The sequence below is a fragment of the uncultured Stenotrophomonas sp. genome (genome assembly GCF_963519125.1).
GTDB lineage: Bacteria > Pseudomonadota > Gammaproteobacteria > Xanthomonadales > Xanthomonadaceae > Stenotrophomonas.
Window position 1 is genome coordinate 1 of record NZ_CAUQLJ010000003.1, and the last position, 56888, is coordinate 56888.

General features: G+C 61.7%; 52 protein-coding genes and 1 pseudogene (1 of these 53 running past the window's edge). 20 read left to right on the forward strand and 33 right to left on the reverse strand.

What is annotated here, in order from left to right; all coding sequences use genetic code 11:
* Nucleotides 1-219: 219 nt before the first annotated feature.
* Both RYM47_RS02860 and RYM47_RS02865 read right to left on the reverse strand, forming a co-directional pair.
* Nucleotides 220-576, reverse strand: a complete 357-nt coding sequence (locus RYM47_RS02860; protein WP_074058977.1) for a hypothetical protein — start codon at nt 574-576, stop codon at nt 220-222.
* The gene (locus RYM47_RS02865) at nt 573-1190 is read right to left on the reverse strand and encodes a cation transporter (protein ID WP_074058976.1); all 618 of its coding nucleotides are present in this window, start codon (nt 1188-1190) and stop codon (nt 573-575) included. The genes RYM47_RS02860 and RYM47_RS02865 overlap by 4 nt, the downstream gene beginning before the upstream one ends.
* A 105-nt stretch (nt 1191-1295) precedes the next feature.
* Between RYM47_RS02865 and RYM47_RS02870 the strand changes: the two genes are divergently transcribed.
* The 3 genes from RYM47_RS02870 to RYM47_RS02880 are packed head-to-tail and all read left to right on the forward strand — an operon-like array spanning nt 1296 to nt 5995.
* Nucleotides 1296-1709 carry a helix-turn-helix domain-containing protein gene (locus RYM47_RS02870; RefSeq protein ID WP_315385951.1) on the forward strand — a complete coding sequence of 138 codons (414 nt, stop codon included), beginning with the start codon at nt 1296-1298 and terminating at the stop codon, nt 1707-1709.
* Entirely contained in the window at nt 1706-2977 is a 1272-nt protein-coding gene (locus tag RYM47_RS02875) for a site-specific integrase (protein ID WP_005413373.1), read from the forward strand. Before RYM47_RS02870 ends, RYM47_RS02875 begins: the two co-directional genes overlap by 4 nt.
* Nucleotides 2978-3001: 24 nt before the next feature.
* Nucleotides 3002-5995, forward strand: a complete 2994-nt coding sequence (locus tag RYM47_RS02880) for a Tn3 family transposase (RefSeq protein WP_315385955.1) — start codon at nt 3002-3004, stop codon at nt 5993-5995.
* On the opposite strand, the gene RYM47_RS02885 is transcribed toward RYM47_RS02880, so the two are convergent.
* Nucleotides 5962-6540: an adenylate/guanylate cyclase domain-containing protein gene (locus RYM47_RS02885; RefSeq protein WP_174704360.1), complete on the reverse strand. Its 579-nt coding sequence runs from the start codon at nt 6538-6540 to the stop codon at nt 5962-5964. The genes RYM47_RS02880 and RYM47_RS02885 overlap by 34 nt on opposite strands.
* Before the next feature lie 2 nt (nt 6541-6542).
* Nucleotides 6543-7463 (reverse strand): TIR domain-containing protein, encoded by a 921-nt coding sequence (locus RYM47_RS02890; RefSeq protein WP_102789235.1) that lies wholly within the window; start codon nt 7461-7463, stop codon nt 6543-6545.
* Between the two features lie 136 nt (nt 7464-7599).
* On the opposite strand from RYM47_RS02890, the gene RYM47_RS02895 reads away from it, so the two are divergent.
* The 6 genes from RYM47_RS02895 (at nt 7600) to RYM47_RS02920 (ending at nt 15748) form a co-directional block, all read left to right on the forward strand.
* Nucleotides 7600-9132 carry an adenylate/guanylate cyclase domain-containing protein gene (locus RYM47_RS02895; RefSeq protein WP_315385958.1) on the forward strand — a complete coding sequence of 511 codons (1533 nt, stop codon included), beginning with the start codon at nt 7600-7602 and terminating at the stop codon, nt 9130-9132.
* A gap of 705 nt (nt 9133-9837) precedes the next feature.
* Nucleotides 9838-10476, forward strand: a complete 639-nt coding sequence (locus RYM47_RS02900) for a Pycsar system effector family protein (protein WP_146027614.1) — start codon at nt 9838-9840, stop codon at nt 10474-10476.
* Between the two features lie 862 nt (nt 10477-11338).
* On the forward strand, nt 11339-11572 hold the full coding sequence (locus RYM47_RS02905) for a hypothetical protein (protein WP_102789238.1): 234 nt from the start codon (nt 11339-11341) through the stop codon (nt 11570-11572).
* Between the two features lie 779 nt (nt 11573-12351).
* Nucleotides 12352-12900 (forward strand): hypothetical protein, encoded by a 549-nt coding sequence (locus RYM47_RS02910; RefSeq protein ID WP_146027615.1) that lies wholly within the window; start codon nt 12352-12354, stop codon nt 12898-12900.
* Complete coding sequence (locus RYM47_RS02915) at nt 12897-14786, forward strand: hypothetical protein (RefSeq protein WP_146027616.1); 1890 nt, start codon at nt 12897-12899, stop codon at nt 14784-14786. Before RYM47_RS02910 ends, RYM47_RS02915 begins: the two co-directional genes overlap by 4 nt.
* The gene (locus RYM47_RS02920) at nt 14783-15748 is read left to right on the forward strand and encodes a hypothetical protein (RefSeq protein WP_315385965.1); all 966 of its coding nucleotides are present in this window, start codon (nt 14783-14785) and stop codon (nt 15746-15748) included. The genes RYM47_RS02915 and RYM47_RS02920 overlap by 4 nt, the downstream gene beginning before the upstream one ends.
* A 2007-nt stretch (nt 15749-17755) precedes the next feature.
* Here the strand turns inward: RYM47_RS02920 and RYM47_RS02925 are convergent.
* From RYM47_RS02925 to RYM47_RS02935, 3 genes are all read right to left on the reverse strand, one after another.
* A complete protein-coding gene (locus tag RYM47_RS02925) occupies nt 17756-18349 on the reverse strand; it encodes a hypothetical protein (RefSeq protein ID WP_315385966.1) in 594 nt (197 codons plus the stop codon).
* Nucleotides 18350-18369: 20 nt separating this feature from the next.
* A complete protein-coding gene (locus RYM47_RS02930) occupies nt 18370-19104 on the reverse strand; it encodes a hypothetical protein (protein ID WP_315385967.1) in 735 nt (244 codons plus the stop codon).
* A 505-nt stretch (nt 19105-19609) separates the two neighbouring features.
* A complete protein-coding gene (locus RYM47_RS02935; RefSeq protein WP_315385968.1) occupies nt 19610-21250 on the reverse strand; it encodes an alpha/beta fold hydrolase in 1641 nt (546 codons plus the stop codon).
* A gap of 131 nt (nt 21251-21381) precedes the next feature.
* Between RYM47_RS02935 and RYM47_RS02940 the strand changes: the two genes are divergently transcribed.
* The 3 genes from RYM47_RS02940 (at nt 21382) to RYM47_RS02950 (ending at nt 25473) form a co-directional block, all read left to right on the forward strand.
* Nucleotides 21382-23085 carry a histidine kinase gene (locus RYM47_RS02940; RefSeq protein WP_315385969.1) on the forward strand — a complete coding sequence of 568 codons (1704 nt, stop codon included), beginning with the start codon at nt 21382-21384 and terminating at the stop codon, nt 23083-23085.
* Nucleotides 23073-23774: a LytTR family DNA-binding domain-containing protein gene (locus tag RYM47_RS02945; RefSeq protein WP_315385971.1), complete on the forward strand. Its 702-nt coding sequence runs from the start codon at nt 23073-23075 to the stop codon at nt 23772-23774. The genes RYM47_RS02940 and RYM47_RS02945 overlap by 13 nt, the downstream gene beginning before the upstream one ends.
* Nucleotides 23775-23931: 157 nt before the next feature.
* Complete coding sequence (locus tag RYM47_RS02950) at nt 23932-25473, forward strand: serine hydrolase domain-containing protein (protein WP_315385973.1); 1542 nt, start codon at nt 23932-23934, stop codon at nt 25471-25473.
* Between the two features lie 75 nt (nt 25474-25548).
* On the opposite strand, the gene RYM47_RS02955 is transcribed toward RYM47_RS02950, so the two are convergent.
* The 11 genes from RYM47_RS02955 to RYM47_RS03005 form a co-directional block, all read right to left on the reverse strand.
* Nucleotides 25549-26172 carry a glutathione S-transferase N-terminal domain-containing protein gene (locus RYM47_RS02955; RefSeq protein ID WP_315385974.1) on the reverse strand — a complete coding sequence of 208 codons (624 nt, stop codon included), beginning with the start codon at nt 26170-26172 and terminating at the stop codon, nt 25549-25551.
* A gap of 126 nt (nt 26173-26298) precedes the next feature.
* Entirely contained in the window at nt 26299-26754 is a 456-nt protein-coding gene (locus tag RYM47_RS02960) for a hypothetical protein (RefSeq protein WP_315385975.1), read from the reverse strand.
* Nucleotides 26755-26774: 20 nt separating this feature from the next.
* Nucleotides 26775-27509 (reverse strand): hypothetical protein, encoded by a 735-nt coding sequence (locus RYM47_RS02965; protein ID WP_315385977.1) that lies wholly within the window; start codon nt 27507-27509, stop codon nt 26775-26777.
* 159 nt (nt 27510-27668) lie between these two features.
* Entirely contained in the window at nt 27669-28043 is a 375-nt protein-coding gene (locus tag RYM47_RS02970; protein WP_315385978.1) for a hypothetical protein, read from the reverse strand.
* A gap of 160 nt (nt 28044-28203) precedes the next feature.
* Nucleotides 28204-29787: a serine hydrolase domain-containing protein gene (locus RYM47_RS02975; protein ID WP_315385979.1), complete on the reverse strand. Its 1584-nt coding sequence runs from the start codon at nt 29785-29787 to the stop codon at nt 28204-28206.
* A gap of 310 nt (nt 29788-30097) precedes the next feature.
* The gene (locus tag RYM47_RS02980; protein WP_315385980.1) at nt 30098-30718 is read right to left on the reverse strand and encodes a hypothetical protein; all 621 of its coding nucleotides are present in this window, start codon (nt 30716-30718) and stop codon (nt 30098-30100) included.
* Between the two features lie 57 nt (nt 30719-30775).
* Nucleotides 30776-31204 carry a hypothetical protein gene (locus RYM47_RS02985; RefSeq protein ID WP_315385982.1) on the reverse strand — a complete coding sequence of 143 codons (429 nt, stop codon included), beginning with the start codon at nt 31202-31204 and terminating at the stop codon, nt 30776-30778.
* Nucleotides 31205-31374: 170 nt separating this feature from the next.
* Nucleotides 31375-32031, reverse strand: a complete 657-nt coding sequence (locus RYM47_RS02990) for an NAD-dependent epimerase/dehydratase family protein (RefSeq protein WP_315385983.1) — start codon at nt 32029-32031, stop codon at nt 31375-31377.
* 117 nt (nt 32032-32148) lie between these two features.
* A complete protein-coding gene (locus tag RYM47_RS02995) occupies nt 32149-33048 on the reverse strand; it encodes a hypothetical protein (protein ID WP_315385984.1) in 900 nt (299 codons plus the stop codon).
* A 103-nt stretch (nt 33049-33151) separates the two neighbouring features.
* Complete coding sequence (locus tag RYM47_RS03000) at nt 33152-33472, reverse strand: hypothetical protein (protein WP_315385985.1); 321 nt, start codon at nt 33470-33472, stop codon at nt 33152-33154.
* A gap of 415 nt (nt 33473-33887) precedes the next feature.
* On the reverse strand, nt 33888-34463 hold the full coding sequence (locus RYM47_RS03005; protein WP_315385986.1) for a DUF6624 domain-containing protein: 576 nt from the start codon (nt 34461-34463) through the stop codon (nt 33888-33890).
* Between the two features lie 736 nt (nt 34464-35199).
* Here RYM47_RS03005 and RYM47_RS03010 point away from each other — a divergent pair.
* The 3 genes from RYM47_RS03010 (at nt 35200) to RYM47_RS03020 (ending at nt 37002) form a co-directional block, all read left to right on the forward strand.
* Nucleotides 35200-35697, forward strand: coding sequence for a DUF892 family protein (locus RYM47_RS03010; protein WP_315385987.1), 498 nt, complete (start codon nt 35200-35202; stop codon nt 35695-35697).
* A 102-nt stretch (nt 35698-35799) separates the two neighbouring features.
* Nucleotides 35800-36438, forward strand: a complete 639-nt coding sequence (locus RYM47_RS03015) for a DUF6766 family protein (RefSeq protein ID WP_315386276.1) — start codon at nt 35800-35802, stop codon at nt 36436-36438.
* A gap of 15 nt (nt 36439-36453) precedes the next feature.
* The gene (locus tag RYM47_RS03020) at nt 36454-37002 is read left to right on the forward strand and encodes an isochorismatase family cysteine hydrolase (RefSeq protein WP_315385989.1); all 549 of its coding nucleotides are present in this window, start codon (nt 36454-36456) and stop codon (nt 37000-37002) included.
* A gap of 31 nt (nt 37003-37033) precedes the next feature.
* On the opposite strand, the gene RYM47_RS03025 is transcribed toward RYM47_RS03020, so the two are convergent.
* Nucleotides 37034-37843 (reverse strand): OBAP family protein, encoded by an 810-nt coding sequence (locus tag RYM47_RS03025; protein ID WP_315385990.1) that lies wholly within the window; start codon nt 37841-37843, stop codon nt 37034-37036.
* A 546-nt stretch (nt 37844-38389) separates the two neighbouring features.
* On the opposite strand from RYM47_RS03025, the gene RYM47_RS03030 reads away from it, so the two are divergent.
* A complete protein-coding gene (locus tag RYM47_RS03030) occupies nt 38390-38920 on the forward strand; it encodes a hypothetical protein (protein ID WP_315385991.1) in 531 nt (176 codons plus the stop codon).
* A 17-nt stretch (nt 38921-38937) separates the two neighbouring features.
* On the opposite strand, the gene RYM47_RS03035 is transcribed toward RYM47_RS03030, so the two are convergent.
* Complete coding sequence (locus RYM47_RS03035) at nt 38938-40101, reverse strand: zinc-dependent alcohol dehydrogenase (RefSeq protein ID WP_315385993.1); 1164 nt, start codon at nt 40099-40101, stop codon at nt 38938-38940.
* 171 nt (nt 40102-40272) lie between these two features.
* Between RYM47_RS03035 and RYM47_RS03040 the strand changes: the two genes are divergently transcribed.
* The gene (locus tag RYM47_RS03040; protein ID WP_315385995.1) at nt 40273-40752 is read left to right on the forward strand and encodes a DUF4126 family protein; all 480 of its coding nucleotides are present in this window, start codon (nt 40273-40275) and stop codon (nt 40750-40752) included.
* 13 nt (nt 40753-40765) lie between these two features.
* Here RYM47_RS03040 and RYM47_RS03045 read toward each other — a convergent pair whose 3' ends face one another.
* The 4 genes from RYM47_RS03045 to RYM47_RS03060 are packed head-to-tail and all read right to left on the reverse strand — an operon-like array spanning nt 40766 to nt 43514.
* A complete protein-coding gene (locus tag RYM47_RS03045; protein WP_315385997.1) occupies nt 40766-41134 on the reverse strand; it encodes a nuclear transport factor 2 family protein in 369 nt (122 codons plus the stop codon).
* A gap of 24 nt (nt 41135-41158) precedes the next feature.
* Nucleotides 41159-41845: a hypothetical protein gene (locus RYM47_RS03050; protein WP_315385999.1), complete on the reverse strand. Its 687-nt coding sequence runs from the start codon at nt 41843-41845 to the stop codon at nt 41159-41161.
* Entirely contained in the window at nt 41842-42696 is an 855-nt protein-coding gene (locus RYM47_RS03055) for an MBL fold metallo-hydrolase (protein ID WP_315386001.1), read from the reverse strand. Before RYM47_RS03055 ends, RYM47_RS03050 begins: the two co-directional genes overlap by 4 nt.
* Nucleotides 42693-43514 carry an MBL fold metallo-hydrolase gene (locus RYM47_RS03060; RefSeq protein WP_315386002.1) on the reverse strand — a complete coding sequence of 274 codons (822 nt, stop codon included), beginning with the start codon at nt 43512-43514 and terminating at the stop codon, nt 42693-42695. Before RYM47_RS03060 ends, RYM47_RS03055 begins: the two co-directional genes overlap by 4 nt.
* A gap of 97 nt (nt 43515-43611) precedes the next feature.
* Here RYM47_RS03060 and gcvA point away from each other — a divergent pair, with 97 nt between their 5' ends.
* Nucleotides 43612-44565 (forward strand): transcriptional regulator GcvA, encoded by a 954-nt coding sequence (gene gcvA / locus RYM47_RS03065; protein ID WP_315386003.1) that lies wholly within the window; start codon nt 43612-43614, stop codon nt 44563-44565.
* A gap of 68 nt (nt 44566-44633) precedes the next feature.
* Nucleotides 44634-46154, forward strand: a complete 1521-nt coding sequence (locus tag RYM47_RS03070; protein WP_315386004.1) for a DUF1254 domain-containing protein — start codon at nt 44634-44636, stop codon at nt 46152-46154.
* Between the two features lie 50 nt (nt 46155-46204).
* On the opposite strand, the gene RYM47_RS03075 is transcribed toward RYM47_RS03070, so the two are convergent.
* From RYM47_RS03075 to RYM47_RS03085, 3 genes are read right to left on the reverse strand one after another with little or no spacing between them, the layout of a single operon-like run.
* Nucleotides 46205-47140: an alpha/beta hydrolase gene (locus RYM47_RS03075; protein ID WP_315386006.1), complete on the reverse strand. Its 936-nt coding sequence runs from the start codon at nt 47138-47140 to the stop codon at nt 46205-46207.
* Entirely contained in the window at nt 47137-48216 is a 1080-nt protein-coding gene (gene ltaE, locus RYM47_RS03080; RefSeq protein ID WP_315386007.1) for a low-specificity L-threonine aldolase, read from the reverse strand. Before ltaE ends, RYM47_RS03075 begins: the two co-directional genes overlap by 4 nt.
* 9 nt (nt 48217-48225) lie before the next feature.
* Entirely contained in the window at nt 48226-49986 is a 1761-nt protein-coding gene (locus tag RYM47_RS03085) for a CocE/NonD family hydrolase (RefSeq protein WP_315386009.1), read from the reverse strand.
* A 240-nt stretch (nt 49987-50226) separates the two neighbouring features.
* On the opposite strand from RYM47_RS03085, the gene RYM47_RS03090 reads away from it, so the two are divergent.
* A complete protein-coding gene (locus RYM47_RS03090; RefSeq protein WP_315386011.1) occupies nt 50227-50790 on the forward strand; it encodes a fasciclin domain-containing protein in 564 nt (187 codons plus the stop codon).
* A 125-nt stretch (nt 50791-50915) separates the two neighbouring features.
* Here RYM47_RS03090 and RYM47_RS03095 read toward each other — a convergent pair whose 3' ends face one another.
* From RYM47_RS03095 to RYM47_RS03120, 6 genes and pseudogenes are all read right to left on the reverse strand, one after another.
* Nucleotides 50916-52301, reverse strand: coding sequence for an NAD-dependent succinate-semialdehyde dehydrogenase (locus RYM47_RS03095; protein WP_315386012.1), 1386 nt, complete (start codon nt 52299-52301; stop codon nt 50916-50918).
* 102 nt (nt 52302-52403) lie between these two features.
* Nucleotides 52404-52919, reverse strand: coding sequence for a hypothetical protein (locus tag RYM47_RS03100; protein WP_315386013.1), 516 nt, complete (start codon nt 52917-52919; stop codon nt 52404-52406).
* A 70-nt stretch (nt 52920-52989) separates the two neighbouring features.
* The gene (locus RYM47_RS03105; protein WP_315386014.1) at nt 52990-53895 is read right to left on the reverse strand and encodes an aldose epimerase; all 906 of its coding nucleotides are present in this window, start codon (nt 53893-53895) and stop codon (nt 52990-52992) included.
* Nucleotides 53885-54925 (reverse strand): glycoside hydrolase family 43 protein, encoded by a 1041-nt coding sequence (locus RYM47_RS03110; RefSeq protein ID WP_315386277.1) that lies wholly within the window; start codon nt 54923-54925, stop codon nt 53885-53887. Before RYM47_RS03110 ends, RYM47_RS03105 begins: the two co-directional genes overlap by 11 nt.
* Nucleotides 54899-56341: pseudogene (locus RYM47_RS03115) on the reverse strand (MFS transporter); the annotation flags it as partial. The gene RYM47_RS03110 and the pseudogene RYM47_RS03115, both read right to left, overlap by 27 nt.
* On the reverse strand, nt 56334-56888 hold the 3' end of the coding sequence (locus RYM47_RS03120; protein WP_315386016.1) for a glycoside hydrolase family 3 C-terminal domain-containing protein. Its footprint extends 2106 nt past the window's final position; the window shows 555 of its 2661 coding nt (coding positions 2107-2661); its start codon lies off the right edge, out of view — the gene reads right to left on this strand; it ends in the stop codon at nt 56334-56336. The pseudogene RYM47_RS03115 and the gene RYM47_RS03120, both read right to left, overlap by 8 nt.

Genomic DNA, 56888 nt, shown 5'->3' on the forward strand with positions numbered 1-56888 from the left:
CGCAGCTCGGGGTGGGTTTGGGCCACGCGTGCAAACGCGTCGTCCAAGGTCATCAACTCGGCGGCCGCCGCCGGCGTCGTCGCCGCGCTGCCCAACAGCAGCCATGCGGCCAAGGCCGCCAATCGCACATGCATGGAAGTACTCCGAAAGGTTTCGATATCAACAAACGATCACCACCGCGCGCAGCAGCGGGTCGCTGGGCCGGCACTGCCGGCGACATCACCCTGCGATCGGAGGCCGGAAAGGCGCGACCGGATGCTCGTGCGGATAAGAGCGCGTGTTGGCTTGGATCACCGGAAAATGCCGGCCGATGTCCGCCACGGCCAGCAGGATCTCAGGCGCTGGCGCGGCCTGGCCGCAACACAGCACCAGCTGCTGAAGCCGGTGCAGGGCTGCGTCTGCGCCACGCTCGGAAGCTGGCGGCGCCACTGCCGGGCCGCGGTCGGCAGTGACCAGGTGGGTTTGGGCATGCAGCTCGCCGACCAGGGCCAGCACCGGCTGTGCCACCAGGCCCACAGCCAGATGCGCCAGCAGCAGCCAGCGTAGGCCAGTCCGCAGCCGGCCAAGGGCGGTCATGCAGCTGTCTTGCGCGCGTCGGCACGTGCCCGGCGGGCATCACCCAAGATCTCGAAGGCCTCCTTGATCACATACAGGCCGATCAGGGCTCCGATAACGAAATCCGGATACGGACTGGCCAGCCACCACACCAACAGGCCGGCCAGGATCACCCCAACATTGGCGACCACATCGGCCCGCGTGAACAGCCACGTCGCTCGCAGATGCACTTCGCCGGACTTTAGCGGCGCCAGCATGCGCAGCACGGTCATATTGACCGCCAGCGACAGCAGGGCGGTGCCAATCATCCAGCCGCTGACCGGCTCGGCGCCGTACATCACGCGACGGCCGACCTCAACCAACACGCCCACACCCAACACAAGCAGCACGCTGCCGCTGACCCAAGCGGCATTGGCCTTGAAGCGAGCCGTGCGCCCGATGGCGACCAGGCCAATGGCATAAGCGGTGGCGTCGGACAGCATATCCAAGGCGTCGGCCAGCAGGCCGGTGGAATGGGCAATCCAGCCGGCGATGCCGCCGATCACCGCCATCGCCGCGTTCAACGCTAGGGCGATCCAGAGGACGCGCCGCTCCTGCGCATTCTTGGCCTGGTGGTGGCAGCCGCAATCACTCATCGGAACATCTCCAGTCGCAGGGAAGCCGGGCCCGGGCGGGCCGCTGGCATGACACAGCAGGTGAGGGTAAAGTCCGTAGCTACTACGGAGTCAAGCGTCCTACGAATGAAAATCAGTGAGGCTGCCGAGGCCAGTGGATGCCACCTGGAGACGATCCGCTATTACGAGCGGATCGGCCTGCTGCCGCGCCCGGGGCGCTCGGGCAATGGCTACCGGGTGTATGGCCCGGCCGACATCGAGCGGCTGCGCTTCATTGCGCGCGGCCGGGACCTAGGCTTCAGCCTGGAGGAGGTCCGCAGCCTGCTGCAGCTGGCCGGCGATGAGGAGCTTTCGTGCGGGGACGTGGACCGGTTGGCCCGCAGCCATCTGGCCGACGTGCGCGCCCGCATGGCCGACCTGCAGCGCATGGCCAGCGAGCTGGAACGGGTGATTGCCAGTTGCCATGGCGGGCAGCGGGCGGAATGCACCATCCTGTCGACGCTGCGCCAGACGACCTCGGTGGAGGCCACGCGCCAGTGACCGAACTGGACCGCTACCTCGATGCGGCCACGCGCCAGAACACGGTGCGCAGCTATGCGTCGGCGCTGCGGCACTTCGAGGTTGAATGGCAAGGCCACCTCCCAGCGACACCTGACAGCGTGGCCCGGTACCTGGCCGCTTATGCGCAGACCTTGGCGACCAGCACCCTCCGCCAACGTCTGGCGGCCATCGCCTCTTGGCACCGCGACCACGGCTTTGTCGACCCGACCCGATCGCCGCTGGTGCGCAAGGTGCTCAAAGGCATCCAGACCCTGCACCCGGGCCAGGTCAAGCAAGCCGCGCCGCTCCAGATTCGGCGGCTGGTCGAGCTCGATGACTGGCTGGCCGCGGCGATCGCTGCGGCACATGCCCGGGGCGATGGGCCGGCGGCGCTGCGCCATCAACGAGACCGAGCGCTGGTGCTGCTCGGGTTCTGGCGGGGATTCCGTGGCGATGAACTGCTGCGTCTGGACGTGGCCCATCTCACGCTGGTGCCGGGACAGGGGATGACCTGCTTCTTGCCACGCAGCAAGGGTGATCGCCAAGCAGCCGGCGTCACCTACAAGGTGCCGGCGCTGTCGCGGTTATGTCCGGTGGAGGCGACCCAGGCGTGGCTGCAGGCGGCCGACCTGCAAGAAGGGCCGGTGTTTCGGGCAGTCAACCAATGGGGCCAGGTGAGCGCCGAAGGCCTGCATCCCAACAGCTTGGTGCGCCTGCTGCGCGAGTTGCTGACCAGTGCAGGCTTTGCCGATGCGGGGCTCCACAGCAGCCATTCGTTGCGCCGCGGCTTTGCCAGCTGGGCCAACGACCAAGGCTGGGACATGAAGGCCTTGATGGAGTACGTGGGCTGGCGCGATGTGCAGTCGGCCATGCGTTACCTGGACGGGCGTGACCCGTTTGCCCGGGACCGCATTGAAGCAAGCCTGCCCAGTCCAACCGTGCCGGTACCGGCGATGGCACTGCCGGCGCCGGAGGGCAAATCGGCCCTGCAGCTGCGCCTGCGCATGGTGCTGACCCCGTTTGCCCGCACGGGCCGCGGCGCGGCCAAGGCCCGAGGCCGAATTGAAGAGATCTGCTTGGCCCCGTTCCAGGCTGTGCGCCTGAACACCGCCAGCAGCGAGTACCAGTTGACTGCTCCCACCGATCCCGAAAGGGATCTGGATGAAATCCTGGCCACGTTGCTCGATGACATGCACCGCATGGCCGATACGCACCAGTGCTTCCTGGAAGCGTCGCTCAGTACAGACGACGGCCGGCACTGGGACTGATCCCCCTCACACCCTCCGGATCCAATGGCTACCCTTCACGAGACCGCCTACCCGCGACTGAAGCCTGATCCCACCGCCAAGGAACTGGAGGAGATCTATACCCCGACCGCCGCTGAGATTGCATTCGCCAAGCAGCTGACCACCCAGCCGGGTCCGCAGCTGGCGGAACTGATTCATCTCAAGCTCTTCCAACGCTTGGGCTACTTCACGCTGTTGGCCGACGTACCCGAGCGGATCCGGAAGCACATCGCCAAGGCCGCCCGACTCGGGCGCGTATTGGACACCGACCAGCTCGAACGCTACGACGCTTCCGGCAGCCAGCGCCGGCATATGCCGCAGCTTCGGCAATTCATCGGGGTACGTCCCCTGGATAAATCGGGCTTGGCTTGGCTGGACACAGTGGCCACCGGAGCAGCCCAGACCAAGCACACCATCCCGGACATCGTGAACGTCCTGCTCGAAGAGCTGGTGCACCATCGCTACGAACTGCCCGGTTTCCGCACTCTGGAGCTGGCCGCCATCGGCGCCCGTGAGCGGGTCAATCTGGGCTACTACCGCAGCATCAGCCACGCGCTGACGCCTGCCACGCGCACGCTCATCGACGAACTGCTGCGCGCACCGGAAGGGTCCAGGTTCACCGGCTGGCAATCACTCAAGCGCGAGCCCGGCCGGCCCACCAACAAGGAAGTTCGGTTCTACCTGCAGCACATCCGCATGCTGCAGCAGTTGGCCGACCAGCTGCCTCCCATCGATGTGCCGGTGCCCAAGCTCAAGCAGTTCCGTGCAATGGCTCGGGCCTATGACGCCAGCGAGCTGGCCGAACTGGCTCCGGACAAGCGCTATGCGCTGGCCACCATCTTCATTCGCGCCCAGCATGCCAAGACACTGGATGATGCAGCCGAGTTGTTCATCAAGCAGGTGCGCGGGCTGGAGAACACGGCCCAGCAGAAATTGCTGGCCTACCAGCTCGAACATGCCAAACGGGCCGACTTCCTCATCGGCCAGCTCAAGGAAATCCTGCAGGCCTATCAGCTAGACGGCAGCGATAGTCAGCGCGTGGATGCCATCGACAACAGCCTGGAAGCGGAAGTGTCGACCTTGCTGGCCGAATGCGAAGAACATATGGCCTACGCCGGGAAGAACTACCTGCCTTTCATGCTGCAGCCCTATGGCGCGGTCAGGCCGCTGCTGTTCAATGGGCTGGAGCTGATGAAACTTCGGGCGACCAGCCACGACGCCGGCATGGAGCCGCTGATCGCAGCGGTGCTCTCGCTGCGCAACCAGCGCCGTGAGCTGATCGAGGTCGCCTCCCTCGGTTTGGACCCGGAAAAGGACTTTGACTGGATGTCCAAGCTCTGGTGTCAGCACGTGTTCGGCAAGCGGGCCAGTGCAGCCGGCGCCGGCTGGATGCACCGTAAGTACTTCGAGCTGGCCGTGCTGGTGCAGGTCAAGGACGAACTGAAGTCCGGAGATCTCTTCATTCCCAGCAGCGAACGGTTTGATGACTACCGTGAGCAGCTGGTCGATGAAGCCACCTTGGCCCAGGAACTGGAAGCCTACGGCCAGGTGTCAGGCCTGCCCACCGACGCCGAGTCTTTCGTGGCGGGATTACGTGCACAACTGACCTCCCTGGCCGATGAGGTCGACGCGCGTTTCCCGGAGAACGTACATGCGGACATCCTGGATGGGCGCCTGGTGCTGCGGAAGGGGCAACGCGCCGAAGTCTCCAGCGCGATTACCACGGTGGATCGCCTCATCGCCGAACGGCTTCCAGAATCCAGCATCGTCGATGTCCTGATCGATGCCAGCCAATGGCTGGATCTGCACCGTTTCTTCCGCCCGATCGCCGGCACCGAGAGCCAGGTCGAAGATCTGCCCCGACGTGTGATCACCACGCTATTCTGCTATGGCTGCAACCTGGGGCCGACGCAGACGGCGCGGTCGATCAAGGGCTTCAGCCGGCGCCAAGTCGCTTGGCTCAACCTGAAATACGTGACCGAGGATGTGCTTGAGAAGGCCATCGTGGAGGTCATCAATACCTACAACAGATTCGACCTGCCTGGCTATTGGGGCAGCGGCAAGAGCGCATCAGCTGATGGCACGAAGTGGAGCGTCTACGAGGACAACCTGCTGTCGGAGTATCACATCCGCTACGGCGGCTACGGTGGCATCGGCTACTGCCACGTGTCCGACAAATACGTAGCGCCGTTCAGCCACTTCATTCCCTGTGGCGTGCACGAGGGCATCTACATCCTCGACGGTCTGTTGGCCAACACTTCCGACATCCAGCCTGAGATCGTCCATGGCGACACGCAGGCCCAAAGCTATCCGGTCTTCGGCCTGGCCCACATGCTGGGCATCCAGCTGATGCCCCGGATCCGGAACATCAAGGACCTGACATTCTTTCGGCCCGAACCGGGTAGGGCTTATAAGAACATCCAGGCACTGTTCGGGGACAGCATCGACTGGCAACTGATCGCCACCCATCTCCACGACATGCTGCGGGTGGTGATCTCAATCCGATTGGGCAAGATCACCGCGTCCTCGATCCTGCGCCGGCTGGGCACCTACAGCCGGAAGAACAAGCTGTACTTCGCCTTCCGGGAACTTGGCAAGGCCGTTCGAACGCTGTTCTTGCTGCGCTACATTGATGACAATGAGATCCGCAAAACGATCCATGCTGCCACCAACAAGAGCGAGGAATACAACGGCTTCGTGAAATGGGTGTTCTTTGGCAGCCAGGGGATCATTGCTGAGAACGTCCAACACGAGCAGCGCAAGATCATCAAGTACAGCCAGCTGGTCGCCAACATGATCATCCTCCACAACGTGGAGGGCATGAGCCGCACCTTGGCTGAGATGCGGAAGGAGGGGATTGAACTGACGCCCGAGATCCTGGCCGGCCTGTCGCCGTATCGGACCAGCCACATCAATCGCTTCGGCGACTACCATCTCGACCTTGATAGGGAAGTGGCGCCGCTGAGCTATACAGCGAAAGTCCTTGAACAGGCCCCATAGACGGGGAGATCCGCTATCGGGACAAGGAAATTATGATTTTGTTTCAATCGCTTAGGCGGTTTTTGGCCCTGTACGTAACGATTCCCTGCCGACCCTCTACTACTGTCGATTCCGACCACCTGCTTCACGGTGCCGGCCCAGTGCGGATACTGGCGCCGCAGTGCCGGCACGACGATATTCTTGACCGCGTAGTTTATTTTCAACCCTGCCTTGGCCGCTGGCGTGGCTTGCCGGTTACCGACCCAGATACCCATGACGCGGTCACCGTCGTAGGAGGTAATCTTGCCGCCCTCCTTCTTGATGATGGTGGCGGCGCAATGCAGGAACGCTTTGTAGATCTCCGCGCTCAGCCACCAATGCTCGGCATCGACCATCTTGGTGGAGCCTTTAAGGTCTGCGTACAGGACCGTGGCGCGATCAAACTCGACTGCGTCGTTGCCGAGCCGCAGATCCTCAGGATCGGGCACGACCTGGCCCTGTCGGGTTGACCATTGGTTTTGCGTGATCGCTTCCACTGCTGCCGTCATCTCTTCCAGCACTGTCATGGTCAGTCTCTCGGTCCAGCGGCGAGAATCCGGGCGCGGATCTGCTCGCACGCCGGTGCCAGCAAGGCACGGGCATCGGCACCAGGTTTGTATCGGTAAGGAACGGTAGTCAGCCCCGCCAGATCGCTCGGCAGCTTCAGCTTGTCTTCGCGCGGCTCCATCAGGAAGGCGCGCCGACGTCCCAGAAACCCAATGAACATGCCCAGCTCAAAGACGACGTTGTCGCGCATGACCGGCCACTCGTCACCGCGGCTGATCACCATGTCGTCGGCATGCGCCACGGCAATTGCAAAGTCCGCCTGCTCCAGCTGGGCCTCCAGCTCATCAAGGGTGTAGTTGGCCGCGCGGAAAACGCCGTGGTCCCAGACCACCGTCAGGAAGGGATCGTGCTCGAAATGCTGCACCAGCAGGCGGGTGACCGGCAGCGCCTCCACCGAGGACATCACGAAGACCCGGACCCGTTCGCGGGGGGCCGTAATCATTCGGTTACGCTCCTTCAGCCGGCGCGACAGAGCAGCTGCCAAGCGCCGCCAGATCAATGGGTGTGCATCGGCAGCGCGACTGAAATCGCTTTCAGGCACCTTCAACACCACTGTGGGCTCGGTGGCGGTAATGGTGGCCGCACGCAACTGGGTCGGCTCGATGGCTGCCATCTCCCCCACGTGTTCCCCGACTCGGCGGGTATTGACCACCTTGCCATTGACGATCACGTCCACCGCACCGGCAACGATGAAAAACACGTCGGTTTCGGCATCTTCTTGCGTGATGAAGGACGCGCCAGCCGCGACTTCCAGCAGTTCCCCGGCCTCAGCCAGCTGCGTGGCAGCAGCCTCCAGCCCCGCCAGGGTGCGGAACTCGGCCAAGGCCGCCACCAGTCGCCTGCCGCCGTCGGCAGAAAGTCGCTCGATAATGCTCGCCCCCATACCTTCCCTCCCTTGAAAGTGTGAACTGGCTCCCAATATACGACAAATGAACCAGCCGAAAACCGGTTGGTGCCCGGCCCGAGAGCGACGCGACCCGCTCCGGCTCGGTCTCCATTTGGCCGCAGGGAGCAGGACGATGGGACATAGCTGGAAGGAAGACCGCACCAAGAAGCGCCTTACCACGCGTTACGAGGAAGTCCGTAAGGTCGATATTCGTGACTACACGCGCGAGACCTCGTTGGACAATATCGCGGTCAACCGCGCCTATCGGGTTAACGGCGCGCATGTCTACATCGACATCGTCAATCTGCAGGACATGCTCAACTGCACCAATGTTGAAGGGGAAACGTGCCACAAGCGCGCTCTCCGCTTCCTGAATCAGCATTACCGCGCCGTCCACCGCCTCCTGGTCGAGAGTGAGACGGTCCGCGTGGATTTCCACAACCAACGGTTGCATGCGGTGGTCACCAAGCCCTATGGCGATGCCGATGAGCGCGCACGGATCGAGCGCGCGGTGGCCATTGCCCAGCTGACCATCGACGTTCTGGCCGAAACGGGCGATACGGATGAGCACATCCCTAATGCAAAGGTCCGTGTGGGTATCGACAGCGGGCTGGCACTGGCCGTCAACAACGGTCGCCGCGCCAGCCGCGAGCCGCTCTTCCTGGGCTCCCCGGCAAATCAGGCCGCCAAGTGCGCCGGCCATGGCGTGGCGGAGGGCATTTACCTCACCCATGGTGCACGGGCGCTGCTCGAGCTGCCGGCGCTGAGCGGCGACAAAGACCGCACCACGCCGCTGACCCAGGATCAGGTGGCGGCCTGCGTTGAGGCGGCAGGCTTGGGCGTTTCCAAGACGCGGATCATAGAGCTCTGGAAGGAGGAGCAGGAGGACCTGCCCATTGGCGAATTCGAATTCAGCCGCCCTACCCCGCCGATTTCCGATCTGGACTTCAGCCTGCTTAGCGCTGCCAAGTCCAAGCGCTTCGAGGGTGTGTCGCTGTATGCAGACATCGACGGCTTCACCAACTTCGTAGATAAGCATCTGGATGAGGATCCGCAGCATCTGGTACGCGCTCTCCACGTGCTGCGGTCAGAGCTGGATGCGGTAGTGCACTTGGACTTTGCCGGGCGGCGCATTCGCTTTATCGGCGATTGCCTGCAAGGCGTGCTGCTGGAAGGTACCTCAAAGGAGACCGACACCGAAGCGACGGTGAGTACAGCTGTACAGTGCGCAGGCGCACTTCGCAGCAGCTTCGCCGTGGCCATTGACTACTTGAACTCCGAGGGTTCGATCACCGAGGAGCTGGGTCTGGCCATCGGCTTTGAGCTTGGGCCGCTGGCACTGTCCCGGCTGGGAATGAAGGGCAGTTTGGTGCGCTGCGCAACCGGCAGGGCGGTGCTGGCCTCGGAGGCCGAACAGCGGCAGTGCGATGGCGTGCAGACCGCGATCGGTGAGAAGGCCTACAACGCCGGTACCGACGCAGTTCGTCGAGTGTTCGCATCTGACCGAAAGGTGGCCAACCTCGATTACGCGGCAGCGGTGGAAGAACTGGCCGCGTCGGGTGACCCAGTGGCCAAGGCGGTGTTGGCGGCCCATTACGCAGAGGCGGCCCCCGCGGTGGTTCCCGGCCTTGAACAGCCGATCCGCCCGCACTCAGATATCCACTGATGGCGTTGGCCTTCGAATTGCTGCAAGGCGTGGCATCGGACTACGGTGCCACGCTGCATCGCGCCGCAGGCGGAGGGAGGGCTGAGATCTCGGTCACTCGTCCAGGCGGGGCTGTGCATGTTTTCACCCTGGCGATCTCCATCGCCGGGGAGCACGTGTCTGCTAAGGAAGCCCCAGGACACCACCAACTTCCGCAATTCTGCCCTGACAGACACATCAACCCCAACCAAAGCTTCTGCCTGGGATGGGGTGACGGTAAGCCGGGGCACATTATCGACGAAGCGGCAGCCAGACAGTGGTGGTCGACGGTGTATCGATTCTTGGCCCATCAAATCAGCGCGAATGTACGCAGGGTCTTCCCAGGTGCAGAAAACGGCCGCGCCCATGGCGACGCGGCCAAGCATCAAGCTATCGCGGAGCAGGCGGCCGAATGCCTGGGCCCAGAATTCAAGGCGGCGGCGCAAGCCGGTCTGTTCGAAGTCCGGCAAGATGTGCGGCCGGGAAAGCGTCGACTGGAGCTGTGGCGTGGCGATCAACTGATTGCGCGCGTTTCACTTCGCAGCAATTCCCTGATTTCCGGAAAGCTGGCCTGCCCCTGCGGTTGCCGACCGAAGCGCACGACAGCGGAATGCGCGGACCACGCCGAAGCTCTGGCGACCTATGTCCTGGAGCGGCACCGCTGCGCGCTAGCCGACAGGGCCTTCCTTGATCAATGCGCTGCAGCGGGAATGGCTTGCTGCGGGACCTTGGAGACATGCGGTCTTCGCAACGCCATCCGGCGCAAGCAAGTCGGATGCACGAAGAAAGAGAACCCTCAACATGCAAGAAGTTCGAGATACTGGCGACCGCCAGCCAAATCAAAGCGACCGCGTTAACGCTGCATGGCAGCAGCTTCAACTCGTTCTTGGCTTCTTCTCGCGAGTGGACACGAAGCTATCGGTGGGTCTGGGCATCAACCTGGGCATGCTGGCGATGCTCTCCACCCGAATCCCCAAGCCAGAAGATCTCACCCTGCTTGTTTCAGTCGTTGGCGTGCTGTTCCTGACGCCCCTCACTTTGAGCTTCTGGAACCTGTGGTTGGGCTATTTTCCCGATCTTCGCGGCGGATCCAATTCGCTGATCTTCTTTAGTCGAATCGAAAAAATGACCGAGTCTGAGTTCCTGCGCGCGTGTGAAACCAGAACGCTGGATGGGTTTGAGCGCGACGTGTTGGGCCAATGCTGGAGGAATTCCAAGATCCTGGTCGCTAAGTTCAAGTGCTTGAAGAGGTCTTACCTCGCTACCGCCCTGACCATTGCACCTTGGATGGCGCTCATTACCCTGCTGCCACCGCCTGTAAAGTAGCAGCACGCTATCGATCCGGTAAAGTCGGCACCATGGCACCTTGATTGAATGAATCCCCCTCGAATCAGGTGGGGGCGTCACCCCTTGGCAGCCATTGCATTTGGCTTTCGGGAAACAAGAGGGCCGACGGTCGCCAGGGTCTTTCCCTCATACAGTCCTCATCCATCGCCATTGCACCCCATCGAGCCACCAGCTCGACAGTACGTCCATGGAACGACTGCCTCACCGGATCGAGGGAAGCGGCGTGCGTGATGTCGCCCTCGCCGGCATACGTCCCAGCGGCGGCAATCCATCTCGCAGATGTCCGACTTCGGCCAGAAGTGGGCATCTACCCTACCCCCGATAACGAATCCTAATCATGAAGCTGGATGCCTCCTCCCGCGTTTGGCGGAGGACAACTTCCGGCCCAAAGCACCTCACAACCCGGCGTCCGAGTCTTCTGCTCGACTGCGTCTTCTACGCCGCCCTCTACTCCGCGATTCCCAGTGCATCATGCTTTCTGATTTGATCTTCCGGCTAAGCACCGGCTCTGGATGCCCTATCCATGGGGGGGGCGCTCCTCAAGGGAGATCGCTTTTCGGAACGTTGCAGGAGTCGAACGCTACCGGGGTGTCTCCTAGCTCCTCACAAGCGGTCGCTAATGACACGAGGAACTCAACCGCAAGCTTTCAAGCTTTGAAAGCCCAACCGGCGCAATTTCGCATTCCCAACCATGCGATTTGAAAGTGCTTCCACGCCTAATTGCCCGCAATTAAGTGCATTGCAATCAATATGTTAGCCATATTGCAGGGGGTTGCGCGCACGAGTAGAGTTGTTGTCAGTGCGCGACCTTGCGCGGCCAGACCACGACTGAGTACGGCAGATGTCCGAAGACTCGCTCGAAACGAAGTACCTGCGCACCTTCGGCGCTGTTCTGTCTGCGGCCCAGACCGCAAGGATCCTTGGCTACAAGAGCACTGCGTCGTTGGCCAAGGCGCGCGCACGCGGGTCGCTGCCCTTCCAAATGTTCCTGCTGCCCAAGCGCCGCGGCTGGTTTGCCGACACTGTCGATGTTGCCGCCTTCGTGGATTCTGCGAAGGCATCGTCCGGCGGCTAGCCGCATTTCCCAACCCACCAGGAAGCCCTGAGCATGAGCTGAAACCGCCCTCTCTGACCCCTGGAAATGACAATGCCCCCGCGTCAACGAGGGCATTAGCCTCTCGAAAGAGCGAGAGGTAGGAAGTACTAAACACCAACAGGTTTAGGCTCCTTCATTTCTTCCGCGAAGTCAAGCCGCCAGTGATGGTCGGCCAGACAGGTGTTGCCTTTACATGGGCCGGCATATGCCGACCCGAGTGAAGGTTGCGCCCTGGCCCGCCCCGTCCCTCGCGGTGTGGTGCCACCGTGCACCTAATCCGGAGAAAACCATGCTTTCAGGAGCTGCCTGCCCGGTAATGTTCGACACTGCTCGGGTCAATCACCCCAACCTGCGCCCCACCGAAACTTCTTATGCCGCTTGGCCTGTACGCCGAAGCCGGCTAGTCGCCACTCTGCGCGGCATCACCCGCCACTACCCCGTGATGACTGCCGCGAACAGTCACCATGACTGGCTAGCTGGGTACGCGGCTCGCTTCTTTCAGTTTCGGTGCCATGCCCTTGCCGCTCCTCCGGTCACCGCCTCCCCTGCCGGCCACCGGCTAGGGATTCAATGGGAGAGGCGTCATGGCTAGTCTTCCCCACCCTTCAGTCACCTCATCAGACACCCCGCCCGCGTCTAGCAAGGAGGCGTACACCGCTCGCCCACTCACGCCCTCTGAATCCACCAGACTGGACGCCTACTACTACCAGTCACCAAGGAATAACCAACGCCTGGTTGCTGTCGTGGAACCATGCCGCTTGGCCTTGGCGCTGGATCTGGAGTTTGATCCAAGCGTGGCAACCTACGTTGAGCGCCCTAGAACATTACTGGTGCGTGGCCGAGATGTTGAGCTCTGCTTCTGGATCTCCAGGAAGTGTGGCACCGAAAGCTTCATCGTATTCCGCAGACAGGCCGCCGCCACTGTTCCGGCGCTCCGCGCCGAACAGCAGTTTTGCGCCGAACTGATGGAAGCTTCACAGCGTGCGGGTTTGGATCTTGCAATCCGGAAGTTGCAGTCCATTCTTGCAGCACGGGTGGCCAATGCCACGCGACTTGAGCTGCTTCCTTATGTGCAGGCAGCTAGACGGTCGCGAGGAATCAGTGTCTTCATTGACGCAGTGATGACCCACATGAGAAGGCACCCCGTCAGCTCTTTCCATGCAATCGAAACGAGCCTGCGCCCGACGTTCGATTGGCGGGATATTCGCAGTGCGACCTGTCTTCTGGTACATCGCGGGGACCTGGCGATCAACTTCAATGAGAGGCTTCGGACCTCGTCGTCAGTTACGCTGGGAGCAAACCCATGAGCGGGGTGAGTCGCGAGGAGCTACTGTCCTGGGATCTGCTTAGTCCTCAAGGGCTGACCTCAAACCAACTCAAGTCCTACCAGGCTCGCGTTGACGCAGTTCATGCCGTCGTCGCAGGCTCCTCGATCGCTGCGGTCGCGAAGCGTCACGGGCTGAACGCCAAGACGCTTGCATTGACGCTGCGAAACACACAGCAGACGTCCCCAGATGGGCGGCCGTGGGGTTGGCGCGCCTGCCTGCCATACAGAGTAAGAAATACCAGCCAACGCCTTGCCGCAGAATTTCCAGCCGCTGCGGGACCGGGAGCATTCAATTCGTTCCTGAGAAAGCTCCCGGAATTCGAAGAAATGCTCATAGGCTACGCCGGCCCACTGCCTTCGAGAAATGAGCGCAGCCCCAAGTTTGATCGATTCTTCAAACTACTGAAGAAGACTGTGCAGAAGTCGGTTCCGGCAGATCGCTATCCAGCTAACGACAAATCATGTGCGAGGAGAAGCGTCCTGCAGTACCTAAAAAGACTGCGTCAAGGCTCTCCGTTTGTAGATGATGGCTTCGAGATAGAGGACGCAACCCTAGCCAGCCAGCTGAACGAAGTGTTTGCGCTACAGATGGGTGACTGGGTGCAGTTCGATGGACACTCTTTGGACACGAATTTCAATGTTGAAGGCGAGGACGCGGATGGGAACCCGTTCTTCCAAACGATCACGAAGACGTGGTTGATAGTCGGCTACTTCGCGCTGATGCGGCTCTGCTCTAGCTGGTGGCTCTCCTTCTCCACCAACTACAACGGAACCGAATTCAACGCGGCATGCGCAGAAAGCTTGCGAGAAAGGTCCGTTCGTGACCTCGTTGTGCCCTCAATGAACTATGAGCCAGGGGCGTGCATCGGATCCTTGTCCGTCATTGGATTTGTGGCAACGGGAGCAATTACGAGTGTCGACAATGCGATGGCTCACAAATTGAAGGTCAATAGGTTGCGAATGGCGTCGGAGCTGATGGGTGTCATTCATCTTGGGCATAGCCATGTTCCTGAAACGCGTGGTCACCTCGAAGCGTGGAACAAGCGGATGGAAGAAGCGGTGGTCCGAAAGCTGCCAGGCGGGTTCCGGCCGGCGGGCGAGCTGTCCGATGCGACCAAAACGAATGGCTACAAATTCGAGAACTTCCCAATGCAGCCCACGGCACTCGAAGATCTCATGGATGTCACGATCGCGGCTTCTAACATATCGCCGATCAACACGCTCCAGAACCGCACGCCAGTCGAGGCGCTTCAGTCTTTTGCAGCGTCTGGCGGATGGCTGTTTGCCACCAAGGATCACGAGGATCGGGCTCGGTCACTTTCGAAGCACAACTTCTCCGTAACCATTCGTGGAGATCGACGTAAGAGGCGTCAGCCCTATGCGCGCTTTGGGCACGCGAAGTATCGAGCCGCATCAATGAAGAACAGGTGGGACTTGTTAGGCCAGAAATTCGCGGCAGAGGTCGACATCCACGATGGAAGGTTCTTGCATCTATACACCGCGTCAGGAGAGCTGTTCGTAGTCCTGAGGGCGCTCCGCCCTTGGGGTCGCTCACCGCATAGCCTTGCGCTTAGGCGGTTAATCCAACGCCGAAGCCGAACGGATGGCTTCGAGATCAGTGGTGCAGAAGATGCGGTCATCGCGTACAGGGAGCATGTAAGAAGGAACTTCAGCTCAGAGCACGGCGCTGCGCTTGCAGCAACGCGACACCGGCGTGACCTAGATGCGGCATCTGAGGCTTCACCGGTGGCTAAGGAAACGACACTGCCTTTGGCCGAGACCGGCCAACAGCGAGCACCTGCTGAGGACTTGTTCGTACCCATTACCGGCCGGGTCAACTTGGGCAGGAAGGGGCCGAAGCAATGACAACGTTCAACTACAAAGGAGAGCCCATCATCCCGACCCGCGGCATGGAAGATGCTCTGACCAAGATCATCTCCGCACTTGAGGTTGACTACCGCGGTATCGGGTTTCATTCGCTGACCCGGTTCGGAAAAAGTACCCTCGCGCAGTTCATCTGCGCAAACACTGAATGGACAGAATGCAAATACGTGGCCAAGCAGGCAAACCTCCGGGTGCTTGGTCCTGGAGAGTCCGCATTCCTGGACTGGTTCATTTCACAGCTCGGCTCACAAGTGATCTCCCACCAGGCTGCTGACCGAAAGATCGAGAGGATCGTTAATACCGTTGATCTGATGCTCAGGTCTGCAGGCGGCGGATCGCTATTCTTCATCGCCGATGATGCAAACTTGCTGGAGCAAGCCGCCTTTCAACATTTCATTACAATCGATAACGCGCTGGAGAAGAAGGGCATTTCGCTCTTTGTCATCTTCCTGTTTCAGGACAATCACACTTCCAGCCGGCGCGAAGAGATCAATAGAACCACGGTCACACCTCAGGTCCGTGGGCGCTTCTTGACCCGCTACCATCGCCTGCATGGAATTCGAGGGGTCCTGGACGTTGAGACGTTCTTGGAGCGCTTCGAGGACGAGGTAGAGGCTAGCGCCGGAGCCGGCGTTACCTTGCCCAGGAGCCTTGCGCCAGAGCTCTACGACGGGGAGTTCCGTTTACGGCATTTCAGTGAGCAGATCTGGAATGCCGGTTGCAGCTGTCGCGCCGCAGCCGGGCACTCCAGTCAAGATGAGTGGCCTCTCAAGGCTATGCGCCTCATTGCGTACTACTTGGCGACCAGGGTCATCTGCAAAATTGGCTTCAAGGAGGTCACGTCTAGTGACATTGAAATGTCGGTCGCCTTCTCGGATCTTGCTGCCTTTGATGGCGAATCGGGAGCGCTGACTTTCACAGCAGATGGAGGCATCAATGGATAGCGACAGTGAGGTCAGAACTGTAGCCCACCTACCGCCAGCGTGGAGTGCCGGCATTTCCCCGTTCGGATTCGTTGTTCAGACGCTGAGATTCAATAGCCTTTACTGCAGTGATGGTCATGGTGCGTTCGGCATTCGCCCAAGGTACACCGAGGATTTGTGTCGTCAGCTCTGTCTCTCTGCAAAGGCCAGAACTTCGATTGCGGCAAGAATTCCTGCTGCGTCTATCCTCGCGCCACTGTGGCAGCCAACTGCTTGGCAAGCATTCGGCGGTTCTGCGACGCACTGGCGTCCATACCTGTCGGGGTGTACTGAGTGCATGAAAACTGGGTATCACTCGATGTTGTTCCAGATGCCTTGGGTCAACCGGTGTCCGTGGCACTCGCAACCCCTCTCATCTCAGTGCGACCATTGCTCGAGACCGCTATGGCATGGCTTTCGCTCCGATGCCCCTCCCCTACTATGCCCATGCGGGCATGACCCGGTTTCGAGCCGGAATACCCTTGACGAAGAAGGTAGGATCGAGGACCTTCGTGGCAGCTGGATAAAGCGATACCTTCGCTGGGCCGGGGCGAGTCGAGGTCGGCGAACGCTGATCGGGGTGGGAGATGATCTGACGTCCGCCGAGGAGGCGGCAGTCCTGTTTCGCGGCAGGGCTTACCCTTGGTACCGACCGAAGTACGCCTCGTCGGACGTGCTCATCAGGGCGTCTACCGTACGTCATGGGCAATCCGTCGAAGCTCGCTCCCAGAAGGCCGCGTTCTCGCGCCTTGCCCCGTCCATGGGGCCAGGTCGTGACTTCTTTCTTGAGCTTCCTCAGGCGCTTGAAAGACCGATGGCGCGTATCACGGCCTCAGTTGCGGCGAAGTTCCGCGAGTCGACCTTCTCGGCACGTGAGCGAGCCTGCTTAGGCTTGCCTGAGGCCTCGGAAGGTGGGGGGCAGCCATCCTCGCGCGCTTCGGTTGTATTGCTCCCCGCCTACAGAGTCCGCGAGCACCTGTTCCTGGATGGCCGTGTATTGGGTAGGCCCACACAGGCGGTCCTAAGAGAGATCGCGCAGGCAATGTCTCTCCTCCCGTCTGACAACCCTGCGATCGAGGCCCTGGCGCGGGCATACGAACGGGTACTGGGTCGCGGCTTCGCGAGCTCCGCCCTTCACTTGCTCGGCCGACTTGACGGCTCTGCTACCGATGATGAAGCCGCACTGATCCGCCCAGTGGTGTTGATCAGACATAGAAGGAGCTCGTGCCTTCTGACTCTGGCGTGGCTGGGCTGCGCCCGCAAGGAGCGAAGCAGAGCCGGCGGTCAGGTGTAGTGGATGGAGGATCCTTCCGTGCCAAACCTGGACCGCCCCTTACTAGTTCGTTGAGATGCAGAATTGTCTGCATCGGATCTCCGAAGGGCGGAATTGTCGGCATCTGACCTTCCAGTGGAAGGAATGTCTGCGACTGGCATCCTAGGCACAGAAAGATCTGCGTTGGATCATGGAGATTGTGGCGTTGCGATAGAATTATGACCCAAGAAATCAGTGACTTAGCTTGCCGTCAAATCTCTGCGACGAACAGCTTGACCCAGCTGCTAAGGGTTTTTCGCTCGGTGCCGCCTGCCCCTGATGACTGCCACCACAGAGAACAATACACCAAGGCCTAGTAGAGTCCAGAAGGCATAGCCATACAGCAACGGCGCGCGACACCTTGATGTCGCTGCATTGGTGGTGCCCGGCTCGGTGCAGAATACAAACGACAACGTATACGTCGCCGCTGCTTGCAGGTATGCGTAGCCAGCCAGCAGGAAGCAGGCTATAGCAGCGATGGAAAACACCAAGTTGGTCCTGCGCGGTGCATCCACGTTTCCCCCAATATTCAGCGTTGTAGATCGTCAGTGCGCCTCGCGGCAGCTGCCATATCCGTTTACCCGACAGAAGCATAAACCAGAGCTCCCCGTAGACTGGATCAAGCGCACGTTGATCCAGGCCGAAGCTTCCATCCTGGAATCGTTATCGTTGAATCACTAGCAATTTGTTTTCCAGGTCGTTGAGATTGACTTGAACTGGTCGGAACTCGTGGGCCAGAGCATTTCCTTGTACTCCTCCCGGATCAGGCCCGACTCGCCTGTCGGTCGAATGTGGGTCAGCAGATTCGCGCGCCTGTCGATCAAGCCTGGTTGCAGGGGCACGACTCGCCACGCATCCCCGCCGACCGAGATGTACTGCACGTATGGCACCGTTGGGCGGCCCATGTCATACCAGGTGCTACACCACATGTAGGTAGCCACGACCGACCACGTTGATGAAGCCGGGTCATAATCCATCACGACCGGAATCAGGCCTGATCGCCACACTGGCGGATTGGCAAAGCCGTCCACCTCGGGGATCCGCAGCGTGGTCTCCTTGGGCTTCCAGCCGGTTGCGCGCATGACCATGTCTCGCGTGATGGTCCCTTTCGCTGTGCGCTTCACCACTATCATCCGGCCGTCGGAGAGCCGCACTTCTTCTTTCCATCGCTCGCTCATCCGACTGCAGCCGACCATCGTCAGCACCACCGCGCACAGCAGCGTCAGACGAAGAACGGGTGCCAGGGTGATTGTCGCAGCTGCAGTCTTCATGCTCGATGCTCCAATTGTTGTCAGGGGACAGTCCTAGCGCTTTGGCTTGTTTCGTCTGCCAGCGCCGCTTCCAACAAGTTGACATAGGTGTCCAGTCGTATCCGCATGCCCATCAGCAGCCAGCCGAGTACATACAGTAGAACCATGGTGGCAATTAAAAGGCCCGATACAAGATTTACATCGAAGGCTGCCGCCCAGTCGCCCCACCTCCAGTTGCGGAACTGAAGATAGAGCGCGACCAGCATGGGTAATGGCCCAAGCTTCTGCAGGCCGCCGTACATCAGGCCCATTCGTTCCGTCATGCTTTGTCGCAGGTTGTTGGCGAAGCGGAGGCGCTGCTCACGTTGGTGTCGAGGAAACTCCCTGAGCCTGGCAACCAGATCCACCCAGTAGGCGAAGTCGCCGTCCATCTCATCGGCGTGGGTCTGCCTGGGCTTGATGTACTGCCGCCCTTCCCTCTTAAGCATCAGGGCGAAAGACAGTAGAAGACCGACTACTTCGACGAGGAGGCAGGCCTTCAGGATGAGAATGACCGATGCAGCAGGAATGACCACTCCGGCCAAGGCCCCTAGCAGAAGCCCGATTCCTGTCGCGCCCACCCCGACCCACATGGCTGACTTCTCCAGGCGCGAAGGCTTCGGGTAAATGCCTTGGGCGGCATACCCCTGCACCTGTTCAAACAGCCAGGAAAAGGTCAGGCTTCCTACGGCCGTCCTGTCCTGCGCTTCGTCTCTGCTACTTACCTGCATATCCATTGCGGGAATCCTTCAAGTTTGCGGGGCGTACGTCCCCGGCCAGTAGCGGTCACTGTCAGCCAGTTAGGTGGAAGCGGCCTCTACGAATGCTCGTGCCTCGCTGAGTACGCGCGGCCCCATTGTGGTCAGCACCAGATCGTCTAGTGAGCCAGCCAGGAAGTCTGGCCAGGAACTCGACTTCGAGCCGGATGAATGTGCGTAACGACCGACCGCGCTGCAGACAGTAAGGTCATCGAAAACGAAAAGCTCATACAACTCACCATCCGGAATATCTAAAGCCCATCGCCTGAGGATGGTCGGTGGCTTGTATGTACCCTTGCGCATTTGGTCCTCTACCAAGGGACAGTGGAAATGCTCTCATATGTTGGCTTTGGGGCGGAAGTGGACACTACCACGGGCGCAATGACCCCTCGCAGCGAGGTGCCAGCTCTCGGCCGGAGTAGATTCAGTGGCCTGGGGTGGTCACCTCAAATACCGCTCCTGATGGGGCCACCTCGGCCTTCGCTCAGCCATCTAGACTGCCTGTCTGGAGATGACGGCGGCGGGCTCTGCGGCTTCGCCTTATTAGCGCCACTGCGCCCGCGAGCAGAGCGGACAGGGCTAGAAGCACCAACGCGACCGTTCCTCCGCCGATATTCAATGCCTGCATAAGCAGCCCGAGCTTTCCGTGCGCCAGGTCCGGGGGCAGCACCCTGACCTCCCCTCCTTCCACTTTTTGCCCTCCGAGGAACCTGGCGATCCGCTCGGCTACGCTGGCATTGCCCAACCAGAGTTCGTCGTCATGGCTGGCTTCCCGTACGAGCAGGTGGACGCCATTGGCGAAACCCGGCAGAAGCGCCTGTGCATTCCCTGGCGGGGTCCGGCCGTCGAGCGTGCCACTGACAAACAGGGCCTCGACATCATGCTTCAGGGGCGCGCGATATGCCTCGCCCAGATCGACCAGCCCAAGTGAGTCGCCTACTGCCGGGAAAGGAAAGTTCAACGCATCGCCGAACAGGCTTGTCTTCGCCTGGGCTTGGGCCATGGCTCGTCGCTGCGGGCTCTGCCCGGATGCCACGTCCATTGCCAGCGGCATGGCCTGGAACTGCCCGAGTTGTTCGCGTACCGACAGCACCAGCGTTGCCATCAGATCATAATTCCCTGCTTCTGCGTCCCGCAGCGCCAGCGGCAGCATCTGCTGGGTGGATCGTCTACCAAGTGCTGCGGCGATCGCCAGCTGTGCGTCGAAGGCACCCACTGTCACTCTCCTGCCCTTGTGCATCAGGCTGCGGCCTTCTCCCGGCTCCCGGCTCAGCTTGTCCAGTACGCGCCGGGTGATGCCCACCAGATCATCGAACCCTTGCTCCTTGGCGACAATCGCGAGCTCCGCAAGGACAGCATCCGCCGTCATCGGCAGCTTGAGGGTATGGTCAGGCCCTTCAACGCCCATCAGCACCACGCGCTCGATGCCGGCGCCATGCAGGCGAAGGGTGGCCAGCGCGAGGTGGGTTCCGTAGCTCATGCCCCAGAGGCTGATGCGCGGCTCACCCAACGCACGACGAAGGTCCTCGAGATCTGCAGCGCTCTCTGCGGTGGTGTATGCAGCGAGTTCGACGCCCTCCTTTTGCCAATAGGCGATGCAGCGGGCGGCTGTGCGGCGGAGGGTAGCCAGTGCGGTGTCGTGGTCCAAGGGCCTGGCATCGTCGAAGCGCGCGGTGTAGGGGCAAGGCGGCGGGGGATCGGAGAGCCCAGTGCCGCGCTGGTCGAACAGCAGGACGTCGGTTTCGCGCTGCACCTGTTCAAACACCGGCCAGCGCGGCCCGCGCGCCGTTCCAACGCCGGACCCGCCGGGACCTCCAGCCAGGTAGACGACCGGCGCGGCCTTCCTGTTGCCGCCGGTGGCCGGTAGTCGCACCACCCGCAGTTTCATGCGCGCCCCTTCTGGCTGGTCGCGTCGGCGCGGCACCTCAAGGAACGCGACCTCGGCATTGACCGCGCCGTCCCGCTGGGTATTCAAGGCATAAGGCGCGAACTTCAGCAGTGGTTCGCCCCCGCTCGCATGAGCCGCCAGAGCGGAAGCGGACAGGAGGCAGGCCAGCATCCAGCGAACAGTCAGGCCTGGCGGGCGGTCCTTGGAGTTCGGCATCGAGAACGGTACGTGGTTCATGGTGGGCTCCGCAGGCAGGACCAGGAGGGTGTTTCCCCACCATCCACGGTCCGAGGGTCGGGGTCGCGCGGTCCGCCCAACGTCTCCTGCAGGGGGCTGAATGTCTCCGTTCACCCCTTACGATAGGGCGCATGAGAACTCGAGAGATCGTCGCCGCCCCCGTCGTGCTGGTGCTGTTGGTTGCTGCCTGGATGTTGGCGGTCTCGCATGGCCCTACCGTTGGGCGGGTGCTGTCTGCGGACATGGCGCCGGTCTCGATGCCGGCATCAGGCCAGCTTCCGGGATTGCCCCCTGGCGACGTGGACTGGCAGCCCCTCGATCCCCGCAAGCTCGCTGCCTGGAAAGGCCCTTACTGGGTGCGCTGGCGCCTGGCCCTTCCAACTGAGGACGGAGGTCGCCTGCTGCACCTGTCACTGCGGGCGGCCAGCCAGCTTTACTGGAACGGACAGCCGCTACCTGGCAATGGCGTCGTGGGACGCAGCAAGCAGGCAGAGCACCCCGGTCGGATCGATCTCGTCCGCGTGATGCCGCCATCCAGCGGCACCGGTGTGGATGAGCTGGTCGTTCTGGCGTCGAGTCAGCACCAGTGGCTGCGCATGGATACGACCGATGCCGGGCTGCAGATTGTCCCGGTGGGCGCCCTTCCCCTGGCTGATGCAGGGCCCTGGCTCATCGTGGCCATCGCCATCGGTGCGCTCGGCGCGGCCTTTCTGTACTTCCTGGCGGTGCAGCGCGGGCTGCCGCGCGCGGATGGCGCCAAGGTGCTACTTGCCTTGAGCCTCACCGGCCTTGCGCTGCCAATGGTCGAAGTGTGGCGTCCGTTGTTCGGATATCCCTATCCGTGGCACGGCGTACGCATGTTCGCGCTCCTTGCCCTGCACACGGCGGCAGCAGTGCTCCTGCCGGCCTACCTTGCGCGGCGGTTCAATGTCGCCGTGCCAATGGCGGCACGCATCGGCTATGTGTCGGCGCTGGCAGGAATCGTGATTTTCCTGCCCAGCTTCGATGGTCGCGGCGCTATCTCACTGTTGCTGAGTCTGCTGGCCTCGGCATGGCTGTTGAAGCGCGCGGAAGGGGCGCACGAAGAGCGCCGCCCGATACTGCTCCTGATGCTGGTTGGTGCACTGACCATGCCGATCGCCGGGGGTGCATTCCTCGACGGTCCGTACTTCCTGCTGCTCGCAGTGCTCATGGGTTTTCTTCTGCTGCGTCACGCAGAACGAGTGCACGCACTTGGCAGGCACAATGCGCGGTTGCGCGAGGAGCGTGCCCAGCTCTCACTGCAGCTCCTGCAGCGGGGCATCCAGCCGCACTGGCTCATGAACACGCTCACCTGCCTGCAGGAGTTGATCGAGCGGTCCCCTGTGCGTGCCAGCCGCCTGGTGGAGTCGTTGGCGGAGCAGTTCGATCGCCTGCGTCTGAGCAGTGGCCACGCGCTGGTTCCGCTGGAAGAAGAGCTTGCCCTTTGCAGGAACCATCTGGACATCGTGAGCGTTGCGCTGGGCCAGCAGATCGGATTTGAGGTCGAGGCAGACCATACCAATCTGTTGCTGCCACCTGGCGTGTTGCACGCCCAGGTAGAGAACGCGCTCACGCATGCCGGCGCTGGCGCCTGCATGCAGAAGCCCTTCCGGCTGCGCGTCTACAGTGAGAATGGTCACTGGGTACTCGAACTGCTGAGCGCCATGGGAAGAACGGCACATCGAGGCCAAGGCACAGGGACGCGTTACATAGAGGCGAGTCTCGGCGCCGCATTCCCAGACAATTGGCACTTTTCGCAGGGCGCCGACGACGCTGGCTGGCACGGCCGGATCGAGGTGCCATGCGCATCCTGATCGTCGAGGACGAGCCCCTCATCCGCGAGCGGTTGCTGCGCATCTGCGGAGAACTGGCGGGTGGACGCGCGCGCTTCCAGGCTGTCGCCGATCTTGACCTAGCCGAAGACCGGCTACGGCGGAGCCTTTACGATGGCTTGCTGCTGGACCTCAACCTTGGGGGAGAGGACGGCTTCTCGTTGCTTCGGCAGTCAGTCGCTGGGCGCCAGCACTGCGTGGTGGTTTCGGCGCACCGTGAGCGTGCACTGCAGGCATTCGAACTTGGCGTGCTGGATTTCGTGCCCAAGCCGTTCACGCGCGAGCGGCTTGGTATGGCCCTTGATCGTCTGATTGGCGCTGCCCACTATCGCCCGGGCCTTGCGCGTTATCTCGGGGTCTGGCGTGCACAGGGTACGGCGCTGGTCGAGATCGCAGACGTGCTGTGGATACGCGCTGACGGAGAGTACTGCGATGTGCGTCTGCTCGATGGGCACAGTGAACTGCACGACAAATCACTCGCAGCGCTCACTGCTCTGTTGCCTCCCGACTTCGTGCGTTGCCACCGCTCAACCCTGGTCAACCTCCGCCATGTCCGGTCGCTGCATTCAGGATCTGGCAGCCGGTATTGGTTGGTCATGGCAAATGGAAAAGAGTTGCCGGTCGGTCGTGCGTACGTTTCAGGTTTGCGCGTGGAGCTTGGGATCGACTGATACGAGTCCGAAACCCGCTTCCACGCTGCCGCCTACGGCTGCTATTCCTCGGGTCAGATCGACGCCGTGTAGGCTGCTCGAAAGAAAGTTGAACAGCTCGGCACCTCGCCCCGTCAGTTGAATCGTCCCAAAGCCGGTGGGCCGCTAAATCTATCTTATGATCACCCGTCTTCCCTACACGATGGCAGTCATGACTCGCAACAGCTCTGCCCAGTCTCCAGCCTTCGGCATTGCGATGGCATTGGCACTCTTTGCAAGCTCCGCGTGTGGGTCGGACCTACAGTCGCGCGACTACGCCTCCGGCCTACGCCGCAGCGTGGTGCTCGAGGGGGCAGAACCGAAACGCTTCTCGATTCAGGATCGCATGACGCACTATGGAATTCCCGGTGCGAGTGTCGCGGTGGTCGAGGGCTGTCGCGTCGTGGATGCACGTGCGTTCGGCAACGCCACTCCCGCAGGCCGGCAGGTCACAACGGGGACTCAGTTCCAAGCTGGCTCCGTCAGCAAGGTGGTGACAGCAGCGGGCGCCCTCGTCCTGGTGGACGACGGGGCCCTGTCGCTCGACGATGACATCATGCCCAAGCTCCGGGGTTGGTCGCTTCCCAGACCAGCCCCATACGAACAGGGGGCGGTAACGCTGCGCCACCTGCTAACACACAGCGCGGGCCTCGGTGTCGCAGGATTCAAGGGATACCTCATCGGCTCACCCCTACCCTCCCTGGTGCAGGTCCTGGATGGCGAGGCACCGGCCAATACCGCTCCTGTCCGATTGGTAGATGCGCCTGGCGCGGGCTGGCGCTACTCCGGCGGAGGCTTTGTTTTGACCCAGAAGCTGATGGAGGATGCGAGCGGCCGGGCGTTCCAGGACCTAATGCACGACCGCGTTCTGCAGCCTGCGGGCATGGGCCGCAGCTCGTTCGCGCCGGCCGTTGACCCAGCGCGAGCCATCGAGCCAGCGCACGGAACCTTGGCTGACGGTACGCCCATTCCCGGCGGTTGGAGGCTCTACCCCGAGCAGGCCGCCGCAGGCCTATGGACAACACCATCCGATCTGGCCAGCTTTGGCATCGCGCTGATCAAGGCGTTGCACGGAGAAGAACCCGCTTTTCTCAGCAAGAAAACTGCGAGCGATATGATGCGCCGCCAGGTCGGCGACTGGGGCTTGGGACTGGAGATATCTCGGGACGGATCGCCGAAGAAGATCAGCCATACAGGCGCACCAGTAGGCTACCGCACCCTGTGGATGATGTTCCCGGAAACCTGTCAGGGCGCAGTAATCATGACGAACTCAGATGAGGGTATGACGTTTACATACGAGGTAGCCCGTGCCCTTGCCGACGCTTTCCATTGGCCAGATAAAATGCCCTCGGACGCCTCGCCCTCCGTTGTAATGACGCCGGGGATCGCGAGCTCTTTTGCCGGAACCTACCAGCTCCGGGACTTCCCGACCGAGCGTTTCGAGGTCGAGCTCCAACAGGACGGTACGGTTACGTGGGCTCGACAAGGACGCGGTCGCAGGGCGCTGGAGGCAGTCAATGCCGGACGACTGATCTCCCCCGATAGCGGCATGCAGCTGGTTGCACGCGAGCGTGACCATGGCAGCGGCCAGGTCATGCTGCTGGACCTGCATTTCCCCGGTGGCATTAACGTTGCGGAGCGGGTCATCACTCCCTTGCATCAGGCTCCACAGCACAAATGATCACTTGAGGAGTGCATAACCCTGCGCTGACCATGTCTGCTTCGTGCATGCTTGCTTCTCGCTACTTCAATCTGTTCACGGCACGCCGTTGTCAACGTGCTGTGCAAAGCCGGCACGACGCCCGAGGCGCGCGAACCAAGCTCCCACTGCCGGAAGGTTGGGCTTATCTCCTGGCGTCATCCGCCAGCGCTGGGTCGACAGGCCCAGCACGATGTCGGCCAAGGTGAAGGATGCGCCGACGACATGGGCCCCCGTGCGGGCGAGCTGCTGATCCAGCAGGCCCATCAAGGCACTCCACCGGCCCAAGCTTGCCTCCGCCACCGGGCCGTCCGGGTAGTCTGGATGCCTTCGCACGCGTGACATGAATGCGGCCCGCCACGCCGAGTTGAGATCGGTCGCCTGCCAGTCCATCCACTGCTCAACGAGCGCCCGTGCCCGCGGATCGGCCGGAAGTAGGTCGTGGCGCTGGGCGCGGGCAGCCAGGTAGCGGCAGATGCTGTTGGATTCCCACAGCGCGAAGTCGCCGTCAAGCAATACCGGCGCCTGCCCATTGGGATTGATTCGGTAGAGACGTGCATTGAAGTCGGCGTCCGAAGAAGGGTCGCCATTAACGTGGCGATACTTGAGCTCCAGCTCCTCGCACAGCCACAGCACCTTCCGAACGTTGATCGAAGTGGACTTCCCGTAAAGCTCCAACATATACCCTTCCGTAGCAATCGCTGAGTTCGCTCAGCCTACAACAGCTGTTCCAGTCACTGTCTGAGTCGGTGCTGTCGGCGTCAAAGAGTCCTGAAACGCTCGAAGCCAGGCTTGAGACGTGAGGCTTCAGATACCACATCCCTCATACTCGGGCTCGTTCGGCTGGAGTGATTTATAAACGTAGCGAAGTGCATGACCGTTGTACGTGCTGCCGAGAAGTCCATGCTCCAGATCAACCCCATCAGGCACGGCAACTTCCAATGTGCTTTCGTCAATCCAACGGAGGCCAATGCCATGAGCCTTGGTCGGGAACGACACTACTCCGCCACCCAGATTACCTGCCCTGCTCTCGCAGGAGACTAACGCCTGCGTCACTTCTTCGTCGTTTCCATAGCTCGATTGATAGTAGTAGGCCGAACATATTCCGTTTGGATGACTCACCACGGGGCCTTTGCAGGAGACAGACTCTCCCGGGCAACCTGCGACGCTTGCAACGATCGCGATCAAGAGCGTCAGCGTACGAATGGAACGGCCTAGGCGAAGAGCGGGTACCAAGGCGATCGTCGCCGCTGCAATCTTCATGCTGAATGCTCCAATCATTCTCAGGGGACAGTCTTGGCGCTTTGACTTGATACGTCAGCTAGCGAGGCTTCCAACAGGTTGACATAGGTGTCCAATCTTATCCGCATGCCCATCAGCATCCAGCCGAGTACATACAGCAGAACCATGGTGGCAATCAGCATGCCCGAGACAAGATTCACATCGAAAGCAGCCGCCCAGTCGCCCCACTTCCAGTTGCGGAACTGAAGATAGAGCGCCACCAGCATGGGAAATGGCCCAAGCTTCTGCAGCCCACCGTACATCAGGCCCATTCGTTCGGTCATGCTTTGTCGCAGGTTGTTGGCGAAGCGGAGGCGCTGCTCGCGTTGGTGTCGAGGAAACTCCCTGAGCCTGGCAACCAGGTCCACCCAGTAGGCGAAGTCCCCGTCCATCTCATCCGCGTGCGTCTGCCGGGGCTTGATGTACTGCCGCCCTTCCCTCTTAAGCATCAGGGCGAAAGACAGTAGAAGACCGACTACTTCGACAAGGAGGCAGGCCTTGAGGATGATAAGCACCGATGCAGCAGGAATGACCACTCCTGCCAAGGCCCCTATCACAAGCCCGATCCCGGTCGCGCCCACCCCTACCCACATGGCTGACCTCTCCAGGCGGGAAGGCTTCGGGTAGATACCTTGGTCGGCATACCCTTGCACCTGTTCAAACAGCCAGGAAAAGGTCAGGCTTCCTGTGTCCGCCCTGCCCTGCGTTTCATCTCCACTACTTACCTGCATGTCCATTGCGGCAACCCTTGAAATGTGCGGGGCGTGTGGTGGAATGTTTGCCATCCTCAGCGGTGCTCGGCTTACACGATAGGTAGTAGGCTGATGCTGACCTTCACGCGCCATTAGCTGATCAGTGCTGACTACAGTCGCGCCCCGGCCTGTTGCCACTACTCTCTAGCGAAGCCGGTTGTAGTAATTCCCTGCGAACTCGATCTGGACGTTCTCGTCACTGTCATATTCGAACCGCACATCGAGGCTTGATTTAGGTCCTCGCCCCGCCTCCTCAAGCGCCTGCAAAGCAGCTCCCTCAATTTCGGAAGCAAGCCCCGACTCATGGGCGCTAGCAGCTTGTGTGTTCGATTGGAAGAAAACGAATACGCCAAAGCTATCGGTTGCACGTGAGTACAGTACAAATACCTGCTTGATCCCCCGAGATCCGAACTGGGTCACGATCTGTCTTCGGACATCAGCCAACCCCTGATCGTACTTCTTCATTGCCGCTTTGGCGCGAGCAAACTCTTCTGGAGAAGGAACGCTATTTTTACTCATCGCACTGCCTGCCAAGTCTCTTAACCTGTCCGTCCAAGTGCTTCATCTTGACCGCATTTTTGACTGCAGAAATTGGCACCGATCCCCATCGGGCCAATTGGGCCGATCATAGCCATAATCCATTCGGCCGTATACGGCACTTATCGGATTGGATGAATCGTTACGGGCCGGTGGGGGGCAGTTGGCGGTTCCACACCGCTCCTCTCGCTCGCGAGAGAGGGGGGGAGTACCCGGTAGGAACCTTTCGAAAGGGAAGCTCATGCAACCCGTCGGGCGCAATCGCCAGGCCGTTCACACGACCGCTGTTGTCCCGCTTGAAGACCACCAGAGTGCCTTGCATCTGCGGCAGGTCCTGCGCTTCAAATACGTCCGTCGCACGTGGTTGCAGGGTTGCTACAAGGTGCGACAAGCCGCGCAGTGTCATCTTCAACTGCTTGCCATCGAACGTGACGTAGTAGCTGGCCAGTAGCTCGTCGCTGATGAAGCGTCCTTGATACTCATCTCGAGTAGCTACACTCGCGTCTGACTTGGGCGCGCGCACCCATTCCACCGCATTGCCATAGCTGAGGCGGGTTATCTGCTCAGGATGGTTGCCATCAAACTGATAGGTGTACGGCCCCATCACGAACTTGGCGCTGTCCAGTCTGGCCTTGGCTGGGAACGTCCATAGTGCCAGTTGGCCATTGTCGATGCGGCGATAAACTCCGTTGCGCGCCGAAAGGTCATCTGACCCTTGGGCGGGACCGGCCTCCCGCGCCGGCGCGTCCGCGGGCAGGAACAGGTCAACGAGGTCGTACGGTTCGACATTGTCTGCATCGCTGTTGCACACGTAAGACACTGCCAAGTCCGCCTCCGGGTAACGCGCCACCCAGGCTATGTAGTTGCCGTTGTAACCGACGTGTTTGACTTCGAGGAAGCCACGATACTTGCCGACGAACTCTCCGCGCGCGTAGTTGATGACGAAACCGTTGCTGAGCGTGGCTCGTTCCTCCAGTTGGGTGGTCAGCTCTGGGCCATATGCGTTGCGCGACAGCGCGATGTTCCAGCGCTGCAGGTCACCAGCGGTGGTCAGGAGGTTGCCGTGGCCATACGTATTGCGATCCGTCAGAGACTGTACAAAGCGCGGCGGGTGTCCCTCATGGGCCGGCTCTGCCATCACATAGCCGTAGGCGCGGTTTCTAACAAGCTGCGTGCTGTCGACCTCCCATTGTGTATGCATCATGCCGGCAGGCTGGAAGAGTCGTTCGCGGCTGAAGTCCTGGAGGTTCTGCCCGGTGACTCGCTCAACGATGATTGCCAGCAGGACGTATCCCGTGTTGCTGTACGAGTACGACTCGCCGGGCGCATGATTCAACGACTGAAGCCGCGACGCGTAGTCCAGGATATCCTGGTTGCGTTGGGGCAAGGCATCCCGCCCGACCAGCCAGTCGGTGTATCGAAAGTCGCGCAAGCCGCTTGTGTGGCTGAGCAGGTTATCGATCGTTATCGGCCTTCGCTGCGCCGGGAGCTCGGGCAAGTACTTGCGAATGTCATCTGCAAGGGACACCTTTCCCTCATTGGCCAGCAGCAGTACGGCGGCGGCGGTGAACTGCTTGCTCGCCGACGCGATGTTGAACACGCTGTCGACGTTCAGGGCGACATTGCGTTCGAGGTCTGCCTGGCCGTACGCACGCAGCAGGTCGACATTCTTTGAATGTACTCCTAGTACGCACCCTGGAGTCTTGTCTGAGACGCCCTGCATCATGATCTTGTCGACCCCAGCGACGACTTCCGGTGAGGGCTCAGTGGCAACGGGGGTCGCAGTGGCAGTAGAGACGCAGCTGCCAGCAAGCACCAACGCTGCGAGCCTTGCGCAATTCTGCCAGTTCGCCAAAGGACTGTTGCTTGGAGCCGTAAGGCCCCCAACCCGAACAAACAGCAGGGAAAGGGCCAAGCCACCTACGGCTGCCCTACCCTGCGTTCCGTCGCGACTGCTTACCTGCATATCCATTGCGGTATCCCTTCGAGTGCGTGGCGGGGACGCTACTTTACTTTGAGTCGTTTTGAACGCGGGCTCAAGTGATCCAGGTGGAACGTATGTCACGGACCACCCATTCTCCCTTGATATTGGTCAGGTGGATTTCCCAGCCTGCGCCGCACCTGTAGCTGCAGGTGCGGCCGAGCTTGACCACAGCCGAAGTCAATGACGGGTACGTCGGAAGACTGAGCGTGATCACACCAGTGGCATCTGGATATGCGGCATAGAAGTTTCCCCAACCGCCTACGAGCGTGGTGTTCTTTCTGCCGTGATAGGGCCTGCTGAAGAGGTCCTTAAGCTTGCGCGAGTCAACAATCTCAACCCTGGCGCAGGCAAGTTCGTCCGGGAAGTTCTCGAAGCTCCGACTGCTGCGACTCTGGTTCTCATCACTAGGCTTCGAATCCAATACGACCGGGCTACCTGCTTCACATGATCTCTTCAGCACAGCGCGAAGAACGGCAATGTCGTTTGCTTGTTCGAACGCCGCCGGCGCCTGGAATGCGGATGGCGGATCAACGACTTCGGGTGGCACCTGAATCGGCCTGGTCTGTTGGCCCATGATCGTCAGGAGGAGCATGCCTGCAACGAGAATGGCCGATATCGCGACAATGCGACGCCAGCGCAGGTCAATGGAACTGAATATCATCTGTCGTTTCATGGATAGCCCGCGCCCGGCGCAAGGCCCGGGGGTAACGCCAGGGGCCTGCGGGCGCTTCTAACGTCCACTCTTGAATTCCCAATCGCTGGCACTGAAAGGATTGATAACCAGAACCGTAGCGTCCGGCTGCAGGTGCGCACCGTGCGCTTCGGCGATCCGGCCTCGCACGGTCACCACCCCTTCAACGACGCATAGATATCGCTTATCTTCCGATTCACAGAGTGCCTTCCGCGCTGCCTTGAAGTCATCGACCGAGGGTTCGCGCTCTGGCACTCGGAACCCAATGTCCAGCGCGCCATGGCAGAAACCAGGATCCGTCAAATACTCAAAGTGCATTGAATCAGTCGCGTAGCTTGCGGTGACAGTCACCACCTTGCCCAGATAGAGATCTGGACGTTCGCGAATGGCGCAGACCGAGACGCTTTCTTGAAGATCCTGGGCCTGAGCGCTGCCGATTTGTGCGACTGCCAAGAGGATGAAGAGCACAAGAATCTCCACACGGGCACTGACGGAGAGGCAAGGACCCCGGTTCATAGCGGCCATATTACCTACTAAAATATCCTGGGAAACAATGGTACAAATCCACAGAGCTTTGCACGTAGCAGATTTTAGCTCCGCATAAGCGATGCTACCCTTACTGCTCTCGAACCTGCGTCTTAATGCCCCGCCAAAGCGTTGATCTCCGCGCACTCAACCACCGCCGGGGGCCGCGCTTGCCCCGCCAGTGCGATCATAGCCCGGCCGATGGTCTCGTTGCTCGTCACCATCGAGGGCGCCAGGTGCTCAGCCATCTTCATCAGCGGCCCACCTAGGAGGTAGAGCGGCTTCAATGCGCCGTGGCGGGTTCCGGTATGTTCGACCGGCCTTACCCCGCCCGGTCGGAGCATCACGGTGCGTATGGGCAGTGCGCCAAGTGCCTGCTCGGTTTCACCCTTGATCCGCAGCGGCATGACCCGGCTGGTCGGGTCCGCATAGGCACCCGACACGTAAAGGAAGCAGCCCGCTGGGTTTGCCTCGGCCCAGGCTCGCGCGACTGCGAGGGTGACCTCCAGCGTGACGTGCCGGTACTCCGCCTCGGGGGTGCCGACCGGGGGCGCACCTGCGCAGTAGAAGCAAGCATCGAAGCCTGAAAGGCGGTTGGCAATCATGGCGGCCTGCATGAAGTCGGAGAGGACGATTTCGTCCTTGCCCGGGCCGGCATTGCCCGGTTTGCGGACCAGTGCCGCCATCCGGTCGACCGCAGTAGACGCCTCGCAGGCACGTACCACGCCCTGCCCCACCAGCCCGGTTGCACCGGTCAACAGAACTTTCATGATCGAATCCTCCGCCGTATTGCTAAATTGCGACCGAAACTATCGCCCGCATCGAGTGATGGGGTTGTGGGTGCCTCTATGGCCCTAAGCGCGCGGAAATGCCGGTGCCCAGGTGCATTATCCTTCCCTGCTCAATGCCCCGGCGTCGGGTGTCATCGCGCGCAGGATCGCCGCGACCCGGCGGTCCAACGCTTCGCGTTCGGCATCGGTTCCCAACCGTCTACGAGTGGCCTGCTCATAAGTGCCCTCATAACACCAGCCCTGCAGCAGGCACAGCCTGGTGGCAGGCGGGCTTTCTGGTCCGCATTCAAAGCCCATCCGGCAGGCCGCGACCTGCCAAGCGCGCCCGGCCAGTTCGCCCTCGGCCAAAGGCGTGTAGGGCTCGGCGACTTGCATGCCGATGAACTCACCCATGGCATCACCCAAGGCAAACATCGCCGCAGGATCGTGGGACGCCAGCACCTCTTCAAGCAGCGCAGTCGCCTGCTCCTCACTCAGTGGTGGCTGAGGATTGAAGACGGTCTCCATGACCCGTGCAGGCAGGTCGCCGCCCTGTGCAGCCTGCGCATACAGCAGGCGCATATCTTCCCAGTCGATCTGTGCCCCGCCCTCCACGGCAGCGCACTCCTGCAGAACGTGCTGCAGCAGGTACCCCAGCACGGTTGCCTTTTCTTCGGTCGCCGCGCTCTGGATGCCTCGCTGGATCCGCTCCTTGTACTGTTCGACGTTTCGATTGACGTACATGCATCTGTCGTAGGCCTGTGCCAGCAGGCGCTGGGAAGCTGGGTCGCCCGCGTCAGCGCGCTGCTTCAGTGCCAGGAACCATGCGCGCTGGGGGATGGCCGTGGTGAAGTCAGCCGTTTGAGGGGTACCGGCGGAAATTGGCGGTGCGTGCTTGTGGGCCGATGCCTTCGTTTGCGCGGAATGGGTGGGAACTGAGGAGGGCTTCCATGTCAGCCACGCGACCAGGGCAAGGGATGCTGCCGCCAGTGTCAGGAGGATGCGCTTTGCTGCCATGAACCCAGGTTCGTCTGTTGATCGTCCCTCATCTTAGCGTGTCATACGGGATGCCTTGACGGCAGCCGGGGCGTCGCTATCGGCGCCCGGCTTGTTGCCTCTCTCACCCAACCGGCCCCAGCCTCCAACTACCCCCGGTCTTCTCAAATCTGACCATCGCCTTGGACAGCGCCTCCGGCGACGGGTCAGCCGCCAGGACAAACAGCTCGCGCCCTATACCCAGGTACATCCGCGTTCCAGGCTCAATGCCCAGTCCACGCATCCACAGCCCCCTCGCCTTCAGGCACGGAATGGTTGGGCAGCCGGGGTACGTCTCGAGCCCGTCATGATGAAGCGCATTGATCATTACGCTCTTTGGCGCGCGCCAGAAGCCCCTGAGACGCGCGCGTTGGTCGGGGGTCAAGTTGGTCCAGTCGTCGTGCATGATGGTTCTCCTCTGTGTTCTCCCTCGCCGGGATGGCGAGGGAGTCGGGAGGTTCAGAACCGTGAAGCGAATCAAAACGGTGCGACGTGTTTCCACGAGGGTGTTGTATTCCGCCGCCCTCCCGACACAAGCCATGCAATGTACGAAATTCGCTTCGGGTTCTGACACCCAGGACACACCATGCGACCGGCGTGAGAGTACTGGAAATTGGATTCCTCAATCACCGGAGGCGCACGTCGGCGCAGCTGCAAAAAGCATGTCGCGAAAGGATCAGTTCGCAGAGATTCGTGTGCTGGCGCGCATTTACCAAAGCACTGGGTCGCAGTTCCGGCTGGCGCGGGCGCGCGGAGCGCTCTCTACGACTTCGCTTCGAAGCTGTCGCTACTGACACATGCCGCGCAAACGGCCCCGAATTTCACTGCTTGGCCTGGCATAGCATTTCGCTAGCTATCGCTACGTACTCGGAAAGAGGTCTCATGCCCATCGCTGCCCTTCGCGACTCAACTTGAGCGGGATCTTCAATTTCGCCTGGAGCCCACGCAGTGCCGGAGCATCCCCCTTGCGTTCCAAACCGCTGAGGAACGTGCGTTCGGTCCCAGAGATAGGCAAATTGCTCTGGGTTCACTTCCTTTGTCTCAACCAGTGGCTGCATCAACTCCAAGGCCCGGCGCTGAAACTGCGGATCTCGATCAGCATGAAGGGCCAGTAATGCCGCAGCATCGGCCGCCTTTCTTCCGACCGCAGAGATGCGCGGCCAGCCCATCGACTTCATGATTTCATTGAGCCGTTGGGTGTTCTGTGCGTCAACTCTGAGTACTTCATCCACGTCAACCTTTTGTGCGCTTCTTACCTCTTGGTCCCTCAACTCCATCGCCACTAATTCCTCAGCAATTCGATCTTCATCGAAAGGTGCGGCCTGGGCAACTGCGCATCCGCTGGAAGACAAAATGCAGAGAATAAGTGGCACATACCTGATCACCTGTCCCAGCACGAAGCTCTCCTTGCTATCTTATCGATCGATTAATCGGCTCGGTGATTAAACGTATTATTGGAGAGGGCGCCCGAGGAGCTCAGGTGGGATCCTCCCGTTCAGTCGCCCCCTACTCTGCCCTGCACCGCTGCCAACCGCCAGAAGGTGAGGAGACCTGTTCCCACCCATTCGGCAGCTTGCGCATCGCCTAGCCACCCACACATGCGCGCCCTGACTTTGCCGCCGCATCACTACCCAGTGCCGGCAGACGAATCACGTCGTCAGATGGTCCGGGCCGCCCGGCCCGACGGGCTTCACCCTGAAGCGTGCTCGCCTCCAGCTGGTCGCAATATGTCTTTACCCTCGGATCCGGGTGATTGGGCCACCGATATTGCTCGCAGTTGAAGGGCGTGGTGGTCGTGGACATCGAGTTGTACGCCGCCTTGGGCGCGGCGGGGATCGGCTTTGGGGAAGGGCCAGTGGCGGTGTGAATCTGTGCGACGGCAGTCGACGAGACCAATAAACACAATGCGAGTAATGCCAAGCGTACGTCCATGTAGCCTCCCGGTTTCCTTTCGCCGATTCTGCACGTATCCGGGTGTGCCGGACAAGGGTTTGATAACCTCTTTCGACGCTCTCGTGGTGAGGGAAACCGGGACGCCACGTGAAGAAAACCTCGTCGTTCAAGCCTTTGACTTCACGGTCTTTAAGCGTCGCTGGCGCGAATCTATCGGCTCACCCTGCAGAGGAACGATAGATGGCAATCAAAACCCTTGAAGAGCTGTTCGTCCACGAGCTTTCCGACATTTACAGTGCCGAGAAGCAGCTGACCAAAGCCCTACCCCGTCTGGCCCGGGCAGCGGAGAACCCGGATCTTGCGGCTGCGTTTGAGACCCACCTTGAAGAGACGCAGGGGCAGATCGAGCGTATCGACCAGGTCGTGGAAGTGCTGGGCATCAAGCTCAAGCGCATCAAGTGCGCCGCCATGGAAGGGCTGGTCGAGGAAGGCAAGGAAGTCATCGAGTCGGTTGAAGAAGGTCCCGTGCGCGACGCCGCGCTGATCGGTGGCGCCCAGAAGGTGGAGCACTACGAGATCGCCTCGTATGGCACCATCGCGGCGCTTGCCAAGCAGCTCGGTTACAAGGACGCGCTGCCGCTCCTTCTTGAAACGTTGGAGGAGGAGAAGGCAACCGATGAGAAGCTGACCCTTCTGGCCAAATCGGGTGGAAACGCCAAGGCAGCCCAGGCGGCGTGAGCTTGAACCTCGGGGAGCGGCACCTGGTGCCGCTCCTTCACCGGCTTTCCCCGTGGCCAGGGCTAACGTTGGGTCGCTTGCTTGATTCTGGGCGATATGGGTATGTGGAAACGTAACGGCTTATCGATCGTGCTACTCCTCCTGCTTCTCTGCTTCCTGAGCGGGCAGATCTGGACCGGCTTCCTGGCGCACAATCAGCAACTCGCTGAACTGCACCGTGCGCCTTTGGACCTGTGGCACTACCTGCATAGCGGGCACTTCGTCAGCGCCACCTTCGAGAACTGGGAAAGCGAGTTCCTGCAGATGGGCATGTATGTGCTGCTGACTGTCAGCCTGCGTCAGAAGGGGTCGGCTGAATCGCGCCCATTGGACGAAGCCCAGGAAGAGGAACGCATCGAGGCTGGGCCCACGCCCTGGGCCGTTCGCAAAGGGGGGTTCTGGAAAACCCTGTACGGGCATTCCCTGGCCATCGCCTTCGGCGCCCTGTTCCTCATGAGCTTTTCCTTGCACCTGGCAGGCAGCTGGCGCGCCGAGGTAGATGAGAAGCTGGCGCTTGGCCAGCCCACCCCGACCTGGTGGGAGCACCTTTGGAGCAGCAGTTTCTGGTTTGAGTCGTTCCAGAACTGGCAGAGCGAATTCCTGGCTGTGCTGTCACTGGTCATCCTGACCATTTTCCTGCGTCAGAAGGACTCGCCCCAGTCGAAAGCACTGGCCGCCCCGCACAGCCAGACGGGCGATTGAGAGGTCGTAAGTTCCATGAGCCACTCCACCCCTGCGCTTCTGATCATCGACATGTTCACCCTGTTCGACTTTCCGGAAGCTGACCAGGTCAAACCCAAGGCGTTGCAGGCCGCCGGCAAAATAGCAGTGCTCGCGCGGCGCTTCCGGGAACGCGGCAACCCGGTCATCTACGCGAACGACAACTTCGCCAACTGGCAGATGGACTTCAAGGAACTGGTGAGTGTCTGTCTGGCCACCGAAGGCGAGTCCTCAGCGATCGCCCAGATCCTGCAGCCGCAGCCCGGCGACTATTTCGTCCTCAAGCCCAAGCACTCTGCCTTCCTCGCCACCCCGCTTTCCGTGCTCCTTGCCAAACTCGGGGTGAGGGAGCTCGTTGTTGCAGGAATGACTGCCGAGTCCTGCATCACCGCTACCTGTTTCGACAGCAATGCGAGGGAGTACGAAACAATCGTGGTGCAGGAGGCGGTGGCCGGCATTGGCTCCACGCGCACCACCGCATTGCGACTTCTGCATGACTCGAAGGCGGCACGTGTCGTCAAGCTGGCGACCTATCTACGCCGCTGAAGAACCCGCGCCGACATACGGGGCGCAATCGTTACTTGCTGGGCGTGCCCGTGGAGGTGGCGTTCTGCTTGCGGTTGGAAGACTCCATACCATCGCTCTCGGCCCCGTGAGCGTGCGCGCCCGTCCCGTCCTGGATCTGGACCACCCTCCCCGTCTGCCAGGCATCTGCTCCAGGATCTATGGCCGGGGCGGGGATATCGGCGCGGCGCGCCCGCTTGTCTTCGCTGCTGACGCCCAGCCGGGCATCGCGGGCGGCCAGCATCTCGGGGTCGGCTTGCCCGTCCGCGGTGAAACCCATCATCAGCTGCGGCATTCCTCGGGGAAGATCCTTGTCGAGATCCGTGTGCCACGTGTGCCACGTCTTTCCGTATGTGTTGACAAGCTTTTCCATGAGCTCATGCTCGGCCAGCTCGGGAATTCCCGGCGCGACCAGCTGCCCGGATTTCACCTCGTGGACGTGGCTATGCCAGAGCGCCTTCTCCTGCTCAGGCAGGCCAGAGAACAGCTTCTCGCTGATGATGTATTCCACACCCATCAGCTTGGCGTCTTTCACGTTTCCATCGTAGATGGTGCACTGGATGACATCCTCGTTGAGGATGGAGCAGTAGTGGTGCGCCTCCATCTGGACTTTGAGTCGACCGTTGTAGAAATGAAAACCATCCAAATACGCGTTGACAGCATCGATGGGTGGGTGGCTTTGGAGCAACGCCGCGCCTGTCTCCAGGGCCTTCGTCTTGGCTGTTTCCTCAGCCCCGGGAGCCTGCACGCTGGATTCGGTGTTTCCGCCTCCGCAGGCGGTCAAGGCAATCGCTGCGGCTGCGGATAGGATGGTCCGACGCATCGTGCTTCAGGCCCAGATGGGTTTCAGGGCGGACGAGGGCGCCCGAACGGCGGCAGGCGCATAGGCCATGTGGCCAGCAGCCGCGATCAAGTCCAGCAGACAAGGGGCAACGGGGCCACCCGCCTTCGGAATTCCGTTGAAGTGGACCCATGCACCCTCTACTTCCACGCGCGTTCCGGCAAGCTCCGGTGACTCGCTCAACAGTGCCTGCAGGTTCTGGATCCATGTCTCGCAGGGGATGGCGTCCAGCTGGACTGCAGTGGTGGCATCGCCCACGTAAAGGTCTGCCGTTTCAATTCGGATCACTCGGGGCGTGGCGGCTCGAAACTGTGGGTATGCACTCATAACATGGTCCAGGGGAATACTAGCTGGGAATATCCACTTTTCCGGGAGCACGCCGCGTCATCGTGGCGTAGATGGTGTGTCAAACATCCGGCCACGCACGGGCACGTGCCAGGAGGCTACACACCGCCGTGCCTGCGTACTCTTTAGGGTTCTCGTTGGAGCCACCCCTGGCCCTCACGCAGGAACCACGATGAACAGTGATTGCGACATCGCCGCCAGCGGCAGGCCCTAGTCATGGGCATGAGCGGTTGTCACCTGCTGTATCTGCTCTGGCTTGCGGCAGGAGCAATGGACTTCCGGCTGCACAGGGCCAGCAACATCGAGGCCACGTCTGGGCTGAGAGAGTCCAGGCTGCATCTGGTCCAAATCGGCATCCTTGGGCTGGCAACAGTTCTGTGGCTCTGCTTTCGGGCATCGCCCTCGCTGTTGGCGGTCCTGCTGGCACTGGTGTCCCTGCATGCGATCACAGGCTACTGGGACACGCGGGTGGCCTATCCGACGAGAGCGATCCGCCCTGTGGAGCAGCACGTTCACAGCATCCTGGACCTGGCCCCCTGGATTGCGGTAGGCGTGGTCTATTGGTCCATGCCAGACAACCAAGGTGGGGCTGCTCTGACGTTTGAGCCAGCCCCACTGGACATATGGCTGTTTGCTATCGCGCCCGCGCTGATACTAACGGTGCTGCCCGCGCTTGTTGAGTTCCGACGCTGTCTCTCCTACCGCGGAGCCTGAGCGCACAACCAACTGCGTCACGGGATGAGAATCACCTTGCGGCAATCCTCCTCCTTGCGGTCGAAGAGTTCGTAGCCGCGAACGGCTTCTTCGAGGGGCAGACGGTGGGTGATGATCACGCCCGGGTCGAGCGCGCCCTCCCCGATGTAGTCCAGCAGCTCGGGCATCAGCCCCTGCACGTGGGTCTGACCCATCTTGAAGGTCAGGCCCTTGTCGAATGCATCGCCCAGCAGGAAGGCATGCAGGTAGCCGGCATACACACCCGGAATGCTCACCGTGCCGCAGCGGCGGGTGGCGGCGATGCACTGGCGGATCGCCACCCCGCTGCTGCCTTCCACCTTGAGCGTGGTCAATGCCGATTCAAGCGCGCTGCCTTCGGCTTCAAAGCCGACCGCTTCGATGGAGGCATCCACGCCGCGCCCGTTGGTCTGGGTGACGATGTACTGCGCTGGATCTTCGATCTGACTGAAATCAACTGGCGTCACGCCGTAAGTCTGCGCGGCGAACGCCAGCCGGTATGCGAGATGGTCGACCATGAAGATGGTCTCGGCACCCAGAAGGCGACAGCATGCGGCAGCCATCAGGCCTACCGGGCCGGCGCCGAAGATGGCCACGGTCGACCGCGGTTTGACGCCCGCATTGATCGCGGCCTGGTAGCCGGTGGGCAGGATGTCGGACAGGAACAGGACCTGTTCGTCGGGCAGCGCGTCCGGCACGCGGAGCGGGCCTACGTTGGCCTTCGGGACACGCACGTATTCAGCCTGGCCGCCTGATACCCCGCCGTATAGATGGCTGTAGCCGAACAGTGCGGCCGGTGGACGAATGCCCTTCTGGTTTACTGCTGCCCCCTTGCCGGTATTTGTGGTCTCACACGCCGCATGTTCAGCCAGCTTGCAGTGGAAGCACTCACCGCAGGCGATGACGAACGGTACAACCACACGGTCACCCGCCCTAAGGTCCGTCACGCCGCTGCCTACCTCCTCCACGATCCCCATGAACTCGTGACCGAGCACGTCGCCGGTGTGGAGGTCAGGGATCTTGCCGCGATAGAGGTGCAGGTCCGAGCCGCATATGGCGGTTGCCGTAACGCGAAGGATCAGATCATCTGGCGCGGCCAACGTCGGGTCCGGAACGGTGTCCACCCGAACGTCTTTGCTGCCGTGGTAGGTCAACGCGCGCATTGCGGCTCCTTTTGCGTGATAAGTGCAACCACTGATACCGCTCACTGCGTTCCGGGTCGGTGACCGATGTGTAGTGGGGATGTGGATGCCACCCAGACGCTGTGATCATGGTCGCAGGTTCAGCATGCAATGGACGCTTAGCCCCCTCCCCTTTCGCGCCAGGAGAACCTGATGGCCTTGATACATTCGATTTTGATGGGAGCCGTTGCCGGGATGCGCGCGATGACTCCCTTGGCCGCCGTGACGAATGCCGCGCGGAGCGGAAACCTTCCAGCCGATAATGGTGCGCCGCGCTTGTTGTCGAACAACCTCGCCTCGGCAGGCATGCTTGCCTTGGCTGGCGGTGAGCTCATCGGCGACAAGATGAAGACAGCGCCGGATCGGATCGTTCCGGCGGGCATGGTGGCGCGGGTTGCCACGGGGATGATTGCCGGCGCGGCTCTCGCGCCCCATCGGCAGAGGAAACTGGGCGCCCTTCTGGGCGCTGGCGCAGCGGTGGGAATGGCTTACGTGACGTTCAATCTGCGCATGCGCGCAATTGCCCGGTACGGCCAGACGAGTACTGGTGCCGTGGAAGATGCCATCGCCGTAGGGAGCGCTGCACTGATCACACAGGCGGCAAGGGGCGCCAAGCGAAGAGCGCGCCGCTGACTGAAATCGTTGGTTAGCCCGACGGCACGGCGACGACGGAACCGCCGAGTACCCGCCAGCCGGCGTCCGTCTTCGTCCAGAACCGGCAGTACCTGAAGCGGCCAGAGAAGGCCGCGCCGTCGAAAGTCCCAGAGAGTTGGGCTGCCACTGCCGTTACAGCACTGTGGCCTTGCACGGTGATCTTTACGGATTCCCACTCGGCCAATGTCAGCCTCTGCCGACCGGAACGATGAAGCGCCAGATCGTCCTGTTTGTGGAAGACCTCGCCAGATGGCCCCACAAAGATCAGGTCATCTGCGATCAGGGAGTCCAGTGCCTCCAAATCGCTGGTGAGCATCGCCAGGCGCAGTGCTTCTTCGTGCTGACGGATCTCAGTTTCCATTCGAACCTCCTGTAGTTGGATGGCTCACTGCTGCGCTGCTTCCGGTGCAAGTGTATGGATCACCTTGCCCTGCGCGTCCAGAAACTCGATGGCCCCGTAGCCTTCCGGCGTCACCGTGAGGCGCAGCCTGGTGCGATCCTGGTGGTCATTGAGCGCGATTGCGGGCGTGCCGTCGGCCCCTACCACCATCTGGATGCGGGTTGGCGTCTGCACGCCAGGGATCAGACGGTTGTCCAATCGGGGTTCGCGAATCAGCGGCGGTGCCTGGTTGATCGAGAAGCGAACCTCGCCGTCCGGCGATACCCGCCAGCCAATGGCATCCATTGCAGGGTGGTCAAGCGCGAGCACCGCCATTCCGCCGTCCCCGTCCGCCGTACCGAAGCCGCCGCGCTCACTGCCTTTGTCGTCGTACAGCACCATCCCCGCGACATTGAATGCACGCTTGTACTGAATGCCGTCGATGATGGGCGCAGGCGTCTGGCCGGACAGGGTCATTCGAATAACCCCTTTCTCATCCACGATGTCGATTCGGCGTGCGGTGATGCGCTCGTTGTCCGGCGTCTGCACCCGCGTCTGCGGTGACTGGCTGACGATCACTTTTTGCAACTGCTCGACCGTGGGTCGCTTGGGGCTTGCCTGTTCCTCCGCGCGTGCGTTCGTGCACAGGGAGGACGCGGCGATGACGATGATGATGCAGTTCAGAGACTTCATAGTGCTCCTTCCGGCCACTGCAACCACGCGCCCGGTTCCAGAATCTGCAAAGCGACATCCCGCTCGCGTGCGGCCTGGCGAACCTTGCCAAGCGGATTGTCCACTTCGACATACTTGTCCATTCCGCTGACGCCGTAATGAATCGGCACCAGTACCCGAGCGCCGAGGATAACCGCAGCGGCCACCGCCTGCTCGGGGGTGAGCACGCCGGGCTGTCCGCTTATCGGCTCGCGCCAGCCGAAGCGGGCGCCATTGATGGGTAGAAACGCAGCGTCGAAGGGCCCGTACTGACGGCCGATGCGCCACCAGTGACCATGCCATTGGGTGTCGCCTCCATGGAAGACGCGCCGCCCACCTGCTGTCACCACCCACGAGACCTGGGTGTCGCCGTACCCGTCCGAGGCCGGTACCGGTGTGGCGGTGAAGTCCCCGAGTAGCTGCGGCTCCCATAGCGGGCTGGGGCGGGCACGTGCGCCCTCGGGCCACGGCGAAGGCTGCAGGCCTGCGGGGTACGCCAGTACACCACCGTTCCTGAGGGCTGCCGCCACTGCGGTTGCGTCAAAGTGGTCGGAATGGGTGTGGGTGACCAGTACGTGGCTCTCCCCCACTGGATCGTCGACCGGCACCAAGCGATCAGGTAGCGCCCTGCCCCAAGCTTCAGGGTTGGTCAGGGGATCGATGAACAGCGTGCTGTCGGGCAACTGCAGCCGCACTCCCGCCCATGCCAGTCGCTGGGCCCGAAGGGTGCGGACGGACGCGGCTGTGGCGATCATGCCGTAGGGCATCAATGCCGCCGCAGCTGCGCCAGCGCAGCCTGCCAGAAACCGCCTGCGATGATGGAGGTCGCTCATGCGACGCGGTCCCGGGCATCCAGTGCTGCATCGAGGGCGAAAATGGATTGCGTGACGATCACCTCCAGGTTGCGCCCATGCCACTCGCGCTCGAAGGCGGTGGGCACGATTCCCGGGGCGATGCAGTCTTCCAACCGGATGGCTGCAATCTGCTCTGCCCATTGCGTAGCGGCGGCCCTCAAGCGGATGTCCACCACGATGTGCTGCACGCGGCTCAGGTAGTGCAGTGCGTTATCCAGTACGACAGCGTCGAAGACGCCCATGTGGCCGCCGACCACCCTGCCCCGCCCGAACTGCTGGATGCGGCCGATGGCGGCCCGCTGCAGTGCCGGATCAGCCCGCGAGAGATAGACGATATTGCCCACGATGTTGTCGCCTGCGCAGACCAGGTCGGCGGTTGGCACATCCACACTGACGTGGTCCATCGTCTTGCCTGGGTTGTACAGGAAGCGCAGCTGGTGCCGACCCCAGCGAAGCGCCATGTTGTCGAACACCATGTCCGGCTCCCGGTAGAGCGACGCTACAGGACGGTTCTGGGAGAGGAAGGCCTGCCGGTGATGGCGGTGCGCCAGAGTCAGGGCCTCGGGAAACAGCGACATGCCGGCAATGTGGTCGCTCATGAAGTGGGTGGCGGCCACCAGTTGCACCGTCTTTCCCATCTGCCCGCAGAGCACCTCCCTTAGTTCGGCAGCATCGTCCTGGCTGCCCAGGGCATCGACCAGCAGTACCCGCTTTCCATCGATGAAGGCGGTGGCGACCGATTCCACGGCATCGCCGACGAACATCACAACGTCTGGCGCAAGTTCCTGGATTCGCATGGGGATATCCCGATGAAGGTGGGGCATCGTCGCTACCCCCACGTGCGCCGGCAAACGAGTTGTTTTGCGCATGGCATTAGAAAACTAACGCGATACGATGCGGCAGACCCTGCTCCGCGAGGCGCCCGTGAAAGCCCGCCCGTCCGCCCCACTCAATGCGCTGCGCACCTTTGAAGCGGCGGCACGCCACCTGAGCTTCAATGCGGCAGCCAGCGAGCTGTTCGTGACGCCGGCAGCCGTCAGCCATCAGGTCAAGCATCTGGAGGCCTACCTCGGGGTCAGCCTGTTTCAGCGCAACCATCGATCTGTGGCGCTCACCCCGGAGGGCGCGGCATTGGCCACCTCCGTGGGCGAGCTTCTCGGGCAGCTGGACCGGGCGCTGGATCGCGCCCGAACGCGCGCGCCGACCGAGCTGCGGGTGACCACCATGGAATCATTCGCTGCCAAATGGCTGGTCCCCCGGCTACACCGGTTCCACCAGGCATTCCCCGATGTACGGGTACGCATTGATACCAGTGACGAACGCGCGGACTTCCACCGTGACGGCTTCGATGTCGGCATTCGCTATGGGCCCGGTAACTACGTTGGCGTATGTGCCGAAGTGTTGATGCAGGCGCCTGTCTTTCCCGTGTGCTCGCCCACACTGGTGAGCGACAGTCAGCATCGCTTGCAGCATCCTGACGACCTGCGCCACTACACGCTGCTGCACGATGAGGGCGCGAGCGGCCGCGCCGGGGTTCCTGCGTGGTCTGACTGGTTGGCCGCAGCGGGTGCCAGGAAGGTAAACGCAGCCTCGGGGCCCGTCTTCGCGAGCATCTATCTTGCCCAGGAGGCAGCAGCTTCAGGCCACGGTGTAGCGCTGGGCCTGGCTCCGCTGGTCGAAGAGGACCTTCGTCAAGGTCGGCTGGTGAGGCCACTGGACCAGGAACTTAGGAATGCGTACGCGTTCTGGTTGATCCAACGTGAAACCGCGCAGCCGCGTGCTGATATCGAGGCATTTTGCCAGTGGCTGCGGGATGAGCAGTGCCGGCCGTTGGTGGCGATCCAGTAGAAGTACGTATTTACAGGAACGCTCAATGCTTCGCTAAATAAGGCGACTTTGTCGAGGCGCGCCAGACAATGGAACTCAACTACGTTCGGCAAACGACGACCGGAAGCGCTGGCCGCATGGCGCCAGCGAGATCCCTCGCCCAGGCCCTTCGCTGCGGGAGTGCACTGCTGGGCTCTGCCCTCGCGCTCTTTCTCAATGTGGCGGCGGCCGCAGGCGCGAAACCTACCCAGCCGGGCACTGACGGCGCTCACCCGACGATGGCAGCTCCCGCTGAGCTGCGCCGGCTGGCTAAAGAGGCCTATATCTACGGCTTCCCGATGGTCGACAGTTATCGGGTCCAGTACTCCTATTTTGTCGACCCGGGCAATCCGGAGTACAAAGGCCGCTGGAATGAGATCCACAACATTGCGCGCGTCTATACCCCACAGGACAAAGCGATCCAGACACCCAACTCGGATACGCCTTACAGCTTCCTTGGCGTGGACCTGCGCAGCGAACCGCTTGTGATCAGTGTCCCTGCGGTGCCTGAGACGCGGTACTACTCGCTTCAATTCATCGACATGTACACCCACAACTTCGCGTACGTGGGGAGTCGTGCAACGGGGTCGAAAGCGGGTCATTACCTGCTCGCAGGTCCTGGCTGGACAGGCAAGGCGCCACCCGGGATCAATAAGGTGATTCGGTCCGAGACGGAGCTTGCCTTTGTCATTTTCCGCACGCAACTGTTCGGGAGTGATGACATTGACGAGGTCAAGCGGATCCAGGAGCAGTTCAAGGTGCAGACGCTGTCGGAATTCGCGGGTACCAAAGCGCCTCCGCGCGCTCCCCCGATCAAGTTCATGGCGCCGCTGTCGGCAGACGCGCAGAAGACCTCCCCTGAGTTCTTCCGGTTGCTCAACTTTGTTCTTCAGTTCACGCCCATCCACCCATCTGAGAAGGCGTTGATGGAGCGCTTCGCCAAGCTCGGCGTTGGCCCAGGAGGGTCGTTTGATGCTGCCTCGCTCTCTCCGGAGCAGCGGGACGCGATCGAGGCCGGCATGGCCGATGCGTGGCGCGAATTTGCCCAGTACAAAGCCGAGCAGGTCGACACCGTAAAGCTGAGCAGCGCAGATGGGTTCGGCACCCGGGAGTTCCTGCAAAATGACTACATGAAGCGCATGAGCGCGGCGGTGCTCGGCATCTACGGAAATTCCAAAGACGAAGCGGTCTATCCAAGTTACTTTGTGGACTCGGAGCGAAAACCGCTGGACGGAGCGAATCGCTATACGCTTCGCTTTGCGCCAGATGAATTGCCACCCGTGCATGCGTTCTGGTCACTCACGATGTACGAGTTGCCGGCAAGCCTGTTGACCGAGAACTCCCTGCAGCGCTATCTGATCAATTCCCAGATGGTCCCCGACCTTGTGCGCGACCCTGATGGTGGCGTCACCCTCTACGTGCAGAACGAGTCCCCGGGCAAGGAACGCGAAGCGAACTGGTTGCCGGCGCCCAAGGGGCCGTTCTTCATGATTCTGCGCGAGTACTGGCCCAAGGTCGAAGCAAACAATGGTACGTGGAAAGCTCCTGAGGCAGTCCGGGAAGCGCGATAGGATGGCGGCAGCCGGGCATTGGACTTCAGTCTCACGGGTTGCGACGTGAGTCAGAGAACCTCGATCTTCTTCAACCACCGGATGGCATCGTCCATCCACCAATCTGTATCCGCGCCCTGCTTCCGAACGCCGAACGCATGCCCGCCGGTCTCGTAGAGATTGACCTGAACATCAACGCCGACCTTGCGCAGTTCGCGTGCATACACTTCGGAGTAGTAATACGGATCCGTGGGATCGTCCTTGGCGTGTACCAGCAGTGTCGTTGGTACATCCTTTGATACGACCACGTCGGTGTTGAGTTCCTGTGCGGCAACAGCCTTGGGCGTCTTGTTCTTGTGCTCCATGGTCAGGTGCCCCGGGTAGACCGGTATTGCGAAATCCGGCCGGATGCTGACGTGGTCGGCTTCGTCAATGGGGGCATACACGCGCGATTTGAATGCCGTGCTGGACAGCACCGCAAGGTTTCCACCGGCCGAGAAGCCCATGACGCCGATCTTGGCGGGGTCCAGGTCGTACCTGGCAGCGTTGAACCTGACCAGTGAGAGGGCCCGCTGTGCGTCCTGCAGGGCCATCGGCACGTTGGGTTGCTCATGCCGCTTGGTTTCCTTGTTCCAGTTGCAGCCGGTGTTCGGAACGCGGTACTTCACGAGGATGCAGGTGATACCGGCATCGGTCAGCCACTTGCAGACATCTGACCCGTAGAGCCCAAGCGTGCTCTGGGGTCCGATCGCCACCGACTTGTAGCCGCCGCCGGGGAAAACGAGGATGGCCGCATGCACTGAAGGTGCTTTCTGGGGGCGATAGACAAGGAAAGACGGATGGGTGATTGCATTCCTTTCCTTGGCAAGCTCCCGGATGCCGACTTTCAGGACTTGGGAATCTTCCGGCCACAGCGGGACTTCTTCGGAGAAAGTCGTCTCAGCGGCGGAACTTACATGGGTACAAGCCAACAGCAGGAGTGCAGCCAGCGCGGCAAGGCGGGTCATGCGCATTCGGCCACGACGCTACGGATCACCGATACAGTCCGATCAATGGCTTCGCGGTCGATCTGCCAGTGGGTCACCAGTCGCATCTTGCCGCCGTACGCCCCGTTGGCCCGGATGCCTGCAGTTTCCAGGGCCTCCATCATGCGAGGCATGTCTACCCCGTCCGGCAGCGCGAACCACACCATGTTGATGTGGACGTCATCCATGTCGACGTTGATACCCGGCACTTCGGACAGCTGCTCAGCCAGGTACTTTGCATTGTCGTGATCCACATCCAGCCGCTGGGTCATTTCGGTAAGTGCAAGGATGCCCGGCGCGGCGATGACGCCTGCTTGGCGCCATCCGCCTCCCAGCAGTTTCCGGTTGTAGCGGGCGCGTTTGATGAAGGCGGCCGGGCCAGCCAGGATGGAGCCGACCGGTGCGGCCAGGCCCTTGGAGAGGCAGCACATCACCGTGTCGACATGCTGGGTGATCGCTTTCACGTCGCACCCCAGGTAGGTGGCGGCGTTGAAGACGCGTGCACCATCCAGGTGGATGGGAACGCTGTGCTTCCGGGCGAGGGTTGCTGTGGCTTCCATCGTCGCCAACGGGATTACACGGCCGTTGCCGTGCGCGTTCTCAAGGCAGATCAGCCCCGTCCGCGGGATGTGGATGTCCTCTCCTACCCGGATGCGGGATTCGATCTCGCTGGGCTCCAACAGCCCCTGCCTGCTGGCGATCGTGCGCATCTGTACACCGCTGATCACGGCCGCAGCGCCGTTTTCGTGCCAGACCAGGTGCGAGTCATCGCCCGCGATCACTTCATCGCCACGTCGGCAATGGGTGAACACGGCCAGCTGGTTGCCGAAAACGCCGGTTGGCACGAACAGTGCGTCTTCCTTGCCGAGCATGTCGGCTGCGAGGCGCTCGAGCTGGATGACGGTGGGATCGTCCAGATAGACGTCGTCCCCCACTTCGGCGGTGGCCATGGCCTGGCGCATTGCGGGCGTGGGCTGGGTGACGGTGTCGCTGCGCAGGTCAATCCACTGCATCTGGGAACTCGCTGAGTGTGGGCGGTAACGGGCCCGGAGGGCCATTTCCCCATTCTAGATCATGCCCCGGCCTTGTCGTGGCAGCGCGGGTATCAGCAGTTCCGACGATGAGAAGATGTCGCTGATGCAGTTCAGCCCGATGCCGTCATGGCGGAACTGGGCGATGGCTGGCTTCTCTTTGTCCTGATCATCGTTGGTCAGGAACAGCCGGATCGTGTGTCCCGCCTTGAACCGATAGGCGTTGGGAACGATGGGAATGCGATACGAAACTCTCTCGCCGACCGGCACCGCATCGTAATTGCGGCACGGCAGCCAGGGCGCACCGATTCGTGACGCGCGCTCGTCGACCTCGCGCAACCCTGCCCGCAGGTAGCCTTGGGTGACATTGACGACGTTTCCTGTGGCATCCACGTCCTGCAGGCAGACGATCCAGGCCACGTCAGGCGCGCTGCATGCCGCATCCAGCTTCAACTCGATGTCGCCGGCCATGTCCAGGTCGTGGGTCAGCGGTGGGGTGTTCCACACCAGCCTGTCCGGCGGGTCGGTCTCACTGGGGCGGATCCGATTCATGCCGGTGCCGAGCGTCATCATGCGGCGGGCCCCCTCACTGCCCTCCCCTCCCATGACGCCGTCGGCGCCCAGTCGCAAGGCGCTGTGGACCGTCTGCGCAGGCGGCCAGGTGTCAGAGGCGCGCCATTCGGGGTCGCCTTCAAGGATGTAGCGGACACGCGGACCTTCCAGGATGCCGGTGTCCTGCCCCTTCAGCCAGTGATCGAACCATGCCAGCGCTTCAACATGCAGACTTTCCCACGGCCAGGACAGCCCAAATTCGCCCATCATCGCCACCTGCACGTGCGGGCTGCTCGTGAGCCGGTCCAGCGCCCAGAACGTGTGCGGCAGGTGCAGTGAGACGTTCCCCCAGTCGCAGCCGAGGTAGGTGGGAATGGTGACGCGATCAAGCAGCGGCAGGATGTCCCGGTCGTCCCACCACGCATCCTTGTAAGGGTGCTCGACCAGCGCGGCGCGCCAAAGGTCATCCCAGGGATAGGAAGGGTGCGGAAGGTTCAGCAGCACCTTGAGGCCGGCGATCATCGCTTCGCCGTTGAAGTGCTCGAAACGTTTGTGCACCGCAGGCATGCGCAATGCCTTGCTGGCGGCCTGGACCAGTCTGGAGCGGAAGACGTTGTCGCCCTTGGTCGAGGTCATCCCGATCATGGCGAGGAACGGCGTAAGGAAGCCGGTGGACCCCAGCCCGTGATGGGTGCAGGACTCGTAGAAGTCGTAGGTGCCGGCAATGGGCATGATCGCCTTCAGGTGCGGTGGCTGCTCGACGGCCGCGGCCATCTGCGTGCCGGCAAAGTAGCTGATGCCCACCATGCCGATGTTGCCGTCCGACCAGGGCTGCGCTGCCGCCCACTCCACCAGGTCGTACAGGTCACGGCGCTCCTGGCTGTCCGAGAAGGTGTAGGTACCGCCTGAGCCACCGGTACCCCGAAGATTGGCGATGACATGCACGTAGCCACGCGGGACGAAGAAGTCCGACTGTCCTGCCTCGATGAAACCCAGCGGGGCGCCGCTGTTCTGCAGTTGGCGGGCATAGGGAGACGCGGCGATCAGCACGGGATAGCGACCTGGGGTGCTGGGCCGGTAGACGTCGACCATGAGGTCGGTGCCGTCGCGTACCGTGGCGGGGACGTCGTCCTCGCGGACCACCTCGTGGGTGGGCTGGGAGAGGTTTCGGTAGGTGCGCCCGGTGGTCTGCGGGCCGTTGAGTTGGCGCTGGCCGGGGTCGATTCCAGAAGCGGAGAGGTTCATAAAGCGGAGCCGTTGTGGTGTTCCGCTAGTGTGGTGCGCGGCGCAACGGGACTCTTGATGCAGGTCAAGCCATGTCACGTCTGCGTACTTGCAGAGTTAGGCGGTCGTGAAATTCCTCACTGAATAGCGGCTTGTGCTGGGGCCGTGCGCAATGTCTGTCCTCCACCTGCATCCAAACGCTGACTTGCCCCGTAGCTATGAGGGCACACCGTTGTGCGCTCGAGATCAGAGGACATACACATGTACAACTCAATTCGGCGTTTGGCTATGGCTTCGTGCATTGCAGCTGCCTGTCTGGTAACCGTCGGCGCTTCAGCTGCCGAGAACCCGATGGTGGGTGGCGCGGCCATGTACCCCACCAAGACCATCGTGGAGAATGCTTCAGCGGCAAAGAATCTCACTACGCTGGTAGCGGCCGTCAAGGCCGCTGGGCTCGCAGAGACCCTGTCAGGAGCTGGGCCTTTCACCGTGTTCGCTCCTACCAATGATGCGTTTGCGAAGCTGCCGAAAGGCACGGTAGACACGCTTCTTAAGCCTGAAAACAAGGCGAAACTCACCAAAATTCTGACCTACCACGTAGTTCCTGGTACGCATTCCGCTGCAGAGCTTACTGCTGCCGCCAAGAAGGGTGGCATGGCAAGCATGCTGACCACGGTTCAGGGCGAGAAGCTTACGGTCAAGGTTTCCGAGGGCAAGGTCTGGGTAGTGGACGCCATGGGCGGCAAGGCGGCTGTGACTACTGCGGATGTAGGGCAGTCGAATGGTGTGGTGCACGTGATCGATACGGTTTTGATGCCCAAGTAGTCGGGCTCGGGCGGGGGCGGCTTTGGCCCCCTGCCCCTTTTATGCGGCCGGCCGTCTGTTGGACGGCCGGCGCTGTTCAGCCAGGCAGGGCCGGGCTCTACCGCTGGGCAGAGCCCGGCTCTACGTCAGGATGCTGCGGGGATCTTGATGGACTTTACGTTCACGAATTCCTTCAAGCCTTCCGGGCCGTGCTCGCGGCCGTAGCCTGAGGCCTTTACGCCACCGAATGGGAGCGCCGGGGATGCCACGTCGAAGGTGTTGATGAACACCATGCCGGTGTCGAAGTACTTGGTGGCCAGTTCGCGGGCGCGCTTTGTATCGCGGCTGAAGATGCCGCCGCCCAGACCGTAACGGCTGTCGTTGGCGATGCGAAGCGCATCGTCGTCGTCCTTGGCGCGGATGATGGCTGCTGCAGGGCCGAACAACTCGTCTTCGTACGCTACCTGTCCCGGCGCCACATCCGCCAGTACCGTGGCCGGATAGAACCAGCCGGTGCGGTCTGGGACGTTGCCACCTACGACGAGGCGCGCGCCTTGGGATACGCTTTTGGTCACCTGCTCGTGCAGCTTGTCGCGCTGGGGCTTGGAGACCATTGGGCCCAATTGGGTCTCTGCCTTGTTCGGGTCGCCCATCTGCACGGCTTCGAACTTCTTTGCGTACGCACTGACGAACGCGTCATAGTTCTTTTGGGTCACGATGAAGCGCTTGGCATTGACGCAGGTCTGTCCATTGTTGAACAGGCGTCCTTTGACGCAGGTCTCCACAGCCAGATCAAGGTCGGCGTCATCCAGAACCAGATAGGCGTCGTTGGAGCCCAGCTCCAGCACAGTCTTCTTCAGTGCTTCGCCGGCCAGGGCCGCCACGGTCTTGCCTGCAGCTTCGCTGCCGGTCAGTGTTACCGCGCGCACCAGGTCATTCTTGACGATATCGTTGGATTGGTCGTGACTGATCAACAGCACGCCGAACAGGCCCTTCGGCAGCCCGGCACCTTCGTAGATGTCACGCAACAGCAGCCCGCTGCCGGTGCAGCTCTCCGCGTGCTTGAGCAGCACGCCATTACCCGCCATCAAGCTGGCAATGGAGTATCGGATCGCCTGGTATGCCGGAAAGTTCCAGGGCTGGATGCCGTAAACCACGCCGATGGGGCAATGTGTAACGATGCCGGTGGCACCTTCGACGTCGCGCTCCTCATCGGCAAGGACCGAGGGGCCTTGCTTGGCGGTGTATTCGCAGATGGCTGCGCAGAGCTCCACCTCGGTGCGGCTGTCTTCGATGAGCTTGCCGACTTCGTCCGTCATTAGTTGAGCGAACTCTTCCTTGCGCTCGCGAAGTGCCTTTGCGATGGCGCCGACGACCTTGGCCCGCTCGTCCAGGCTGCGCAGGCGCCATTGCAGGAAGGCTTCGTGGCTGGCCTTCACCGTGGCAGCGGCCTCGGCGTCGGACATGTAGGCGTAGGTGGCGAGAACGTCCTCGGTAAGCGGGTTGATCGTGGTCAGTTGCTTCTTGGACATGGAATGGGATCCTCTACTGCATGGGGGAGAGCGATCCGTTGATGATCGTTACCTCGCGGTTCCCATGCGGTGAATTCCATGACGCTGTGCCTCACTGAGGATTCACGGCGCGCTCTCTGTGGTGCGCGAGAACTCCATGATCCAGTTGGTTTCCCATGTTGCGCCGCTGTCGTCTGACATCGCCTGTTCCCAGCGGGCACTGACCGGCGTGATCTGCGACCAGAGGAATCGGATCAGTACGGGGCGGCCAGCCTCCCTGTCGCTACCGTTGAAGGTGCCCTCGCCGTTCTTGAACGTACCGGTGAGCGGGTCGCCGAGGTCGGGACTGCGGCCATCAATCCAACGGATGGACCAGGTGCGGGTGATCGGATCGAACAGGCGCAGGGTGCAGGCGAGGTAGGTTTCGCCCGGCAGGTTGAGCACGTTCTCGTCGAAGTTGCCGAGACCACCGAGGATCAGTTTGGCGGACATGGTGCCGTTGAAGGTGATCCAGTGGGTGTCGCCTACGAGGCGTTTGGATAGGCGGTGGTGCGTTACGTTCCAGTTGCCGATCAGGAAGTTGAAGTCCTCTGGGGTTGAGGTTGAGGCAGCGGGCTGCTCGTTCCTTTCGGTGGGCATCGCACATTCTCCTTGTTCGGGTCAGGTAGGCGGAATCTGCTGGTGAAATGCGCGCGTCTTCGATCCTGGGTCATGCGTTACCGGAGTGACCGGGGTTATCGGCGGTCGTCTGTCGACCGACCCTACCGATGCGTTCGGCGTCCTGTTGCCATCGTAGCTCCATGGTCAGTTCCTGGCGTTCGCCGGGAGCCAGGCGATTTGGCTGTACGGTGAACGCGTCGGGTGGGCCAGTCTGGGGCTCTACGCAGGTGGCGTGGGCGGCCGCGTCGTAGACGACCCAGTGATTGGTGTTGGCGCTGATGCGCAGGTGCTGGCCGGCTGATATCAGCATCACATCCGCGTGGTTTATGAAGCAGTCGTCCCAGGGGCCAGGTGTCGGCACTACGCATGGGAGTGTGGCGATTCCCTCCTCGTCCTGCGGGTACATGGCGTCGGGGGCAAAGATCAGCTGGTCGGGCTTGCGGAACCAGGGGTGCCAGCCGAGTACGGCTGGCATGGCGTTACGGTCTGCCTGTACCTCGAGGTGCAGTTCAAGTCCGTCGGGCCGTAGGCGGACTATCTGCGTTGCTTTGCCACCGAATGGCCAGTAGTCGTCCTGGGGGAGCTTCAGCGAGAGCGTGGCTGTGTCGGCTTCGAGGCTGTCCATCTGCCAGGGGCGCGTGAACCCTACTCCGTGGATGGCGTGCCCGCCGAAGTTGGTGGGCAGTACATAGGGCTTGCCGTCGAAGTCGAAACGGCCATGCCGGATGCGCCCTGCCCATGGCACCATCGGGTAGCAGCCCCAGGCGATGGCTGCTGCGCCGCCCTCTTCTTCGCTTACCAGCCAGTCCACGCCGTCGTAGCGGATCTGGGCGATGCGTCCCCCGGCCTCGGGCGCCAGTGTCACTTCCAGCTTGCCCGATTTCAGTCGGTGCAGGCGACCAGCCGCCAGCGGCGCCAGCGCGTCGTCGATCGGCAATGAAGTCTCAGGCGCCATAGGGATCGATCGTCCTGATGCTGCCATCCGGCTCCATATGCAGTGGCGTGCACTTGACCGAGCGCAGGTGGGTCACGCCGCCTGACAGCAGGGAGTCGTGGTAGAAGAGATACCACTGCCCTTCAACCTCGCAGATGGAATGGTGGGTGGTCCAGCCCACTACCGGCTTTAGGATCACGCCAGCATAGGTAAACGGTCCGTATGGGTTGTCGCTCACCGCGTAGCACAGCAGGTGGGTGTTGCCGGTGGAGTACGAGAGGTAATACCGGCCGTTGTACTTGTGCAGCCACGGGCCTTCGAAGAAGCGGCGTTCGTGGTCGTCGGCACGGAGCGGCTGCCCGTGCCCGTCCAGGATCAGCACTTCGCGGGTGGGCTCCGCCAGCTGGGTCATGCCGGGTTCGAGCCGCCCTACCCTCGGGCCCAATGCGGGTGCGTCGCCGGTGGGCTCCTCATTCGCTGCGTCGTACCGGTTGTCACGGTACTTCTGCAGTTGGCCGCCCCAGATGCCGCCGAAGTACAGGTAATGTGCGCCGTCGTCGTCCTCGAACACTGCGGGGTCGATGGAGTACGTGCCCGCCATGGGTTCGGGATCGGCGGTGAACGGCCCTTCCGGTCGATCAGCCATCGCTACGCCAATTCGGAAAATGCCCTGTGCGTCCTTGGCCGGGAAGTACAGGTAGTAGCGCCCATCGCGGGTCGCTGCATCCGGCGCCCACATCTGCTGTGCTGCCCACGGAACATCGCGCACATGCAACGCCATTCCGCAGTCGGTGGCCTCGCCCTGTGGCGAGTCCATCCGCAGTACATGGTAGTCCTCCATGCCGAAATGGCCGCCGTCATCATCGAACGGGGCGCCGGCGTCGATGTCGTGCGAGGGGTAGATGTACAGCCTGCCCTCGAACACGTGCGCGGAGGGATCGGCGGTGTAGATATGCGACACCAGCGGCTGGGAAATGGCGTGTGCGGCCAGGCGTGCCAGATCGTTTCCATTGCGCCGTTGCAGCAGGTCCTGCTCGATCCGGGTTTCCATGCGCTTGTCGATCTTGTAGAGGAACAGCAGTGCTACGGCGAGCAGGAACGGAATCGAGCAGTACAGGCTTACGGTCAGGCGGATGCCGTCCACCACGCCGTCCGGCTGCTGGGCGGCGCCGGCCTGATAGCCGTAGTGCGCCAGGATGCCCGCCACCAGTGCGCCGCCAATGCTGAGGCCGATCTTCAGGCCGCATAGCATGGCGGAGAATATGATGGCGGTGGCCCGCCTGTTGTTCTTCCATTCGGAGTAGTCGGCCACGTCGGCGATCATCGCCCACAGCAGCGGGATGGTGATGCCGTAGAAGAAGCCGTGCAGCATGAAGGAGACGAAGGCCACTGCCACTGCCGTGGGCGGGAACAGGTAGAACACCAGCAGGAACACGGTGCAGACGAACAGCGCCGCGCCGAACACATCGCGCTTGCCGAAGCGGTCGGCCAACCGGCGCGAGACGCCGATGCCCAGGATCATGCAGAGGATGCCGCAGGCGTTGAACAGGCTGAAGGCGGAGGTGGCCGGGTCCTTCGGCCAGGTGAAGCCGGAAAGCCCCCAGCTGCTGAGCACGGCGTTCAGGCCTCCAATGAAACGGTTGAAACCGGAACCGTCGAGGAACGCGGCCAGCGCCGGTTCGCTCATGTAGTACTGGAAGTAGTAGATGTAGGTGCCGCCCTTCAGTGCGAGGTTCATGAACACCAGGATGGTGAGCGCCAGCATCACCTGCCAGGGGCGGTTGTGCAGCAGGTCCTTCAAGTCCTGCCCTACGCCGGCGGTCTGCTCCTTGGCGGGAACGATGCGCTCGCGGGTGGTGGCGAAGGTGATGAGGAAAAACACCGTGCCTACCACCGCAAACACCGTCATCACCCGTTCGAAGCCAAGTACGCGGTCGCCGTCGCCCAGGATCAGCACCAGCGGCAACAGGAGTACCTGGATGATGAACTGCGCGATCATCACCGCCACGAAACGGTAGGCAGACAGGCTGTTGCGCTGGTCCATGTTGCCGGTGAGGACGCCGCTCAACGCCGAGTACGGCAGGTTGTTGGCGGCGTAGACCAGCATCAGCAGGCCGTACGTGGTCAGGGCATAGACCACCTTGCCGCGTTCGCCCAGGTCCGGGGTGCTGAACGCGAGCAGCGAGAGCACGCCGAATGGAACAGCGGTCCACAGGATCCACGGCCGGAACTTGCCCCAGCGGCTGGTGGTGCGGTCGGCGGCGATGCCGATCAGCGGAGTGAATACGAAGGCGCCCAGCAGGCCGACCACGAAGATGACCGTGGCCGCTGTGGCAGGCGGCAAGCGGTACACGTCGGTGTAGAAGAACGCCAGGTAGGTGATCAGCGTCTGGAAGATCAGATTGGCTGCAAGGTCGCCCAGGCTGTAGCCGAGCTTCTCCCGTACCGACAGGGTGTGATCAGTCACGTTTTGCCTCCACGGTGAAACGTCCCTGCACGCGGGCGTCGGCACTGCTGCCGCCTATCCGTACCTCGTACGCACCCGGAGGGACCACATACGCGCCACGCACTTCATCGTACTGGCGAAGGGCCTGGCGGGCGTCCAGGTCGAAGGCCACGTTCTGCCGCTCGCCCGCGCCCAGATGCACGCGCTGGAAGCCATGCAACGACTGCACCGCATCGCCCGGTGCGGCATCCGCCCGGCGCACGTACAGCTGCACCACTTCGTCGCCGTCGCGCTTGCCGGTGTTGGCCACTTCAACCTGCACTTTGAGGCGACCATCGGCGGCGATGCGCGGCGCATCGAGGTGGAGCTTTCCATAGCCAAAGCTGGTGTACGACAGGCCATGGCCGAATGGATACAGCGGGGTGCCGCGGAAGTAGCGGTAGGTGCGGCCTTCCATCGCGTAGTCGTCGAAGGCTGGCATCTTCTGGTCTGCGGTGTAGAACGTGACCGGCAGGCGTCCACCGGGGTTGTAATCGCCAAACAGGGCCTCGCCCACGGCGGTGCCGCC

Coding starts and splice junctions, on each gene's coding strand:
- RYM47_RS02975 (WP_315385979.1), bottom strand. CDS start 29,787: ATGATGCAGGGCGTCTCAGACAAGACTCCAGGGTGCGTACTAGGAGTA.
- RYM47_RS03025 (WP_315385990.1), bottom strand. CDS start 37,843: ATGCGTCGGACCATCCTATCCGCAGCCGCAGCGATTGCCTTGACCGCC.
- RYM47_RS02945 (WP_315385971.1), top strand. CDS start 23,073: ATGCGCATCCTGATCGTCGAGGACGAGCCCCTCATCCGCGAGCGGTTG.
- RYM47_RS03105 (WP_315386014.1), bottom strand. CDS start 53,895: ATGGCGCCTGAGACTTCATTGCCGATCGACGACGCGCTGGCGCCGCTG.
- RYM47_RS03035 (WP_315385993.1), bottom strand. CDS start 40,101: ATGCGCGCGTTGACCTACCACGGCAGCAAAGACGTTCGGGTGGACACC.
- RYM47_RS02895 (WP_315385958.1), top strand. CDS start 7,600: ATGGGACATAGCTGGAAGGAAGACCGCACCAAGAAGCGCCTTACCACG.
- RYM47_RS03095 (WP_315386012.1), bottom strand. CDS start 52,301: ATGTCCAAGAAGCAACTGACCACGATCAACCCGCTTACCGAGGACGTT.
- RYM47_RS02870 (WP_315385951.1), top strand. CDS start 1,296: ATGAAAATCAGTGAGGCTGCCGAGGCCAGTGGATGCCACCTGGAGACG.
- RYM47_RS02925 (WP_315385966.1), bottom strand. CDS start 18,349: ATGAAGACTGCAGCTGCGACAATCACCCTGGCACCCGTTCTTCGTCTG.
- RYM47_RS02950 (WP_315385973.1), top strand. CDS start 23,932: ATGATCACCCGTCTTCCCTACACGATGGCAGTCATGACTCGCAACAGC.
- RYM47_RS02890 (WP_102789235.1), bottom strand. CDS start 7,463: ATGGGGGCGAGCATTATCGAGCGACTTTCTGCCGACGGCGGCAGGCGA.
- RYM47_RS03090 (WP_315386011.1), top strand. CDS start 50,227: ATGTACAACTCAATTCGGCGTTTGGCTATGGCTTCGTGCATTGCAGCT.
- ltaE (WP_315386007.1), bottom strand. CDS start 48,216: ATGGCCCTCCGGGCCCGTTACCGCCCACACTCAGCGAGTTCCCAGATG.
- RYM47_RS03020 (WP_315385989.1), top strand. CDS start 36,454: ATGAGCCACTCCACCCCTGCGCTTCTGATCATCGACATGTTCACCCTG.
- RYM47_RS03045 (WP_315385997.1), bottom strand. CDS start 41,134: ATGGAAACTGAGATCCGTCAGCACGAAGAAGCACTGCGCCTGGCGATG.
- RYM47_RS03100 (WP_315386013.1), bottom strand. CDS start 52,919: ATGCCCACCGAAAGGAACGAGCAGCCCGCTGCCTCAACCTCAACCCCA.
- RYM47_RS03010 (WP_315385987.1), top strand. CDS start 35,200: ATGGCAATCAAAACCCTTGAAGAGCTGTTCGTCCACGAGCTTTCCGAC.
- RYM47_RS02880 (WP_315385955.1), top strand. CDS start 3,002: ATGGCTACCCTTCACGAGACCGCCTACCCGCGACTGAAGCCTGATCCC.
- RYM47_RS03000 (WP_315385985.1), bottom strand. CDS start 33,472: ATGCACGACGACTGGACCAACTTGACCCCCGACCAACGCGCGCGTCTC.
- RYM47_RS02955 (WP_315385974.1), bottom strand. CDS start 26,172: ATGTTGGAGCTTTACGGGAAGTCCACTTCGATCAACGTTCGGAAGGTG.
- gcvA (WP_315386003.1), top strand. CDS start 43,612: ATGCGGCAGACCCTGCTCCGCGAGGCGCCCGTGAAAGCCCGCCCGTCC.
- RYM47_RS02990 (WP_315385983.1), bottom strand. CDS start 32,031: ATGAAAGTTCTGTTGACCGGTGCAACCGGGCTGGTGGGGCAGGGCGTG.
- RYM47_RS02995 (WP_315385984.1), bottom strand. CDS start 33,048: ATGGCAGCAAAGCGCATCCTCCTGACACTGGCGGCAGCATCCCTTGCC.
- RYM47_RS02905 (WP_102789238.1), top strand. CDS start 11,339: ATGTCCGAAGACTCGCTCGAAACGAAGTACCTGCGCACCTTCGGCGCT.
- RYM47_RS02860 (WP_074058977.1), bottom strand. CDS start 576: ATGACCGCCCTTGGCCGGCTGCGGACTGGCCTACGCTGGCTGCTGCTG.
- RYM47_RS02930 (WP_315385967.1), bottom strand. CDS start 19,104: ATGGATATGCAGGTAAGTAGCAGAGACGAAGCGCAGGACAGGACGGCC.
- RYM47_RS02865 (WP_074058976.1), bottom strand. CDS start 1,190: ATGAGTGATTGCGGCTGCCACCACCAGGCCAAGAATGCGCAGGAGCGG.
- RYM47_RS03040 (WP_315385995.1), top strand. CDS start 40,273: ATGGCCTTGATACATTCGATTTTGATGGGAGCCGTTGCCGGGATGCGC.
- RYM47_RS02935 (WP_315385968.1), bottom strand. CDS start 21,250: ATGAACCACGTACCGTTCTCGATGCCGAACTCCAAGGACCGCCCGCCA.
- RYM47_RS03055 (WP_315386001.1), bottom strand. CDS start 42,696: ATGAGCGACCTCCATCATCGCAGGCGGTTTCTGGCAGGCTGCGCTGGC.
- RYM47_RS02970 (WP_315385978.1), bottom strand. CDS start 28,043: ATGAGTAAAAATAGCGTTCCTTCTCCAGAAGAGTTTGCTCGCGCCAAA.
- RYM47_RS02960 (WP_315385975.1), bottom strand. CDS start 26,754: ATGAAGATTGCAGCGGCGACGATCGCCTTGGTACCCGCTCTTCGCCTA.
- RYM47_RS02965 (WP_315385977.1), bottom strand. CDS start 27,509: ATGGACATGCAGGTAAGTAGTGGAGATGAAACGCAGGGCAGGGCGGAC.
- RYM47_RS02920 (WP_315385965.1), top strand. CDS start 14,783: ATGACAACGTTCAACTACAAAGGAGAGCCCATCATCCCGACCCGCGGC.
- RYM47_RS03050 (WP_315385999.1), bottom strand. CDS start 41,845: ATGAAGTCTCTGAACTGCATCATCATCGTCATCGCCGCGTCCTCCCTG.
- RYM47_RS03110 (WP_315386277.1), bottom strand. CDS start 54,925: ATGGAAACCCGGATCGAGCAGGACCTGCTGCAACGGCGCAATGGAAAC.
- RYM47_RS02915 (WP_146027616.1), top strand. CDS start 12,897: ATGAGCGGGGTGAGTCGCGAGGAGCTACTGTCCTGGGATCTGCTTAGT.
- RYM47_RS02940 (WP_315385969.1), top strand. CDS start 21,382: ATGAGAACTCGAGAGATCGTCGCCGCCCCCGTCGTGCTGGTGCTGTTG.
- RYM47_RS03070 (WP_315386004.1), top strand. CDS start 44,634: ATGGAACTCAACTACGTTCGGCAAACGACGACCGGAAGCGCTGGCCGC.
- RYM47_RS03015 (WP_315386276.1), top strand. CDS start 35,800: ATGTGGAAACGTAACGGCTTATCGATCGTGCTACTCCTCCTGCTTCTC.
- RYM47_RS02885 (WP_174704360.1), bottom strand. CDS start 6,540: ATGACAGTGCTGGAAGAGATGACGGCAGCAGTGGAAGCGATCACGCAA.
- RYM47_RS03060 (WP_315386002.1), bottom strand. CDS start 43,514: ATGCGAATCCAGGAACTTGCGCCAGACGTTGTGATGTTCGTCGGCGAT.
- RYM47_RS03085 (WP_315386009.1), bottom strand. CDS start 49,986: ATGAACCTCTCCGCTTCTGGAATCGACCCCGGCCAGCGCCAACTCAAC.
- RYM47_RS02980 (WP_315385980.1), bottom strand. CDS start 30,718: ATGAAACGACAGATGATATTCAGTTCCATTGACCTGCGCTGGCGTCGC.
- RYM47_RS03075 (WP_315386006.1), bottom strand. CDS start 47,140: ATGACCCGCCTTGCCGCGCTGGCTGCACTCCTGCTGTTGGCTTGTACC.